Origin of the sequence: Oceanicella sp. SM1341, assembly GCF_003448965.1 — a bacterium.
Classification (GTDB): domain Bacteria; phylum Pseudomonadota; class Alphaproteobacteria; order Rhodobacterales; family Rhodobacteraceae; genus Paroceanicella.
This window is the reverse complement of the sequence record NZ_QRGC01000008.1, coordinates 1-57,671: the sequence shown is the minus strand read 5'-3', so window position 1 is coordinate 57,671 and position 57,671 is coordinate 1. Positions and strand designations below refer to the sequence as shown.

Annotated in this window: 45 protein-coding genes (1 of these 45 running past the window's edge); 22 read left to right on the top strand and 23 right to left on the bottom strand. The window is 72.3% G+C overall.

The window, feature by feature from the left end:
* Positions 1-781 carry the 5' portion of a tripartite tricarboxylate transporter substrate binding protein gene (locus D3P35_RS09650; RefSeq protein WP_118134512.1) on the bottom strand. 248 nt of this gene lie to the left of the window's left edge, so only the first 781 of its 1,029 coding nucleotides appear in the window; it begins with the start codon at positions 779-781; its stop codon lies off the left edge, out of view.
* 152 nt (positions 782-933) lie between these two features.
* On the opposite strand from D3P35_RS09650, the gene D3P35_RS09645 reads away from it, so the two are divergent.
* From D3P35_RS09645 to D3P35_RS09635, 3 genes are all read left to right on the top strand, one after another.
* The gene (locus D3P35_RS09645) at positions 934-1,722 is read left to right on the top strand and encodes a GntR family transcriptional regulator (protein WP_198670537.1); all 789 of its coding nucleotides are present in this window, start codon (positions 934-936) and stop codon (positions 1,720-1,722) included.
* A gap of 26 nt (positions 1,723-1,748) precedes the next feature.
* The gene (locus D3P35_RS09640; protein ID WP_118134510.1) at positions 1,749-2,654 is read left to right on the top strand and encodes an oxaloacetate decarboxylase; all 906 of its coding nucleotides are present in this window, start codon (positions 1,749-1,751) and stop codon (positions 2,652-2,654) included.
* Positions 2,655-3,864: 1,210 nt separating this feature from the next.
* Positions 3,865-4,908 (top strand): GDSL-type esterase/lipase family protein, encoded by a 1,044-nt coding sequence (locus D3P35_RS09635; protein WP_198670536.1) that lies wholly within the window; start codon positions 3,865-3,867, stop codon positions 4,906-4,908.
* Between the two features lie 166 nt (positions 4,909-5,074).
* On the opposite strand, the gene D3P35_RS09630 is transcribed toward D3P35_RS09635, so the two are convergent.
* The 3 genes from D3P35_RS09630 to D3P35_RS09620 form a co-directional block, all read right to left on the bottom strand.
* Complete coding sequence (locus tag D3P35_RS09630; RefSeq protein WP_118134508.1) at positions 5,075-7,303, bottom strand: xanthine dehydrogenase family protein molybdopterin-binding subunit; 2,229 nt, start codon at positions 7,301-7,303, stop codon at positions 5,075-5,077.
* 14 nt (positions 7,304-7,317) lie between these two features.
* On the bottom strand, positions 7,318-7,764 hold the full coding sequence (locus tag D3P35_RS09625; RefSeq protein ID WP_118134507.1) for a (2Fe-2S)-binding protein: 447 nt from the start codon (positions 7,762-7,764) through the stop codon (positions 7,318-7,320).
* A 109-nt stretch (positions 7,765-7,873) separates the two neighbouring features.
* On the bottom strand, positions 7,874-8,593 hold the full coding sequence (locus tag D3P35_RS09620; protein ID WP_118134506.1) for an MBL fold metallo-hydrolase: 720 nt from the start codon (positions 8,591-8,593) through the stop codon (positions 7,874-7,876).
* Between the two features lie 255 nt (positions 8,594-8,848).
* Here D3P35_RS09620 and D3P35_RS09615 point away from each other — a divergent pair, with 255 nt between their 5' ends.
* Entirely contained in the window at positions 8,849-9,184 is a 336-nt protein-coding gene (locus D3P35_RS09615; protein WP_118134505.1) for a multidrug efflux SMR transporter, read from the top strand.
* 7 nt (positions 9,185-9,191) lie between these two features.
* Here the strand turns inward: D3P35_RS09615 and D3P35_RS09610 are convergent, their stop codons facing one another.
* The 6 genes from D3P35_RS09610 to D3P35_RS09585 form a co-directional block, all read right to left on the bottom strand.
* Positions 9,192-11,330 (bottom strand): ABC transporter ATP-binding protein, encoded by a 2,139-nt coding sequence (locus D3P35_RS09610; protein WP_198670535.1) that lies wholly within the window; start codon positions 11,328-11,330, stop codon positions 9,192-9,194.
* A 10-nt stretch (positions 11,331-11,340) separates the two neighbouring features.
* Positions 11,341-12,174, bottom strand: coding sequence for an ABC transporter permease (locus D3P35_RS09605; protein WP_118134503.1), 834 nt, complete (start codon positions 12,172-12,174; stop codon positions 11,341-11,343).
* Positions 12,171-13,115 carry an ABC transporter permease gene (locus D3P35_RS09600; protein WP_118134502.1) on the bottom strand — a complete coding sequence of 315 codons (945 nt, stop codon included), beginning with the start codon at positions 13,113-13,115 and terminating at the stop codon, positions 12,171-12,173. The genes D3P35_RS09605 and D3P35_RS09600 overlap by 4 nt, the downstream gene beginning before the upstream one ends.
* A gap of 36 nt (positions 13,116-13,151) precedes the next feature.
* Positions 13,152-14,699 carry an ABC transporter substrate-binding protein gene (locus D3P35_RS09595; protein WP_118134501.1) on the bottom strand — a complete coding sequence of 516 codons (1,548 nt, stop codon included), beginning with the start codon at positions 14,697-14,699 and terminating at the stop codon, positions 13,152-13,154.
* Positions 14,700-14,969: 270 nt separating this feature from the next.
* Entirely contained in the window at positions 14,970-16,082 is a 1,113-nt protein-coding gene (locus D3P35_RS09590; protein ID WP_118134500.1) for a C45 family peptidase, read from the bottom strand.
* On the bottom strand, positions 16,079-16,939 hold the full coding sequence (locus D3P35_RS09585) for an alpha/beta hydrolase (RefSeq protein ID WP_118134499.1): 861 nt from the start codon (positions 16,937-16,939) through the stop codon (positions 16,079-16,081). The genes D3P35_RS09590 and D3P35_RS09585 overlap by 4 nt, the downstream gene beginning before the upstream one ends.
* Positions 16,940-17,102: 163 nt before the next feature.
* Here D3P35_RS09585 and D3P35_RS09580 point away from each other — a divergent pair, with 163 nt between their 5' ends.
* Positions 17,103-17,744: a GntR family transcriptional regulator gene (locus D3P35_RS09580; protein WP_198670534.1), complete on the top strand. Its 642-nt coding sequence runs from the start codon at positions 17,103-17,105 to the stop codon at positions 17,742-17,744.
* Between the two features lie 368 nt (positions 17,745-18,112).
* Here the strand turns inward: D3P35_RS09580 and D3P35_RS09575 are convergent, their stop codons facing one another.
* On the bottom strand, positions 18,113-18,649 hold the full coding sequence (locus D3P35_RS09575; RefSeq protein WP_118134497.1) for a MarR family winged helix-turn-helix transcriptional regulator: 537 nt from the start codon (positions 18,647-18,649) through the stop codon (positions 18,113-18,115).
* 145 nt (positions 18,650-18,794) lie between these two features.
* Between D3P35_RS09575 and D3P35_RS09570 the strand changes: the two genes are divergently transcribed.
* Positions 18,795-20,336: an MDR family MFS transporter gene (locus tag D3P35_RS09570; RefSeq protein WP_118134496.1), complete on the top strand. Its 1,542-nt coding sequence runs from the start codon at positions 18,795-18,797 to the stop codon at positions 20,334-20,336.
* A gap of 22 nt (positions 20,337-20,358) precedes the next feature.
* Here the strand turns inward: D3P35_RS09570 and D3P35_RS09565 are convergent, their stop codons facing one another.
* The 3 genes from D3P35_RS09565 to araD form a co-directional block, all read right to left on the bottom strand.
* Positions 20,359-21,069 carry a ribonuclease activity regulator RraA gene (locus tag D3P35_RS09565; protein ID WP_118134495.1) on the bottom strand — a complete coding sequence of 237 codons (711 nt, stop codon included), beginning with the start codon at positions 21,067-21,069 and terminating at the stop codon, positions 20,359-20,361.
* A gap of 188 nt (positions 21,070-21,257) precedes the next feature.
* Positions 21,258-22,157, bottom strand: coding sequence for a dihydrodipicolinate synthase family protein (locus D3P35_RS09560; RefSeq protein ID WP_118134494.1), 900 nt, complete (start codon positions 22,155-22,157; stop codon positions 21,258-21,260).
* A gap of 21 nt (positions 22,158-22,178) precedes the next feature.
* Positions 22,179-23,921 (bottom strand): L-arabinonate dehydratase, encoded by a 1,743-nt coding sequence (gene araD, locus D3P35_RS09555; protein ID WP_118134493.1) that lies wholly within the window; start codon positions 23,919-23,921, stop codon positions 22,179-22,181.
* Between the two features lie 240 nt (positions 23,922-24,161).
* Here araD and D3P35_RS09550 point away from each other — a divergent pair, with 240 nt between their 5' ends.
* From D3P35_RS09550 to D3P35_RS26930, 10 genes are all read left to right on the top strand, one after another.
* Positions 24,162-25,211, top strand: coding sequence for an ABC transporter substrate-binding protein (locus D3P35_RS09550; RefSeq protein WP_118134492.1), 1,050 nt, complete (start codon positions 24,162-24,164; stop codon positions 25,209-25,211).
* A gap of 74 nt (positions 25,212-25,285) precedes the next feature.
* Positions 25,286-25,705: a tripartite tricarboxylate transporter TctB family protein gene (locus D3P35_RS09545; protein ID WP_118134491.1), complete on the top strand. Its 420-nt coding sequence runs from the start codon at positions 25,286-25,288 to the stop codon at positions 25,703-25,705.
* A 39-nt stretch (positions 25,706-25,744) separates the two neighbouring features.
* Positions 25,745-27,247 carry a tripartite tricarboxylate transporter permease gene (locus tag D3P35_RS09540; RefSeq protein WP_118134490.1) on the top strand — a complete coding sequence of 501 codons (1,503 nt, stop codon included), beginning with the start codon at positions 25,745-25,747 and terminating at the stop codon, positions 27,245-27,247.
* Entirely contained in the window at positions 27,244-28,323 is a 1,080-nt protein-coding gene (locus D3P35_RS09535; protein WP_232830446.1) for a LacI family DNA-binding transcriptional regulator, read from the top strand. The genes D3P35_RS09540 and D3P35_RS09535 overlap by 4 nt, the downstream gene beginning before the upstream one ends.
* A gap of 230 nt (positions 28,324-28,553) precedes the next feature.
* Complete coding sequence (locus D3P35_RS09530) at positions 28,554-29,495, top strand: D-ribose ABC transporter substrate-binding protein (protein WP_118134489.1); 942 nt, start codon at positions 28,554-28,556, stop codon at positions 29,493-29,495.
* A 174-nt stretch (positions 29,496-29,669) separates the two neighbouring features.
* On the top strand, positions 29,670-30,311 hold the full coding sequence (locus D3P35_RS09525; protein WP_118134488.1) for a DUF2291 family protein: 642 nt from the start codon (positions 29,670-29,672) through the stop codon (positions 30,309-30,311).
* Positions 30,311-31,876 (top strand): sugar ABC transporter ATP-binding protein, encoded by a 1,566-nt coding sequence (locus tag D3P35_RS09520; RefSeq protein ID WP_118134487.1) that lies wholly within the window; start codon positions 30,311-30,313, stop codon positions 31,874-31,876. The genes D3P35_RS09525 and D3P35_RS09520 overlap by 1 nt, the downstream gene beginning before the upstream one ends.
* Entirely contained in the window at positions 31,873-32,937 is a 1,065-nt protein-coding gene (locus D3P35_RS09515) for an ABC transporter permease (protein WP_118134486.1), read from the top strand. The genes D3P35_RS09520 and D3P35_RS09515 overlap by 4 nt, the downstream gene beginning before the upstream one ends.
* An 11-nt stretch (positions 32,938-32,948) precedes the next feature.
* The gene (locus tag D3P35_RS09510) at positions 32,949-33,971 is read left to right on the top strand and encodes a Gfo/Idh/MocA family protein (RefSeq protein ID WP_118134485.1); all 1,023 of its coding nucleotides are present in this window, start codon (positions 32,949-32,951) and stop codon (positions 33,969-33,971) included.
* Entirely contained in the window at positions 33,968-35,740 is a 1,773-nt protein-coding gene (locus tag D3P35_RS26930; RefSeq protein WP_118134484.1) for a hypothetical protein, read from the top strand. The genes D3P35_RS09510 and D3P35_RS26930 overlap by 4 nt, the downstream gene beginning before the upstream one ends.
* A 238-nt stretch (positions 35,741-35,978) precedes the next feature.
* On the opposite strand, the gene D3P35_RS09500 is transcribed toward D3P35_RS26930, so the two are convergent.
* Positions 35,979-37,256, bottom strand: coding sequence for a ribulose-bisphosphate carboxylase large subunit family protein (locus D3P35_RS09500; RefSeq protein WP_118134483.1), 1,278 nt, complete (start codon positions 37,254-37,256; stop codon positions 35,979-35,981).
* Positions 37,253-38,653 (bottom strand): four-carbon acid sugar kinase family protein, encoded by a 1,401-nt coding sequence (locus D3P35_RS09495; RefSeq protein ID WP_232830445.1) that lies wholly within the window; start codon positions 38,651-38,653, stop codon positions 37,253-37,255. The genes D3P35_RS09500 and D3P35_RS09495 overlap by 4 nt, the downstream gene beginning before the upstream one ends.
* A gap of 71 nt (positions 38,654-38,724) precedes the next feature.
* On the opposite strand from D3P35_RS09495, the gene D3P35_RS09490 reads away from it, so the two are divergent.
* Positions 38,725-39,552 (top strand): phosphogluconate dehydrogenase C-terminal domain-containing protein, encoded by an 828-nt coding sequence (locus D3P35_RS09490; RefSeq protein WP_118134482.1) that lies wholly within the window; start codon positions 38,725-38,727, stop codon positions 39,550-39,552.
* Between the two features lie 98 nt (positions 39,553-39,650).
* Positions 39,651-40,382 (top strand): transcriptional regulator NanR, encoded by a 732-nt coding sequence (nanR, locus tag D3P35_RS09485; RefSeq protein ID WP_118134481.1) that lies wholly within the window; start codon positions 39,651-39,653, stop codon positions 40,380-40,382.
* 524 nt (positions 40,383-40,906) lie between these two features.
* Here nanR and pdxY read toward each other — a convergent pair.
* From pdxY to D3P35_RS09455, 6 genes are all read right to left on the bottom strand, one after another.
* The gene (pdxY, locus tag D3P35_RS09480; protein ID WP_118134480.1) at positions 40,907-41,746 is read right to left on the bottom strand and encodes a pyridoxal kinase; all 840 of its coding nucleotides are present in this window, start codon (positions 41,744-41,746) and stop codon (positions 40,907-40,909) included.
* Positions 41,747-41,832: 86 nt separating this feature from the next.
* Positions 41,833-42,270 carry an NUDIX hydrolase gene (locus D3P35_RS09475; protein WP_118134479.1) on the bottom strand — a complete coding sequence of 146 codons (438 nt, stop codon included), beginning with the start codon at positions 42,268-42,270 and terminating at the stop codon, positions 41,833-41,835.
* Positions 42,271-42,739: 469 nt separating this feature from the next.
* Positions 42,740-45,091 (bottom strand): glycoside hydrolase family 9 protein, encoded by a 2,352-nt coding sequence (locus tag D3P35_RS09470; RefSeq protein ID WP_118134478.1) that lies wholly within the window; start codon positions 45,089-45,091, stop codon positions 42,740-42,742.
* Between the two features lie 599 nt (positions 45,092-45,690).
* Positions 45,691-47,028, bottom strand: a complete 1,338-nt coding sequence (locus tag D3P35_RS09465) for a cytochrome c (RefSeq protein ID WP_118134477.1) — start codon at positions 47,026-47,028, stop codon at positions 45,691-45,693.
* 10 nt (positions 47,029-47,038) lie between these two features.
* Positions 47,039-48,634 (bottom strand): GMC family oxidoreductase, encoded by a 1,596-nt coding sequence (locus D3P35_RS09460; RefSeq protein WP_118134476.1) that lies wholly within the window; start codon positions 48,632-48,634, stop codon positions 47,039-47,041.
* Positions 48,635-48,667: 33 nt separating this feature from the next.
* Positions 48,668-49,159: a sugar dehydrogenase complex small subunit gene (locus D3P35_RS09455; RefSeq protein WP_118134475.1), complete on the bottom strand. Its 492-nt coding sequence runs from the start codon at positions 49,157-49,159 to the stop codon at positions 48,668-48,670.
* 1,002 nt (positions 49,160-50,161) lie between these two features.
* Here D3P35_RS09455 and D3P35_RS09450 point away from each other — a divergent pair.
* The 3 genes from D3P35_RS09450 to D3P35_RS09440 all read left to right on the top strand — a co-directional run bounded on the left by D3P35_RS09450 (position 50,162) and on the right by D3P35_RS09440 (position 54,547).
* The gene (locus D3P35_RS09450) at positions 50,162-52,894 is read left to right on the top strand and encodes a glycoside hydrolase family 9 protein (protein ID WP_198670533.1); all 2,733 of its coding nucleotides are present in this window, start codon (positions 50,162-50,164) and stop codon (positions 52,892-52,894) included.
* Between the two features lie 505 nt (positions 52,895-53,399).
* Positions 53,400-53,867, top strand: a complete 468-nt coding sequence (locus D3P35_RS09445) for a hypothetical protein (protein ID WP_198670532.1) — start codon at positions 53,400-53,402, stop codon at positions 53,865-53,867.
* Positions 53,864-54,547 (top strand): HTTM domain-containing protein, encoded by a 684-nt coding sequence (locus D3P35_RS09440; protein WP_118134473.1) that lies wholly within the window; start codon positions 53,864-53,866, stop codon positions 54,545-54,547. Before D3P35_RS09445 ends, D3P35_RS09440 begins: the two co-directional genes overlap by 4 nt.
* Positions 54,548-54,557: 10 nt before the next feature.
* Here the strand turns inward: D3P35_RS09440 and D3P35_RS09435 are convergent, their stop codons facing one another.
* Positions 54,558-55,769 (bottom strand): cytochrome P450, encoded by a 1,212-nt coding sequence (locus tag D3P35_RS09435; protein WP_157982087.1) that lies wholly within the window; start codon positions 55,767-55,769, stop codon positions 54,558-54,560.
* A gap of 148 nt (positions 55,770-55,917) precedes the next feature.
* Here D3P35_RS09435 and D3P35_RS09430 point away from each other — a divergent pair, with 148 nt between their 5' ends.
* Entirely contained in the window at positions 55,918-57,468 is a 1,551-nt protein-coding gene (locus D3P35_RS09430) for an alpha/beta hydrolase (RefSeq protein WP_232830444.1), read from the top strand.
* Positions 57,469-57,671: the final 203 nt, after the last annotated feature.

Sequence of the window (57,671 nt, the reverse complement as noted above, 5' to 3'; positions counted from 1 at the left end):
CGCCGAGTTCGGCCATCGCGTCGTTGAGCAGCGGCGCGCCGAGGCTGTCGGGGTCGGAATCGTTCACCACGGCGAGGACCCGCAGGTTGTCCATGATGCTGCGCGCGCCCTCGGCGGCGATGATCTCGAAATCCACCTGGTTGCCGGCCAGCGCCGCGCGCAGCGGCGAGCCGCCGTCGTAGGTGACGAAGCGCAGGTTGTCGAAGGGGATGTCGAGCGCCTGCATCATCACCAGCGTCTGCATGTGGCCGCCGTTGGCATAGACCACGCCGGTGGAGACGCGGCCGGGCTCCTTCATCGCGTCGATCAGCTCGGCGAGGCTCTGGTACGGGCTGTCCTTGTGCACGGCGACGATGCCGTAATCGTTCCACTGCGCGTTGAGGAGGCGGAAGTCCTCCCATTTCACCGGGGCGCCGCCGGTGAGGATGGCATTGGCGAGATAGGGCGTGGCCTGCATGAGCAGCAGCGTGTTGCCGTCCGGATCCTGCCGGGCCACCCAGGTGGCGCCGAGGCCGCCGGCGCCGCCGGGGCGGTTTTCCACCACCACGGGCTGGCCGAGGATCTTCGACATCGGGTCTGCGAGGGTGCGGGCCATCCGGTCGGCGCTGCCGCCGGCGTTGAACGGCACCACGATGGTGATCGGGCTGTCCGGCCAGTCCTCCGCCGCCGCGGCGCGGCCGGTGGGGGCGAGGGTCGCGGCACCGACGAGGCCGGTCAGCGACATGGCGGCCGCAAGCCGGGCCACGAAACGGCGCCGCCCGGCGCCTGTCCAATTGCGCATGGTTTCCTCCCAAGCATGTCGGCCAGGTTCGGCCGTTTATGGGCACGAGAGCACCATGGTCCTAATGTTATGTCAATATAACATTTGGCTTGGTGACCGGCCGCTCCCGCGCTATGGAAGGGCGAGGCGCAACACCGCACCGGGAGGAAGAGATGCCGCCGAGACACGGCCCCGACAGGCAGATCCTCGAGGAATCGGCCATCTGGCCGAAGCACCACCAGGTGTATCTCGTGCTGCGCCAGCAGATCCTCGACGGCACCTGGGGACCGGAGGCGCCGCTGCCCGGCGAGATGGCGCTGGCCGCCCAGTTCGGCGTGTCGCGAATCACCATCCGCAAGGCGATGGAGCGGCTCACGCAGGAGGGCAGCGTGGAGCGGCTGCGCGGCCGGGGCACCTTCGCGCGGCGCGATCCGGGGGTGTCGCCGGTGGGGGCGAGCCTGTCGGGGAATTTCGAGAACCTGATGGCGCTGGGGCTGAAGACGGACGTCGCGGTGATCGAGTTCGGCTACCTGCGCGCGCCCGCCGATGTCTGCGCCGCGATGCAGCGGCCCGAGGGCACGGTGATGCAGCGCGTGGTGCGGGTGCGCAGCCTGGAGGGCCAGCCCTTCAGCCATCTCACCACCTGGCTGCCCGAGGAGATCGGGCGCAGCTTCACCCGCGAGGACATGGAGCGCATCTCGCTCCTGCGGCTGATCGAGCGCTCCGGCCACCGGGTGCAGAGCGCGCGGCAGACCATCTCGGCCCGGCTCGCCACGCCCGACGTGGCCCGGCTCCTGCAGATCGAGCCGGGCGAGGCGCTGATCTCGGTCAACCGCACCGTGTCGGACGCCGAGGGCCGGCCGGTGGAGCGGATCTTCGGCCTCTACCGGCCGGACACATACGAGCATGAAACCAGCTTCGAGCGCAGCGCGGACGAGGCGACCCGGGTGTGGAACACCTGAGGGAAACGACAACGGAGGAGACGCGGATGAGCGCGGAGACGGAAGTGAAGAGCCTGAAGCAGCTGCTGGCCGCGGAGGGCGGCGGGGTGCTGGCGCCGGGTGTGTATGACGCCTTCGGCGCGCTGCTGGCCACGCAGGCGGGGTTCGAGGCGCTCTACCTCTCCGGCGCCTCGGTGGCCTACACCCGGCTGGGCCGGCCCGACGTGGGGCTGGTCTCGGCGGCGGAGGTGGCCGACACGGTCGCGCTGATCCGCGACCGGGTGGCGACGCCGCTGATCGTGGACGGCGACACCGGCTTCGGCAACGCGATGAACGTGAAGCGCACGGTGCGGGTGTTCGAGCGCGCCGGGGCCTCGGCCATCCAGCTCGAGGACCAGGGCTTCCCGAAGCGCTGCGGCCACCTGAAGGGCAAGACGCTGATCGCGGCCGAGGAGATGGTGGGCAAGATCCGCGCCGCCACCGACGCCCGCGCCTCCGAGGAGACGCTGATCATCGCGCGGACCGACGCGATCGCGGTCGACGGGTTCGAGGCGGCGCTGGAGCGCGGCGAGATGTATGTGGCGGCGGGCGCGGACGTGCTGTTCATCGAGGCGCCGGCGAGCCTCGAGCAGATGGACGTGATCGCGCGGCGCTTCTCGGGCCGCATCCCGCTGCTCGCCAACATGGTGGAGGGCGGGCAGACGCCGATCAACTCGGCCGACGACCTGCACGCCCGCGGCTTCGGGCTGGTGATCTTCCCCGGCGGGCTGGCCCGCGCGGTGCTGCGCCAGATGCAGGCCTATTTCGCCAGCCTGCATGCCACGCGCTCCAACAAGGCCTTCGCCGACCGGATGGCGCTGTTCGACGAGCTCAACGGGGTGATCGGCCTGCCGGAACTGCTGGAGGAATCCGCCACCTACGAGCCCGGCGCCCGCCCGCGCGCGGCGGAATGACCGGCGGCGCGTGACCCCGGCCGGACGGCCCTCCTCATCCCCTCCCGGGGCGGGAGGGGAGTTCGTCGGCCCGCGTCACGCCCTGCGGGCGCGACGCGCAGGCCCCCACGATCCGCCCCCGGCGTGCTCCGGTACCGCTGCACCCGGGGTCGCGGAGGCCGCGGGACGCGGGGCCGGCCGACGGCCCGCGAGGGGGCCCGCCCGTGCCGTGACCGCGCGCCGGCCGGCGCCCGCGCGGAGCGCATGCCCACCCCCGGCGGGAGGACGAACCCCCGGCCCGGTGGCGGATGCGGCTGCCCTCGCGGTGCCCGACAACGCAGGCGAGCGGTACAAATCCCGGATGCGGCGTGCAAGCCGGGCGGCGGACGCCGTGGGAGGATCGGCGGGTCGGTCCCGGCCGGGGCCGGCGTATCGCTTCAGGCCGGTACGGGTGTCCCACCACCCGTGCGTCTCCCGCGGTTCCCTCGCCGGATCTCCTGACCCATTCCCCTGACCGGCGGGGGAACCGCACTCTCCCCTCCGCGCGCGCCACGGCGTGGACGCAGTTCCGCAACGGGCGACCCGACCCTGCCGGATCCGGGCCCGGGCGGTGCGGAGGCTTCGCGCCACCCGAGCCGACGCCTCGGGCCGCGCCTCGCGCGCAAGGGGCCGGCAGCGACCCGGGCGGCGTGACCACCGGCTCCTGCCCGCCGCATCCTCCCGTATCCTCGCGCATCCTCGCGCGGGGGCCGCGCGGGACCCGGGGGGCGTGGCGGCGTCGGCGCGTGCCGAAATGCCCCGGCGTCATCCGTCGCCGCCCCGGCCACGCCGTGCTTGACGCAGAACAGCCGGCCGGGCCAAATCCCGTCAGACGAAAGCGACCGGCCGGCCAGCCCCGCGCCGGAAATCAGTGCACGGTGCCGGGCCCGGGACAGGTGCATCACGAGAGGTGCGTATGGCCAAGGGAAATCCGCCGAATGCCGATCAGCTGATCGCGGAAGACGCGGCGGACAGGGCAGGGGCGGGCAGAGCGGGAGCGGGCGACGCCACGGGCCTCACGGGCGCCCCCACCCGAGCGCCTGCCGCGCCGCGGGCGCCTGCGGCCGGCGCCGCGGGCCGCGCGCTTCCGGCAGGCAGCGGTCCGGCTCCCGCCGGCGCTGAAGCGCATGCCGGGGCAGTGCCGGAACCCGCCAGGCGCCGGATCTTCGCACCCGCGATTGCCGCCGGGCGCGTGCCGCTCGCCACCGACGGCCGCACGCTCTACCGCTGGCGCGGCCAGCTCGGGCTGATCGCCAGCGGCCAGGTGGCACAGGCCGGGTTCGGCATGACCGGAGACAGCTGGACCGAGGCGCCGGCAATCCCGTCGGCCTACTGGCGAATGTTCGCAAACAGCGTCTACGGGCAGAACTCCCTGGGCTTCATCAAGTCCACGGCGGACCTGCTCGTCGGCGGCTACACGAGGTCTTCCTCCGACGGATGGAACACCGTTCATGCCTCCAGGACCCCGTCCTTTCCCTACGGCGCCGGGCCGGATGGCAACAACGTCTGGACGGACCGCGACGGCGAGACGCTGACCTACGGCAAGCTGCCCTGCACCGAGTTCCGCTTCCTCTACTTCGAGCACGGCGGCACATGGCGCTACCGCATCGACGGCGGGGCCTGGACCGAGGTCGTGTGCCCGGATACCGGAAACTTCAACACGATCCTCGTGTCCGGCCTCTCCGACACGGCGCACACCATCGACATGGACACCGCGGGCAACACGGGCGTGGTCTCGATGTCGGGGTTCATCGCCACCCGGCGCAGCGCCCCGGGGATCGTGCTCAACAAGTTCGGCAACGGCGGCATCACCGGCAACGGCATGGAGAAGTACTACGCCCAGATCGGGCCGCAGATGCAGTACACGCCGCTCGACCTGGTGCAGATCATCCTGGGCACGAACGACTACAGGAACCCCTATTCCCCGGTGCCGGTGTTCCTCGACGCGGTGGCGAAACTCTGCGCCCAGCTGCGCTCCGTAAACCCCGATATCGGCATCGTGCTCACCACGCCGGCGAAGACCAACGGCATCGCGGTGACACCCCTCTCCGAATACCGCGACGCGGCCTACCAGTTCGCGCTCGAGAACGACATCGAGTATCTCAACCTCTACGACCAGATGGGCGAATGGGCGCAGGCCTACGAGCAGGGGCTGATGCGCAACGATCTGCACCTGGGCCGGGCGGGAGGGTTTGTCGCCGGGAGCATCCTCAACCGCAGCTTCCTGGGGATCTGAGCGGCGCCCGCCGGCCGCGGCCCGGAAGGGAAGCGGGTTCAGTCGGCGCCGGCAGGCCCCGCCCCGGGCCGCAAGGCCGCCCGCGGCACGGCTCACCGGGGGAGCGGCGGCGGGGCCCCGGACGGCCCCGCCCCGGCGCCCCGGAGGGGGGCGCCGCGCAGGCCCCTCAGGAGAAGGAGAGGTTCTTCATCGGCAGGCGGCGCGGGCGCTGGCCGGTGGCGGCGGCCAGGGCGTTGCCCACCGCGGGCAGCACTCCGGGCAGGCCCGGCTCGCCCACCCCGCCCATCGGCGCGCCGCTCTCCAGGATGGTCACGTGCACCCTTGGCATGTCGTCGCGCGTGAGGATGGTGTAGGTGTCGTAGTTCTGGTCGCGCCGGCGGCCGGCCTCGTAGACCACCTCCTCGTAGAGCGCCGCCGACAGGCCGAGGGCCACGGCGGATTCGACCTGCTTCTTCACGATGGCGGGGTTGACCACGCTGCCCGGGTCGAAGGCCACCCAGACGTCATGCACCTTCACCGCGCCGTCCTCCACCGACGCCTCGGCGATGGTCGCGGTCTCCGAGCCGAAGGGCGAGGCCATGGCGAGGCCACGCGCCCGGGTCCGGCCATCCACCTCGAAGGGCCCGCGCTTCCAGCCGCCGGAAAGCTCCTCCACCGCGTCGAGCAGGGCGAGGTGGCGGGCGGAACGGGCGAGCAGGGCGCGGCGCAGGGCCATCGGGTCCTGGCCGCCGGCATCGGCGATCTCGTCGAGGAAGCTCTCGTAGAAGAAATCGTTCATCGAGTGGCCCACCGAGCGCCAGAAGGCGATGTTCACCGGATGGGGCCGCTTGCCGAACACCATGGCCCGGTTGGGGATGGCATAGGGTTTCTCCACGATGCCCTCGACGGCGGAACTGTCGACCGGGGTCTGGAGCATGGCGCCGAAGTAGCGGCCGATGGGCCCCTCGCCGATGGTGCGCACCTCGAGCGCGGCGGGCAGGCCGTCGGCCCCGATGGCGGCGCGGAAGCGGCTCATGCTCAGCGGGCGCACGGCGTCGTTGAGGAACTCCTCCTCGCGCGACCAGATCACCTTCACCGGCATCCCCGTGGCCTTCGCCAGCGCGATGGCCTGGGGATAGGGGTTGCCCGGGCCGTAGATGAAATGCCGGCCGAAGAAGCCACCCAGCATCGGCGAGTGGATGCGCACCTGCGCGGGCTCCAGCCCGGCGGCCGCGGCGGCCGAGCCCTGGAACATCTCCGGCGCCTGGTTGGGCAGCCACAGCTCCAGCGTGCCGTCGGCGTTGAAGCGCGCCATGGCGGAGGGCGGCTCGAGCTGGCCATGGGCGAGGTAGGGGGCGACGTATTCCGCCTCGATCACCTTGTCGGCGCCGGTGAAGGCGGCGGCGGCATCGCCCTCGGTCTCGGCGGGATGGGTCTCGCCGTCATAGTCGCGCAGGGCCTGCAGCATGCCCTCGCTGGAGAAGTCCTTCGCCACGGTGTCGAGGCCGGCGGCCTCGGGCTCCGACCACTCGGCCTGCACGGTCTCCACCGCCTTGCGCGCGCGCCACCAGCTGTCGGCGCACACGGCCACGGCGGCCTCGAGCAGGTGCACCGAGTGCACGCCGGGCATGGCGCGCACCTGCGCCTCGTTGCGGATCGAGAGCGGCTTCGTGCCGAAATACTCCGCGTGGCGCACGGCGGCGTAGAGCATGCCGTCGAGCTTCTGGTCGATGGCATAGACCGCCCGGCCGGTGGACTTGTCGCGCATGTCGAGGCGCGCCACCGGCTTGCCGATCCAGCGGAAGGTCGCGGGATCGCGCAGGGGCACGTCGGCGGCGGGCTCGAGGGCGAAGGCGGCCTCGGCGAGCTCGCCATAGCCGAGCGACCGGCCGGAGGCGGCGTGGAGCACCTGCCCGTCCTCGGTGGTGAGCGTGTCCTGGGCCACGTCGAGCCGGGTGGCGGCGGCGCGCATCAGCATCTCGCGCGCGGTGGCGCCGAGCCGGCGCATCAGCGGGTAGCTCGAGCGGGTGGAGAAGCTGCCGCCGGTCATGCGCATGCCGCCCACCACGGCGTAATCCGGCCCCGGGGGCGCGCAGTCGACCGTGAAGCGCGCGGGGTTCACGTCGAGCTCCTCGCCGATGGTCTGGGCCATGCCGGTGGCGATGCCCTGGCCGCCCTCCACGAAGGGGCTGAGCACGTGCACCGAGCCGTCGGGCCGGATCTCGAGGAAGGCGGGCACCCGGGTGCCGGGCACCAGTTTCGCGGCGGTCTCGGCGCGGGAGGGGCGCACCGGCAGCATGGCGACGAGCGCGAGCCCGCCGGCGGCGCCGAGGAAGCCGCGGCGGCTGAGCGGGCCCGCCTTCGCGATGACCGCGGAGCCGGGGGCGGCGGCGGGGGCGGTGAGGAAATCCTTCATGGTATCGTCTCCCCTCAGCCCGCGGCCTGGCGGATCGCGTCGGCGATCATGTTGTAGGTGCCGCAGCGGCACAGGTTGGTCATCGCGTCGGCGATGTCCTCGTCGGTGGGCTTCGGCACGGCCTTGAGCAGCGCGGTGGCCGCCATCACCTGGCCGGACTGGCAGTAGCCGCATTGCGGCGCCTCGACCGACACCCAGGCCTCCACCACCCGGGCGCCGACCGCGTCCTCCTCGATGGCCTCGATGGTGGTGACCTGCGACGCGCCCACCGCGTCGACCGGGAACTGGCAGGAGCGCATCGCCTCGCCGTCCACCAGCACCGTGCAGGCGCCGCACTGGGCGATGCCGCAGCCGTATTTCGTGCCGGTCATGCCCAGCGTGTCCCGCAGCACGAAGAGCAGCGGGGTGTCGGGCTCGACATCGACGTGATGGGTTGTTCCATTGACGGTGAGGGGGATCATCGGACCTGCCTTTCGCGTGACACATGTCTGACGATCAGCCTACGCCCGGCAGGCCCGCGGCGGCACCTCTACTCCGGTAGAGGTCGACTGGCCGGAAGTCCGTGCGGGGTCAGCCGCGCCGGGCGAGGTAGCCGCGCGCGATCTCGCGCATCGCCGCCCCGGTGAGCGGGCCGTTGTGACCGCCCAGCACCAGGCCGGCCTCCAGCCCCGCGAGCCGCTCCATCGTGCCCAGGTAGGCGGGGATGTCGGCGCCGGGCAGGTCGTCGACCAGCTCGCCCGGGTAGATCGCGTCGCCGGTGAGGAACAGGCCGCCGCCGCGCTCCATCAGCCCGATGCTGCCCGGCGAATGGCCCGGCAGGTGCAGCACCTCGAAGCTGCGGTCGCCGAGCTCCACGAGGTCGCCCTCTTCCAGCACGCGGGTGAGCGGGGCGGGCCGGAGCCGGTACTCCGGCAGCGGGCCTGCCGCGCCTTCCACGGGGGTGTCGAGGGCGCGGAACGCGTCGGCCAGGGTGGCGCTGTCGGGCATGGCGGCGAAGGCCCCGGCCTCCGCCGCGTGGCCCAGCCGCTCGGCGAATTCGTGGAAACCGCCCACGTGGTCGGCATGGGCATGGGTCGCGAGGGCCAGAAGCGGCTTCGCGGGGTCGCGGGCCAGCGCGGGGGCGAGCGGCGCGAGCCCGGTGCCGAAATCGACCAGCAGGTCGGCGTCGCGCCCCTCGATGAGCCATGAGTTCGCCCGGAAGAACCGGTGCACCGGCGGCTCCCACAGGCGGGTGACACCGGGGGCGATCTGCTCGGAGCGGAACCAGGGGCCGGGGGCGGGAAGCTGCATGGAAAGGTCCTTCAGGTGGCGCGCTGCCGCCCAGCCTCGCCCGGCCCGGGCCGGTGCGCAAGCCATCGCGCGCGCCCGGCACCGGCGGGGCCTCCGGGGGGCGGAGGGCCGGGGGCCGCCCTGGGCGGGGCCCCCGGGGGGCGGCGGGCGAAGGCGCGGGCGGCGGAGTGGCGGGGCCGCTCGGGGGGAGATGACCGGGGGCGCGGGCCGTGCTAGGGCTGCAGATCCTGTCCGCCTCCTTCCGCCCGGAGCCCCATGGCCAAGCACATCCTGTTCCTTCTCGCGGCCATCGTGGCGGAGGTGATCGCCACCACCGCGCTTGCCCGCTCGGAGAGCTTCACCCGGCTGGGGCCGAGCCTCGTCACCGTGGCGGGCTATGCCATCGCCTTCTGGTGCCTGTCCTTTCCGCTGCGGGTGATGCCGACGGGCGTGGTCTATGCCGTGTGGTCGGGCATGGGCATCGTGCTGATCAGCGCCATCGCCTGGGCCTGGTACGGGCAGGCGCTCGATTTCGCCGCCCTGCTGGGGCTGGGGCTGATCCTGCTCGGGGTGATCATCGTGAACCTGTTCTCGAAGACCGTGGGGCACTGAGCCCGCCTCACCCCGCCCTGCGCCGATAGGCGACCGCGTGCGCCGTGGCGTCGGCGGCCAGCTCGTAGCGCCCCTCGCCCTCGCCGGGCCAGTAGCAGGCGGGGTCGGGCGCGGGGTAGCGGGCCTCGTCGAGCACGCGCAGCGCATAGCCGCCCGCGGGCGTGGGCTCGAGGAAGGGGGCGGCGGCGAGCAGCCGGCGGGTGTAGGGGTGGCGCGGCGCCTCGAAGAGCTGGCGCGCCGTACCCTCCTCCATCACCCGGCCGCGGTAGAGCACCATCACCCGGTCGCACAGGCTCTCCACCACCGCGAGGTCATGGCTGATGAACAGGCAGGCAAAGCCCATGCGGCCACGCAGCTCGCGCAGCAGATCGAGGATCTGCGCCTGCACCGTGACGTCGAGCGCCGAGACCGGCTCGTCCGCCACCACCAGCTCGGGGCGCGAGATGAGCGCGCGCGCGATGGCCACGCGCTGGCGCTGGCCGCCGGACATCTCGTGCGGGAAGCGCGCGGCATAGGCGGCGGAGAGGCCCACGGCCTCCAGCATCTCCTCCACCGGGTGGGCGCTGTCGGGCGGCGGGGCGTGGCGCAGGCCCTCGGCCACGATCGCGCCCACCCGCATGCGCGGGTTGAGGGAGGAATAGGGGTCCTGGAAGATGATCTGCATGCGGGCGCGCAGCCGGCGCAGCGCCTCGCCCGAGACGCCCGAAAGCTCCTGCCCGCGGTAGAGCACCCGGCCGCCGGAGACCTCCTTGAGGCGGATCAGCGCCCGGCCCAGCGTGCTCTTGCCCGAGCCGCTCTCGCCCACCAGGCCGAGCATCTCGCCCGGCCGGATCGAGAGCGAGACGCCATGCACCACCCGGTTCACCCGCCGGGCCATGAAGGGCAGCGGGGCGGCGGCCTCGTAGCTCACCTCCACCGCCTCGGCGCGCAGGAGCTCGGTCGCGGGGCCATCGGCAGCCCCCCTCGCCCCGTGGGGCGATGCCGCAAGGGCCCCGCCCGCCGGTGACCCAGGCGCCACAGTTCGCGGAACGTCCGGCTCCGCCAGCGACGCCTGCGGCCCTTCGGCAAGGCCGTCCGCACCGCCGCGCCGTCCGGCCACCGGCCAACCCGGCGCGCCCTCCGGTGTGTCGCGCCCGGCGAACGGCGCAGGCTGCGCTGCGCCGGAAGCCTGCGCGCCGCGCGGCGCTTGCCCTTCGGCGGAGGGCGTTTGCGCATGGGGCAGGGCGTGCGAGGCTTCGGGACTGGCCGAAAGCGTGTGGGGGCCTGTCGGGGAGACGTTCCCTTCCGGCAGCAGCGTATGCGCCCCTGTCGGGGAGTCATTTCCTGCCTGCGGCAGCGTGTGCGCCCCTTCGGGGGCGACGGGCAAACTCCCCAGCAGCCGCCGCGTATAGGCCTCGCGCGGGGCGGCGAGCACGCTGCGGGTAGGGCCGGATTCGACCACGTGGCCGCGCTCCATCACCGTCATCCGCTGCGCGTAGCGCGCCACCACGCCGAGGTCGTGCGTCACCAGCACCACCGCCACGCCGAGACTGCGGGTCATCTCCGTCATGATGTCGAGCACCTCGCGCTGCACCACGGCGTCGAGCGCGGTGGTGGGCTCGTCGGCCAGCAGCAGGCGCGGGCGCAGCAGCATCACCGAGGCGATCATGATGCGCTGGCGCATGCCGCCCGAGAACTCGTGCGGGTAGCACTCGAGGCAGCGCTCGGGGTCGGCGATCTTCACCGCGTGCAGCATCTCCAGTGCCCGCGCCCGGATCTCGCGGCGCGAAAGCTTCGTGTGCAGCCGCGCGGCCTCCGCCATCTGGGCGCCGATCTTCATCGACGGGTTGAGCGAGACCAGCGGCTCCTGGAAGATCATCCCGATCTGCGCGCCGCGGATCCGGCGCATCGCGGCCTCGCTCTCGGCGGCAAGGTCGCGGCCGTCGAAGGCGATGGTGCCCGCCGTCACCTCGCCGCCGGGGGGCAGCAGGCCGATGGCGGCGCGCGCGAGCATGGTCTTGCCCGAGCCGCTCTCGCCCACCACGGCATGGATCTCGCCCGGCGCCACCTCGAGGCTCACGCCATGCACCACCGGGGTGAGGCCGCGCGGGGTGCGGAAGCCGATCTCCACGCCGCTGAGCGACAGGACGGAGGGGGTATGCTGCATGTCCATCTCCTCAGGCCGCCCGGTCGTTGCGCGGGTCGAGCGCGTCGCGCAGCGCGTCGCCCAGCAGGTTCACCCCCACGAGGGTGACCGAGATGCACAGGCCCGGCAGGATGCCCAGCCAGGGCTCGCGCGTGAGGTCGCCGCGCGCCTCGGCCAGCATGTTGCCCCAGGTGGGGGCGGGGGGCGGCACGCCCAGCCCGAGGAAGGAGAGCGCGCTCTCCGCCAGCAGCACCCAGCCCAGCATGGTGGTGGCGAGCACGATCAGCGGCGCCACGCAGTTCGGCAGCACGTGGCGCGCGAGGGTGTAGAGCCAGCCGTTGCCGAGCGCCACCGAGGCCTCCACGTATTCCTTCTCGCGCACCGAGAGCACCGTGCCGCGCACCAGCCGGGTGACCGAGGGCAGGTAGGCCAGCGCGAGCGCGAGGATGACGCCGAATTCCGAGGGCCCGAGGATCACCATCAGCGACAGCGCCAGCAGCAGGCCCGGAAAGGCCATCAGCGCCTCGGTGAACATCATCACCAGCCGGTCGAGCCAGCCGCCGACGAAGCCCGAGAGCGCGCCGAGCACCACGCCCCCCGTCACCGCCAGCGCCACGGTGAGAAAGCAGATCAGGATCGAGACCGAGGCGCCGGAGAGCACGCGCGAGAGCAGGTCGCGCCCGTACATGTCGGTGCCCAGCAGGTGCTCGGCCGAGGCACCGGCGAAGCGGGCCATGAAATCGGTCTTCACCGGGTCGTAGGGGGTCCAGAGCAGGCCGGTGAGGGCGGCGAGCAGCACGAGCCCGCAGAGCGTGAGGCCGATGCGGCCGTTGAGCCGGCGCGAGAGGTCGGAGAGGAAGGTCATGACAGGCGCACCCGCGGGTCGAGCACCGTGTAGAGCAGGTCGACCACCAGGTTCACGATCACGTAGACCGAGGCCACCAGCAGCAGCGCGCCCTGCAGCACCGGGTAGTCCCGGGCATAGATGCTGTCGACGATGAGTTTCCCGATGCCCGGCAGGCTGAACACGGTCTCGGTGACCGTGGCGCCGCCGAGCAGCGAGGCGAGGATCAGCCCCAGCAGCGTGAGCGAGGGGCCGGCGGCGTTCCTGAACACGTGCCGGGTGAGCACGGCACCCTCCGAGAGGCCCTTGGCCCGGGCATGGGTGACATATTCCAGCCGCAGCACCTCGAGCGCGGAGGAGCGCATCATCCGGGTGAGCACGCCGATCTCGGTGAGCGCCAGCGCCACCACCGGCATGATGAGGTAGAGCAGGCCCCGGCCGAGGTCCTCGTCGAGCCCCACGTAGCCGATGGTGGGCAGCCAGCCCAGCGTGACCCCGAAGAGCAGCAGCAGCATCAGCCCCACCCAGAAACTGGGCATCGACAGGCTGATGATCGCCGTGAGGATGATGCCGAAATCGAGCCGCCGGTTCTGGAAACGCGCCGCGATCAGCCCGGCGGGGGCGGCCACCAGCATGGCGGCGAGCACGGCGAAGACCACCACGCTCGCCGTCACCGAGAAGCGGCCCATGATGGTGGGCAGCACCGCCTCGCCGGTGCGGATCGAGTGGCCGAACTCGCCGCGCAGGATGTCGCCCAGCCAGATGAGGAACTGCAGCGGGATCGGCTGGTCCAGCCCCAGCCGGGCGCGCATCGCGGCGAGGGACTGCTCGTCGGCGAGGTCGCCCAGCATCAGCTGCGCCGGGTCGCCCGGGATCAGCCGCACCAGCGCGAACACGATCACCGCGACGAGGAACAGGGTCGGCAGCCCCATCAGGATGCGCTTGAGGACGTAGAGCCACATGGGTGCCGCCTTTCGTCTCGGAGGGGGGTCAGCCGGTCACTCGGCCAGGCCGACGTTCCAGTAGATCTCCTTCGCCGCACCCCAGCCCCGGAAGCCGGAGACATGGTCCTTCATGGCGTAGAACATCACCCGGTGGTTGACGCTGATCGCCGGCACCTCCTCGAGGAAGGCCTCGTGCAGCTGGTCGATGATCGCCTGGCGCTTCGCCGGCTCGGAGACGGTCATCGCCTGCTCGACCAGCTCCATCGCCTCGGGGGTGCGGAACACCTTGCGCGGGTGGTCGCCGGTGATCATCTCGAAGCTCAGCGCCGGGTCGAGCCGGGTGGAATAGGCGAAGGACTGCATCTGGTAGTCGCCGGTCACGTACTTGTCGAGCTGGGTGCCCCATTCCATGGTCTCGAGCTGCGCGTTCAGCCCCACCTCGGCCATCATCGCCTGGGCGACGAGCGCGCGCTCGAAATAGCCCCCCGCGCGGCGGTTGGTGAGGATGGTGATCGGCGCGCCGTCGTAGCCCGCCTCCTCCAGCAGGGCCTTCGCCTGCTCGGGGTCATAGCCGATGCCCTTCGCCTCCGTCTCGCCGTAGAAGGCCGACATGGGCGGCACCGGCGAGGGGTTGGGGCTGCCCTTGCCTTCCGTCACCACCGCGACCATCTGCTCGGGGTCGATGGAGAGCGCGATCGCCTTGCGGATGCGCTTGTCCGACAGGAGCGGGTCACGCGTGTTGATCAGGATCGCGTCCCAGACGGCGGTCTGCACGGTCTGCACCACGTTGCCCGGCGCGGCCTCGATCTCGTCGATGTCGGAGGGGTCGATGGTGGAGATGTCGAGGTCACCGGCGAGGAAGGCGGTCTTCTTCACCGCGGCCTCCGGCAGGATGTTGAAGCGCACCCGGTCGACCAGCGCCTCCTTCGCGCCGGCATAGCCGTCGGGCTCATCGGTGCGCGAGACGTAGTCGGGGAACTTCAGCAGCTCGACGTACTGGCCGGGGCGGATGTCGCCGAAGGTGAAGGGGCCGGTGCCCACCGGCGCCACCCAGTTGCCCTCCGCATCCACCGAATCCGGGTGCAGAACGGCGGTGGAGCCGCAGTCGAAGCGCGCGAGATTGCCGAGGAAGGTCGCCGAGGGCGAGGCGAGGGTGAAGCGCACCGTGTAGGGGTCGACCACCTCCATCGCCGTCACCTCCGGGCCGTCCTCGCCGGAGAAATACGAGCGGCAGCGCCAGTTGGTCGCCGGGTCCATGTAGCGGTCCCAGGACCATTTCACCTCCTCGGCGGTCATCTCGGCGCCGTTGTGGAATGTCACGCCGTGGCGCAGCGGGAAGGTGTAGGTGAGCCCGTCCTCGCTCTCCTCGATGCTCTCGGCCAGCATCGGCTTCACCGAGAAATCGGTGGCATAGGCCACCAGCCCCTCGACCACGTGCATCTGCACAGTGTCGGTCTGCCCGTCGCGGTCCACGCCGGGCTGGGTGCCGCGGATGTCCTGCACGAAGGCGACGTTGAGCACCGTGTCGGCAACTGCCGGAACGGCGGTGGCAAGGAGGGCGGCCGCGACGGCAGAGCCCGTCGCCATGGCAATGGTTTTCATGGTGTGACCCCTGTTGGTTCGGGCGTGAAGCCGGGGTGTGCCCCGGTCCGGACATCTGCCGGGCACGGGGCCCGGCGAGCGCTTTCAGGTGGCCGGGCAGCCCCGGCCGGGCTTTCTTCTGGACGGCCGGTCTGGCGCCGGCCCTGGGCTGCTCCCGCCGGCAGGCAGCGGCAGGAACTCGATGTGACCGGCCGGGGCCGGCATCATCTTGGTTCTGACCGGCCGAAGCCGGTCGGGCAGGGCTGCAAGCCGCCCGGGCGGGGCCCGGGGTCAGAGCCTGTAGGTCACGTACTCCTCGTTCTCGTAGGGCAGCTGGCGCACGTGCATCTCGCCCGCCTCCGCGTCCATGATGATCGAGGCCACGGTGGCCGAGATCCGGTTGGTGCGGGTCATGTCCGGGGTGCGCAGCACGGCGCGGGGGTGGCCGAACCGGTCCTCGAAGGCGGACTTGAAACTGTCGAGCGTGATGGCGCTGCCGTCCTTCTCCAGCCGGGCGCGCACCCGCCGGTCACGGTAGAGGCTGTCCATGCCCTCCACCACGCCGCCGTCGCGCAGCTTGGCGCGGGCGGCGGGGCTGACGAAATGGTTGGCATGGGTCACGATCCCGTCCTCGGGCAGCACCCAGAACACCTCGCCGGGCGTGGTCTCGAGGTTGATCGCGTCGCCCTCGGGGCCGGCACAGCTCAGCATCATGTTGTTGGAGATCGAGCGCGGGGTGCGCGCCACCGCGTTCAGCGCCTCGGCATAGGTCTCCGCCTCGAGCGCGAGGCGGCGGACCACCGAGAGCGCGATGCCCGGCGCCGACCAGCTCTCGTCATCGGTGGAGAGGTTGTTGCCGGTGATGGCGATGCCGTTGGCGTTCATGCCCGCGCGGGCGAGGCCGCCGGCCTCCACATAGGTCATCAGGTCGGGCCCGTCGGCGCGGCGCACGACGAGCACCACCGCCACCTCGCCGCATTCCGGGCGCCAGTCCCAGTTCTGGCCGTGGATCAGCCGGCCGTTGGCCGAGCGCCCGGGCAGCACCGCCGCGGCGGTGCAGCCGTCGTCGAGCTCGGAGCGCTCCGCCGCCGGCACCGCCACCGTTCCGGCATTCAGAACCTCCGAGCGCGCGTTGATCAGCAGCACCTCGGCGGGGTCGAGCCCGGCACCGGCGGCGATGGCATGCACCTCCGCGTGCTGCACGGGGCTCAGCTCGGCCATCCGGCCCAGCAGCAGGCGCGTGGTGTCCATCACCGCGCCCCATTTCAGCCCGCGCTGCTCGAGCAGCGACTGGTAGAAGGCGGCACCGCGCCGGATGCGGGTGTCGGCCGCCGCGCCATACTGGCGGCCACGGGCCTCCGGCGGGCCGGAGATCTCGATCATCGGGGGGGCGGACACGCTCATGCCGCTTTCCTCGCGCGCTGGCGCTGCAGGTGGGCGAGGAAGAAATCCTTCACGTAAGGCAGCACCCCGGTCATCGAATGCGAGACGTTCGGCGCGATGGATTGCGTGGCCTGCACCCCGTGCGCCTTCAGCGAGTTCATCAGCGCGGTGTTGCGCTCGATCCGGGTGGCGCCGGCGTCGTTCGCGCCCTCCATCCAGTGCTGCGAACCGGGCTGGTGGGTGATCTCCCAGGTCTCGAGATCGGCCGCGCCCACCACCAGGTGGACGTCGACCCGGGCGAGGGCGTCGTAATCCACCTCCAGCCCGAACATCTCCTTCACGTTGCGGATGCCCACCCACCAGTCGCGGCTGTCGTCGAGCAGGGTCACCGAGCCGGGCGAGCCGATGCAGGCGGCCGACAGCCGGTCCGCGTGCAGGAACAGGAAGCGGTGGGTGAAATGCCCGCCGCCCGAGAAGCCGAACAGCATGAAGCGCGGGAAGCTCACCCCCAGCGCCGCCTCCACCTCGGCCACCATGGCGAGCAGCACCTCGTCGTAGCGGATGTCGCCCTCGAGGATGTACTTGTAGCCGTCGGAATTGTCGTCGCCGCGCACGCCGATGGGGAAGAGCGGGGCGAGCACCACGCAGTTGTTGTACTGGCCGAACTCCGCGAAGGACGTGCGGTAGAGCTCCTGCTGCCGCGCCGTGCCGTGCATGGACACCAGCAGTGCCGGCGGCGGGCCGGCGGGATCGATCTCCGGAACATAGAGCATGTAGCTGAACCGCGGGTCTGCCTTGCAGGCGACGGAGGCGGTCTTGCCGCGCTTGTAGAGCGAGCGGCGGCGGGCGGTGGCGTCGTCGGTGAGCTGGGGCAGCATGTGGGGTCTCCGTTCTCCTGCCCCGATGAAACGATGCGCATTTATGTGTGTCAATATATGATAAATTATTTGCGCAAATTTTTATTCCAGTTTGGCAAGCCCCGCGCGATGATCTATGAGCAGAGCCGAAACGTTCCGGCCCAAACGCGCGAGAGGTGCCGACATGCCGCAGGACAACCGCCCCCCCTTCACCGACAGGCTGGCCGAGGACATCGTGAACGGCGTCTACGCGCCGGGGGCCTGGCTGAAGCTGGTGGACCTGGAGGAGCAGTACGGCGTCTCGCGCCCCACGGTGCGACGGGCGCTGGAGGGGCTGAGCACGCGGCGCCTTGTGCAGCACCTGCCCAATCGCGGCTACCGGGTGATGCAGTCCGACAGCGGGCTGCGGGCGGAGATCCGCGAGATCCGCACCGTGCTGGAGGTCTACGCGCTCGACAGCATCATGGCGCGCATCACCGACGCCGACATCGACGAGCTGCACGCCCTGGCCGAGGCCTTCGACCGCGCCATCACCGAGGGGCCCCGCCGCGCCCAGACCGCGGCGAACAGCGCCTTCCACCTGCGCCTGCTCTCGATCTGCCCCAACCGCACTCTGGTGGAGGAGATGACCGCCCTGCGCCACCGCGGCCCCGCCGGGGTGCCCAACCCCTGGAGCTCGGTGAGCCAGGCCGAGCGCGCCTCGCGCGACCATTTCCTGATGATCGAGGCGCTGCGGGCGCGCGACACCGGGCGCATGAAGGCCCTCACCCGCCACCATATCAACGAGATCAGCCCGCTCGACCCCGGCCAGCCCGACCCGCGCTGAGCGGGCCGAGGCGCACCGATCACCCCGCAGCCCGCGCCGGCGGAGGGAGGCCGGGCGTGGAGGCGGCACCGCCCGTGTCGGAGGCGCGCCGACACGGTTCGGCAGCAATCCTGCCTGCAGCAAAGCACCGCCCCGCCCGGCGCCGGGGGCCCCTCTCGGGTCGGCGGAGCGCGCCCTTCGCGGCCCGCTTCGCAGGAATGCTGCGGCCAGGTCCCGGGCAGCTCCCGCCCGGCCCGGCCCCGGGGCTGTGGCGGCACGGCCGGGTGCCGCCGCCCGCGCATGCGGCCTGCCCGCCCCGGCGCGGGATCGGCACCGGCCCCGGTGGCCCCGCGAGGGCTTGGGGGCCGACCGCCTTGCCCGGCCGCGGCTCAGCCGCCGCCGGCGCGGTCCATCCGGTTTTCCCAGAGACCGATGAAGCGCTCGAACAGCTCGGCGAAGCGGGCCACGTCCTCGGCCGGCCAGTCCTCCAGCACCTCGTGCAGCAGGCGCAGCTTCACCGCGTGCAGCTCGGCATGCAGCCGCTCGCCCAGTCCGGTGCGCACCACGAGGCTGGAGCGCGCGTCGCTCGGCGAGGCGACACGGGTGAGCAGCCCGCGCTCCACCATGTCCGACACCAGCCGGCTGGCGCGCGAGGGGTCGATGCGCATCGCCTTCGCCACCGCGCCCACGGTGGTGCCCTCCAGCGCATCGGCGGCCCCCGGGCCATGCGGCGGCACCACGGAGAGCACGTCGATGTAGGAGAGCTCTGCCCCCGGCGCCACGTTCTCGATCGCCACCCGGCTGATCACCCGCCGGCCGATGAGCACCCGCAGGCGGCCGATGACCGAGGAGATCCGGACCAGGTCCTCCTCCGGCACGGCGGAAGGCGCGGCCTGCTCCGGCCCGGCGGGGATGTTCGATGTCATGGCGGCCCTTCGGCAGGGAGATTTGCAGATATGTGCTGTTGACATAAATATGCTGTCAGCACATATGTTGCAAGAGCCCCGCACGGCGCAGCGCCCGTGGCCCGGCCTCCCGTCTCGCCGCCCTCACTCATCCACCGGGTTTCTCATGCCACCGCTTTCCTCGCCCGAGACCCCCTCGGGGCTGACCCGCCGCCGCCGGCTCGTCGTCTTCTGCTTCCTGATGCTGTCGATGTTCATGGCGACGCTGGACAATTCCATCGTCTCCACCGCGCTGCCCACCATCGTGGGCCGGTTCGGCGCCATCGAGAAGTTCGGCTGGGTGAGCTCGGCCTACCTGCTGGCGATGAGCTCGGTGATGCCGGTCTACGGCAAGCTGGGCGACCTCTTCGGGCGCAAGTACGTGATGATGTTCGCGGTGGCGCTCTTCGCGGTGGGCTCGCTGGCCTGCGGGCTGGCCTGGTCGATGGACAGCCTGATCGCGGCGCGGGTGCTGCAGGGGCTGGGCGGCGGCGGCATCATGGTGTCGATCTTCTCGATCAACGCCGACCTGTTCGAGCCGCGCGAGCGGGCGAAGTACCAGAGCTTCTCCAGCCTGGTGCTGGTGGCCTCGGGCTCGGTGGGCCCCACGCTGGGCGGGGCGATGAGCGAGCTCTTCGGCTGGCGCTCGATCTTCCTCGTCAACCTGCCCATCGGCGTGCTGGCGCTCTCCGGGCTGTGGCTGCTGCTGGAAAACCACCGCCCGCAGCGCCAGCCGAAGATCGACTATGCCGGCGCCGCGGTGCTGGCGCTTGCCATCGGCTGCACGGTGCTCTGGGCCGACAGCGCGCAGGTGTTCGGCGGCATGTTCACCCCCGCGGCGCTCGGCGTGCTGGGGCTCGCGGCGCTCGCCGCCTTCGCCTGGGTGCTGGTCGAGCGCCGCGCGCCCGAGCCGATCGTGCCGCTGCGCCTGTTCCGCGACCCCACCTTCCCGCTGCTGCTCGTCGTGGCGCTCACCTCGGGCAGCGTGGCCATCGGCATGGTGAATTTCCACGCCCTGTTCCTGCAGATGACCACCGGGCTCTCGCCCGCGCATGCCGGGCTGTTCTTCATCGCCATCACCGGGGGGATAGCGGCGGGCTCGCTCAGCGCCGGGCGGCTGATTTCGCGCACGGGGCAGTACAAGCCCTTCCTGGTGGCGGGGCTGGCGCTGTCGGTGGCGATGATGCTGGTGATGTCGCGGCTGCACGCCGGCACGCCGCTGTGGATGGTGGCGGTCACGCTGCTGCTGCACGGCGCGGGCGTGGGGCTGGGCCAGCAGGCGCCGGTGCTGGGCGCGCAGCTCGCCGCCCCCCGGGCCGATATCGGCGCGGCCACCGGCGCGGTCACCCTGTGCCGCATGGCGGGCGCGGCGCTCGCGATCTCGCTCTACGGCGCGATCATCTCCTCCAGCCTGGCGGGCAGCGGGCTGAACTTCACCGGCGGCGAGGGAGCGGCCATCGCCCCCGACGCGCTGGCCGCCCTGCCGGAGGCGGCGCAACGGGGCGTCGCGCTCGCCTTCTCCGACGCTTTCACCTGGCTCTACGCCGCCGCTGCGGGCATCGCGGCCGTCGGCCTCGCCGCGGCGCTGATGCTCAGGCCGGTCCAGATGCCCGCGCACATGGCCGCACCCGCACCGGCGCCCGCCCCGCAGCCCCGCCCGGCGGAATGAGCCCGCGGGGCAGGGGCCGCCCTCAGCGGCCCTGCGTCTTGCGCCAGGCCTCGAAGGCCTCGCGGTTCTCGTCCTTCGTGCAGGGGTAGAGGCCGATGATCCCGGCACCGCCCTTCACCTGTTCCACCACGAAATCCTCGTAGACGGTCATCTCCTTCGCCTCGGCGGCCAGTTCGTCGGCGAGATGGGCGGGGAGCACGATCACGCAATCCGCGTCGCCCACGATGATGTCGCCGGGAAACACCGGCGCGTCGCCGCAGGCGATGGGCTCGTTGATGGCGATGGCCTCGTTGTTGGTGAGGTTGGTCGGCGAGGAGGGGCGGGTGTGATAGGCCGGCATCTCCAGCCCGGCGATGGTCGCCGCGTCGCGGAAGCCGCCGTCGGTCACCACGCCGGCACCGCCGCGCATCATCAGCCGGGTGATCAGGATGTCGCCGGCCGAGGCGGCATCCGCCTGCTTGCGGCTGTCCATCACCAGCACGTGCCCCTCGGGGCAGCTCTCGATCGCCACGCGTTGCGGGTGGTCGGCGTTGCGGAACACCGAGATGTCGTTGCGGTCCTCGCGCGCGGGGATGTAGCGCAGGGTGAAGGCGGGGCCCACCATGTTGCGCCCCTTCCAGCCCAGCGGCCGCACGCCCTGGATCACCTGGTGGCGCAGGCCGCGCTTGAACAGCGCCGTGGCCAGCGTGGCCACGGAGACGTTCATCAGCATCTCGCGGGTAGCTTCGTTCATCGGGTCGGTCTCCTCGGGGGCACCGCCGGGCAAAGCCGCGCGGGCCGGTTCAGAACTGGGCGGCGCCGCGGCAGGCGCCACGGGCAGGGCGATCAGGCCGCGCGACAGGCGGCGACACTCGGTGCCCGGTCGGGGGCGCGGGCATCACCCGCGCCGGGGCGGCCGGAGCAGGGCAGGAGCCCCGGCGTTCAGGCGAGGCCGCTTTCCTTCAGGAAGGCGCCGAGCCGGGCCTGCTGCGCCTCGGTCAGCGGCCAGGCGGAGGGCGGGCGCGTCGGGCCGCAATCCTGCCCCGTGGCCTGCAGGGCGGCCTTCACCCCGGTCACGTTGGTGCCGTTGAGCTCCTCCGCGCGGATGTCCTCGAAGGCGCGCATGCCGGCGATGAGCCGGTTCGCCTCCGGGTAATCTCCCGCCTCGAGTGCCGCATGGATCGCCACCGAGCGCTCCGGCCAGACGTTGATCAGCCCGGAAGTGAAGCCCCGCGCCCCCACCGCGTAGAGCGGCGGCGCCCAGACCTCGGCGAGCCCGCCCACCCAGGTGATGGAGGGGTCGCAGGCCGCCTTCGCCTCGGCGAGTTTCAGCGGGTTGGGCGTCGCCCATTTCACCCCGCGCACGCCGGGCAGGGCGCAGAGATCGGCGATGGCGCGGGTGCCGATGGCGTCGTTGCGCAGGTACAGCATCACCGGCAGGCCGCCGCCCGCCTCGTGCACCGCGGCCACGTAGTCGAGCGTGCCGCGCGGCGAGACGAACGGGTCCGGCGGCTGGTGGATCATCAGCGCCGTCGCCCCCGCCTCGGCCGAGACGCGGGCAAGGCGGCAGGCGTCGCGGATGCCGCGGCCCACGCCGGCCAGCACCGGGGCGCGGCCGTCCACCAGCGCCACCACCTCGCGGGCCATGGTGCAGGCCTCCTCGGTGGTCAGCGCGTAGAACTCGCCGGTGTTGCCGTTGACCACCGGCATGTGCATGCCCGCGCCGAGCGCGCGGTCGATGATCGGGGCGAGGCGCGCGGGGGCGATCTCGCCCTCCGCGTCATAGGGCGTCACGAGGATGCCGGAAATGCCGGTGAGGGCGGTGTCGAGGTCGAGCGCCATTCTGGCCTCCGTGCGCAGATGTCAGAAGATGTCGGGCTCGCCCGCGGCGGGTCCGAAGCCGCGCTCGAGATAGTCGAAGTCGCAGCCCTTGTCGGCCTGGGTGACATGCTGCGAGAACATCCAGCCCCAGCCCCGGGCGAAGCGCGGCTCGGGCGGCACCCGGGCCTCGCGGCGGCGGGCGATCTCGGCCTCGTCCACCAGCATGTCGAGCCGGCGCGCCGGCAGGTCCATGCGCACGATGTCGCCGGTCTGCAGCAGCGAGAGCGGGCCGCCGATGAAGGCCTCGGGCGCCACATGCAGCACGCAGGCGCCGTAGGAGGTGCCCGACATCCGCGCGTCCGAGATGCGCAGCATGTCGCGATATCCCTGCTTGATCAGTGCCTTGGGGATGGGGAGCATGCCCCATTCCGGCATGCCCGGCCCCCCCTGCGGCCCGGCGTTGCGCAGCACCAGCACGTGGTTCGGCGTGACCTCGAGATCCTCGTCGTCGATGGCCTTCTTCATCTCCGGGTAGCTGTCGAACACCAGCGCCGGGCCCTCGTGGACGTGGAACTTGGGGTCGCAGGCGGCGGGCTTGATCACCGCGCCGTCGGGGCAGAGGTTGCCGCGCAGCAGCGCGAGCGAGCCCTCGTGGTAGACCGGGTTTGACAGCGGGCGGATCACGTCGTCGTTGTAGACCACGGCGCCCTCGAGGTTTTCGCCGAGCGTCTTGCCGGTGACGGTGAGGCAGGAGGTGTCGAGCCGCTCCTCCATCTGCTTCATCAGCGCGCGCAGGCCCCCCGCGTAGAAGAAATCCTCCATCAGGTAGTCCTTCCCCGAGGGGCGGACATTGGCGATGAGCGGCGTCACCCGGCCCAGCTCGTCGAGATCGTCGAGGGTGAAGTCGACACCCGCGCGCCGCGCCATGGCGATGAGATGCACCACCGCGTTGGTCGAGCAGCCGGTGGCCATGGCGATGATGGCCGCGTTGCGCACCGCCGCGGCGGTCACGATCCGGTCGGGCGTGAGGTCTTCCCACACCATGTCGACGATGCGGCGCCCGCAGTCGGCCGACATGCGCTGGTGGCCGGCATCGGGCGCGGGGATCGAGGAGGCGCCGGGCAGGGTGAGGCCCATCGCGTCGGTGATCGCGGTCATGGTCGAGGCGGTGCCCATGGTCATGCAGGTGCCCACCGAGCGGGCGATGCCGCCCTGGATGCCGAGCCATTCCTCGTCGGAGATGTTGCCGGCGCGGCGCTCGTCCCAGTATTTCCAGGCGTCCGAGCCCGAGCCGAGGATCCGCCCCGCGTAATGCCCGCGCAGCATCGGGCCGGCGGGCAGGTAGATCATCGGCACGCCGGCGGTGAGCGCGCCCATCACGAGGCCGGGGGTGGTCTTGTCGCAGCCGCCCATCAGCACCACGCCGTCGAACGGGTGCGAGCGGATCATCTCCTCCGTCTCCATCGCCAGCATGTTGCGGTAGAGCATGGAGGTGGGCTTGGTGAAGCTCTCGTCGACCGAGAGTGCGGGCATCTCCACTGCGAAGCCCCCCGCCTGCGCCACGCCGCGCTTCACGTCGGCCGCGCGCTCGCGGAAATGGCCGTGGCAGGAGTTGATCTCCGACCAGGTGTTGAGGATGCCGATCAGCGGCTTGTCGCGGAAATCGGCCTCCGAGTAGCCCAGCTGCATCATGCGCGAGCGGTGCCCGAAGCTGCGCAGGTCATCCGGTCCGAACCAGCGCGACGAGCGCAGCTCCTGCGGGGTCTTGCGGGGTGTGGCGGCCATGATCGTTTGCCTTTCCTCCAACATTTCTTCCTCAATGTATGCGCAATCATTGCCGGTCCTGTCAATCGCGCCGCTCGAGAATCCGCCGCGTACCCGTCTCGGGTGGACCAATCGCTGAATCATTGACAGGGCTCGGGAAGCTGTGCTGATATTCATGTATGCGCTTACATAAGGCGCCCCGGGGGCAGTGACCCCGGTGCAGAACCGCAGTGGCCGCGGTGCGGCCCAAGGGAGGACCACATGAAACTCACGCGCAGAACGCTTCTCGCTGCGGCTTCGGCCGCGTCCCTGCTCGCGCTGCCGCTGGTGGCCGAGGCGCAGAACCTGCCGCGCAACATGCGCATGGTGATCGGCTCCAAGTCGACCGGCGGCGACACCTACCAGAACTCCGCCATCGTGGCCGACGCGCTGTCCGAGAAGCTGGGCATCAACATCAAGGTCGACGCGGTGGGCGCCACCGAGGCGTTCAAGGCGCTGGCGCGCGACAGCCGCGGCACCACGATCATGATCTTCCACGACCAGTCCTACCTCGCCAATCTCTACGGCGTGACCGGCTACGACGACCCGTTCGAGAACTACACCGTGGGCCCCACGGTGGCGATCAACCCCGGCAACGCCTATCTGGTGCCGGCCGATTCGCCCTACCAGAGCATGGAGGACATCCTCGCCGCGGCCGAGGCCGGCACCCGGGTGCGCGTCGCCATTCAGCCCGGCGGGGTCTCCGAGATCGGCTTCTCCGCGCTCAAGAACGCCGCCAAGCTGCGCGCGCCGGGCTCGGAGGAGAACATCGTCCCGGTGAACACCGGCTCGCAATCCGACAAGAACCAGGCGATGTGGGACGACCTCGCCGACGTGATCAACGGCTCGATCCAGGCCAACGAGCAGTTCACCCAGCTGCCCGCCGATGACGCGAAGGCGATGCGCTTCGTCTGGATCACCGCGCGGCCCGAGACGCTGGAGCAGGCGCCCGAGGCCGGCATGGGCGGCACCAGCCGCGCCGACATGCTCGCCCACGCCAGCCCGCAGACCAGCGTGACCCTCGACGGCGAGAAGGACTTCACCTTCGACAAGGAGTTCTTCCTGCTGTTCAACAAGGAGATGGACCCCGAGATCGCCGCGGCCATCGACACCGCGCTGGGGGAGATCTTCGCCGAGGGCCAGATCCAGGAACGCCAGAAGGCGGCCTTCTTCATCCCCAACTACCTCTCCGCCGAGGAGGCCCGCGCCCACCTGCAGGAAAAGCGCGACGCCTACGAGAAGGTGATCTCCGAGATCTCCGGCGGCTCCTGAGCCGCCCCGGCTGAACCCGCAGTTCCGGCCCGCCCCGCCCCCGGGGCGGGCCCGCTCACCCAAAGGGGGTCCGCATGGGCGATCTCACCCGCGTGACGATCGATTTCGAGACATCGCATCTCGTGTTCCCGATCCTCATCGCCATCATCCTGGGCCTGCTGGGGCTGGCCATCGCGATCCGCGACCGCGCGCGCATCGCCGCCGCGGTGCCATACTGGCGGCGCACCCTCGCCGCGATGGACAAGCCGCGCTTCCTCGGCACCATCGCGCTCACGCTGGTCTATTTCTCCGCCATGGTGCCGGTGGGCGACATCTGGCCCAACACGGGGCTGGGCTTCCTGCTGTGCTCCATCCCCTACATCCTGGCCACGGGGCTGCTGTTCATGCACGAGCGCCGACCGCGGCAGGTGCTGCCGCTGGTGGTGGTGGCCCTCGCGGGGCCGGTCTTCGTGTGGTGGCTGTTCACCTACCCGCTGTTCCTCACCCTGCCCTGAACACGCAGCCGTTGCTGAATTCCCCGTCGGGAGGCCGAAATGTTCGAGTTCATCACGCCGCTCTTCCTGTCGCTCATCCTGGGCGGCACGATGGTGGGCATCATCTTCGGCGCCATCCCGGGCATGACGGCCACCATGGCGGTGGCGGTCTCGCTGCCGCTCACCTATTCGCTGGGGCTGGAAAACGGGCTGGCGCTGCTGCTCGGCCTCTACGTGGGCGGCATCTCGGGCGGGCTGGTGCCCGCGGTGCTGCTGGGCATTCCCGGCACGCCGAGCTCGATCACCACCACCTTCGACGGCTACCCGATGGCACAGCGCGGCGAGGGCGAGACGGCGCTGCGCATCGGCATCATCGCCTCCTTCGCGGGCGGCATCATCAGCCTCGTGGTGCTCTGGCTCTTCGCCCCCACGCTGGCGGATTTCGCCATCAAGTTCTCCTACGTGGAGAAATTCCTCATCATCCTCTTCGCCCTCACGGTGATGGCGGCGCTGTCGAAGGACATGCTGATGGGCATCTTCTCCGGCGTGCTGGGCATCTTCATCAGCCTGATCGGCACCTATGACGTCTCCTCGGGCGGCAACGGCGAGCTGCGCCTGGTGCCGCCGGGCACCGAGTACTGGCTGGAGAGCGGCTTCTCGCTGCTGCCGGTGCTGATCGGGCTCTTCGGCCTCGCCGCCATCCTCGAGCAGGCCGAACTGGGCGTGCCCAAGGGCCATTCCGCGAAGGACATCAAGGTGGGCGCGCATGCGAGCTTCTCCTTCTCCGTCTTCCGCGGGCAGGTGGTGAACCTGCTGCGCTCGGGCGGCATCGGCACCTTCGTGGGCATCCTGCCCGGGGTGGGGGGCTCGGCCGCCTCGATCATCGCCTACACCAACGCCAAGACCTTCTCGCGCCGCCCCGAGCGCTTCGGCAAGGGCGAGCCGGCGGGCATCATCGCCTCCGAGGCCGGCAACAACGGCCTCACCGGCGGCGCGCTGGTGCCGCTGCTCTCGCTCGGCATCCCGGGCGATTCCACCACCGCGCTGCTGATCGGCGCCTTCACCCTGCAGGGCGTGCAGGTGGGCCCGCTCTTCATCGGCAACAACCCCGACACCTGGAACGCGATGATCATCGCCATGCTGGTGGCCAATGTGGCGATGCTGGTGATGATGTATGTCGCCATCCGCTGGTTCGCGCTGGTGGTGACCATCCCCAAGCACATCCTCTTCCCCGTCATCCTGATGATGTGCGTGATCGGCGCCTACACCATCAACTACGGCATCATGTTCGATGTCTGGACCCTGGCGATCTTCGGCATCTTCGGCTGGCTCGCGGGCAAGCTCAGGCTCGAGATCGCGCCCTTCATCATCGGCTTCATCCTCGGGCCCTCGGCCGAGATCTACTTCGTCAAGAGCCTCGAGAGCTTCGGCGACCTCACCATCTTCTTCACCAAGAGCTGGATCGCCATGCTGCTCTGGGTGCTGATCATCGGTTCGGTGGTGGTCTCGGTGCTGCTCGCGCGCAAGGCAAGGCGCGACGGGCAGGGCGGGGAGGAGGCTTGAACTCCCCCGCCCCGGACAGGATGATGCGCGCCATGGATGGCAAGGACGATCACGACAGGCCGGCCCCGGCGAAACGCCCCGCCTCGCGCGGGGTGACGATGGAGGCCGTGGGCCGGCTGGCGGGGGTCTCGCAGGTCACCGTCTCGCGGGCGCTGAGCGACCCCTCCAAGGTCTCGCCCGCCACGATGGAGCGCATCCGCGAGGCGATCGAGCTCACCGGCTACGTGCCCAACGCGCTCGCGGGCGCGCTCGCCTCCAGCCGCTCGCGCCTCGTCTCCGCCCTGGTGCCCTCCATCACCAACGTGGTCTATGCCTCGATGATCCAGGCCTTCGGCGCCGGCATCCGCGACAGCGGCTACCAGATCATGCTCTCCGAGACCGGCTTCGCCCCGCAGGACGAGGAGGCGCTGGTGGCCGCCCATCTCTCGCGCCGGCCCGACGCGATGCTGCTCACCGGCATCCACCACTCGGCCCGCACCCGGCGCATGCTGCTGGGCGCCGGCATCCCCGTGGTCGAGGTCTGGGACATCACCGACAGCCCGATCGACCTCTGCGTGGGCTTCTCCCATATCGAGACCGGCCGGGCCGTGGCCGATTACGCCGCCGATGCCGGCCACCGCCGCGCCGGCGTGGTCTCGGCCGGAGACGAGCGCGCCCGCCGCCGCATGGCCGCCTTCACCGAGCGCTTCCGCGCCCGCACCGGCGCCACCGCGGCCCAGGCGCTGTTCCCCGCGCAAGCGAGCCTCGAATGCGGCCGCGAGGGGCTCGCCCGGCTCATCGAGGCCGAGGGCTTCACCGGCGGCGTGGTGTTCTGCAGCTCCGACCTGCTCGCCCATGGCGTGCTGATCGAGGCGCAGTCCCGCGGTCTCGACGTGCCGGGCGAGGTGGCGGTGATCGGCTTCGGCGACCAGGATTTCAGCCCCTGGACCAGCCCCGGCATCACCACCGTGCGGGTCGACCGCCCGGCCTTCGGCCATGCCGCCGCGCGCGGCCTTCTGGCCCGGCTGCAGGGCGGCAGCGCCGAGACAACGGTGATAGACCTCGGCTTCGAGATCGTGCCCCGCGGCTCGTCCTGAGCCGCAAACCCCCGCGTTTCCAGCATGTTGCACCGCTCCGCCCCCCGCGCGGAGCGCGTCTGTTCGCACGCGGGGCGCGCCCGTTCGCGCGCGTGGCGTGGCACCTCAAAAGAGATCATCTGTGATACTCATCATACCTGTTGACGCATGGAGACGTCTGTTGCACCCTGATGGCGCCACGGGAGGTCAAGGCACGGCGAAACGTGCCTGCCCGGGCGGGAGGAGCAAAAATGAATTTCACACGCAGAGTGCTGCTGCACTCCGTCGCCTTCGCGATGGCCTGCAGCCTTCCGGGTCTGGCCTCGGCCGCCGATCTCATCGCCATCATCACCCCCAGCCACGACAACCCGTTCTTCAAGGCCGAGGCCGTGGGCGCCGAGGCGCGGGCCAAGGAGCTGGGCTACGACACGCTCGTGCTCGTGCATGACGACGACCCCAACAAGCAGTCCGAGATGTTCGACACCGCCATCGCCCGCGGCGCGAAGGCGATCATCCTCGACAATGCCGGGGCCGATGCCACCGTCGCCCCGGTGCAGCGCGCGAAGGACGCCGGCATCCCCAGCTTCCTCATCGACCGCGAGATCAAGGAGAGCGGCATCGCCGTGAGCCAGATCGTGTCGAACAACTACCAGGGCGCCCAGCTCGGGGCCGAGCAGTTCGTCGAGCTGATGGGCGAGGAGGGCAAGTACGCCGAGCTCCTCGGCCGCGAGGCCGACACCAATGCCGGCATCCGCTCCGCCGGCTACCACGACATCATCGACCAGTACCCCGACCTCGAGATGGTCACCCAGCAGTCGGCCAACTGGTCGCAGACCGAGGCCTACGGCAAGATGGAGACCATCCTGCAGGCCCATCCGGACATCAAGGGCGTGATCTCGGGCAACGACACCATGGCCATGGGCGCCTGGGCGGCGCTGGAGGCCGCGGGGCGGACCGACGTGATCGTGGTCGGCTTCGACGGCTCCAACGACGTGCGGGACTCGATCCTCGCCGGCGGCATCAAGGCCACGGTGCTGCAGCCCGCCTTCCGCCAGGCGCAGCTCGCCGTGGAGCAGGCCGACCAGTACCTGCGCACCGGCGAGACCGGGGTGGACGAGAAGCAGCTCATGGACTGCATCCTGATCACCCCCGAGAACGCCGGCCAGCTCGAGACCTTCGCGCTCGACGGCTGAGCCCCCGCCGCGCGGGCCGCCCGCGCGGCCCGCGCCGATGGCGCGCTCACCGCCGCCCGCCCGTGGGCCGACCTGCCCCGCCGCCCGCTTGCCCGGGCGGCCCCCGAGTTCCCGATACCCCCCCGCCGGACGGCCCCGCCCGTCTGCCGCGCGGGGCCGCTTCCGGAGGAGTTCATGTTGCGCTGGCTCTGCCTCGCCCTCATCCTGCCCGCCCTCGCCGGCTGCAAGATCGTCCCCGACCCGGACCCGACCGCGGCCGACGGCTCGGGCGGTGGCGGCGCGCAGCAGACCGACGAGCAGCGCATGGAGGCCCGTGTCGCCGCGGACTGGGAGGAGACGGTGCTGCCCGCGCTCGCGCAGGAGACCGCCGCTTTCGCCGAGGTGAAGCCCGCCCTCGCCGCCGGGCTCGACAGCGCGGGCGAGCGTTTCGGCGTGCGCCCCGCCGCGGGCTCGGCGCCGTGGAACTTCGTGGTGAGCGGGCAGGGCACCGTGGTCGCCTCCAAGCTCGACAGCCGCGCCGCCTCGATGGACCTCGACACCGACGGCGACGGCGCCGCCGACATCCGCGTGCAGCTCGGCCCCATCGTGCGCGGCACCGGCCTGCGCGACGCGCTCACCGTCTACGATTTCACCGCCTTCCGCGACCAGATCGAGTTCGCCAAGCTCGCCCGCGCCCTCAACGACCGCGCCGTGGCGGATATCGCGAAGCCCGAAGCCGACCCCGCAGGGGCCACCTACGCCTTCACCGGCGTCATCACGCCCAAGGCGGGCGAGAGCCCGATCCCCCTCGTGCCCGTCACCCTGGAGGCCCGCTGATGGAGCCCGGCCAGCACCCCGTGGGCCTGCAGATCCGCGGCGGCACCAAGGTCTATCCCGGCACCGTGGCGCTGAAGGCGGCGGATTTCGACCTGCGCATGGGTGCGGTGAACGTGCTGGTGGGCGAGAACGGCGCCGGCAAGTCCACCATGATGAAGGTGATCGCGGGGGTGGAGCGCCTTACCGAGGGCCGCATCCTGATGGAGGGCGAGGAGGTGAGCTTCCACGGCACGGAAGACGCCGCGCGCCACGGCATCGGCATCGTGTTCCAGGAGCTCAACCTGTTCCCGAACATGACCGTGGCCGAGAACATCTTCATCACCCGCGAGCGCACCCGCCTCGGCATCGACATCGACAAGGCAGCCCAGCGGGAGGCCACCCGCGCCCTCATGGCCCGGCTCGAGCACGACATCGACCCCGACACCCCGGTGGGCGAGCTGCGCGTGGGCCAGCAGCAGATCGTCGAGATCGCCAAGAGCCTCTCCCAGGACGCGAAGATCCTCATCCTCGACGAGCCCACCTCCGCGCTCTCGGCCTCGGAGGTGGAGATCCTGTTCCGCGTCATCGCCGACCTGAAGCGCAACGGCGTGGGCATCGTCTACATCTCGCACCGGCTGGAGGAGCTGATCCGCATCGGCGACTACATCACCGTGCTGCGTGACGGGGTGGTGACCGGCTCGCGCCCCATGGCGGGCGTCGACGTGGGCTGGATCGTGCGCAACATGATCGGCGAGGCCTCGAAGGATTTCGCCAAGACCGAGGAGCACGCCTTCGGCCCCGAGCTGTTCCGCGCCGAGGGCGTGAGCCTTGCGCGCCCGGGCGGGGGGCTCGCGGTCAACGACGTCTCGCTCTCCCTGCGCGCCGGCGAGATCCTCGGCATCTACGGGCTGATGGGGGCGGGGCGCTCCGAGTTCCTCGAATGCGTGATCGGCCGGCATTCCCACGCCACGGGGCGGTTCTTCGTCGAGGGGCGGCCGCTCACCGAGCGCTCGGTGGCCGGGCGCATCGAGCGCGGCATCGCCCTCATCCCCGAGGACCGCAAGCAGGACGGGCTGGTGGAGATCCTCTCCATCCGCGAGAACATGACCCTCTCGAGCCTGTGGGACTTCACCCGCGTCTTCCACATGAACCTGCGGGCCGAGAAGGGCGCGGTGGGTGATTTCGTCCGCCGCCTCGCCATCAAGATCGCCTCCGACGAACACCCGGTGGGCAGCCTCTCGGGCGGCAACCAGCAGAAGGTGGTGATCGGCAAGGCGCTGATGACCCGGCCGAAGGTGCTGCTGATGGACGAGCCCTCCCGCGGCATCGACATCGGCGCCAAGGCCGAGGTGTTCCGCACCATGCGCAAGCTCGCGGCCGAGGGGCTGGGCATCCTCTTCGTCACCTCCGACCTCGACGAGGTGATGTCGCTCTCCGACCGCATCATCGTGATGTCCGACGGCCGCATCACCGGCGAGTTCCCGCGCGAGGAGGCCACCGAGACGCGCCTCGTAGCCGCCTCCGCCGTGGGCCACGCGCCCGATGCGCCCCATCCCGAAACCCTTCAAGCCGAGGCACGCCCATGACCGCCGTCGCCACGAACCCGCCGGGCAGCGCCGGCACGCAGGGCGCGCTGCTCCTGCTCCTGAAGGCCCGCACCTTCATCGCGCTCATCCTCGTCTTCGCCTTCTTCGCCTTCGCGGCACCCAACTTCCTCTCCACGGCGAACATGGTGATCATGTCCAAGCACGTGGCGCTGAACGCCTTCCTCGCCATCGGCATGACCTTCGTGATCATCTCCGGGGGCATCGACCTCTCGGTGGGCTCCATCGTCGGGCTCTGCGGCATGGTGGCGGGCTGGCTGGTGCTCTACGGGGTGAACCCCGGGCTGGGCTGGTCGATCCAGTTCAACACGCTGGAGATCTGCCTCATCGTCATCCTCGTCGGTGTCGCGGTGGGGGCGGTGAACGGGCTGCTGGTGACAAAGCTCAACGTTGCCCCCTTCATCGCCACGCTGGGCACGCTCTACGTGGCGCGCGGCCTCGCCCTGCTGTCGTCGGACGGCGCCACCTTCCCCAACCTCGGCGGCAACCCCGAGTATGGCTCGGCGAGCTTCCGGCTCATCGGCGCGGGCTCGTTCCTCGGCATCCCGATCTCGATCTGGATGCTGGTGGCGGTGGGCTGCCTTGCCGCCTACATCGCCCGGCGCACGCCGCTGGGCCGGTTCATCTACGCCGTGGGGGGCAACGAGCGCGGCGCCGCCCTCTCGGGGGTAAAGGTGAACCGCATCAAGATGTTCGTCTACATGTTCTCCGGCTTCTGCGCCGCGCTCGTGGGGCTGATCATCTCCTCCCAGCTCGTCGCCGCCCACCCCGCCACGGGCGAGACCTTCGAGCTCAACGCCATCGCCGCGGCGGTGCTGGGCGGCACCTCGATGTCCGGCGGGCGCGGGCGCATCGGCGGCACCATCGTGGGCGCCTTCGTCATCGGCGTGCTCTCCGACGGGCTGGTGATGATGGGCGTCTCCGCCTTCTGGCAGACGGTCATCAAGGGGCTGGTGATCATCGCCGCCGTGGTGGTCGACCAGGCCCAGCAGCGCCTGCAGGCCCGGGTGGCGCTGCAGGCGCAGGCCGCCCTGGGCAAGTGAGGGAGGCCGCGATGCTCAAGGGCGCCGTCATCGGCTGCGGGTTCTTCGCGCAGAACCAGCTCCACGCCTGGGCAGACCTGCCCGGTGTCGGGATCACCGCGCTGTGCGACCGCGACCCCGAGCACCTCGCCTTCGCCGCGGCGCGCTTCGGCATCACCCGCACCTACACCGACGCGGCCACCATGCTCGCCGCCGAGCGGCTCGACTTCGTCGACATCGCCACCACCGTCGCCTCGCACCGCGTGCTGGTGGAGGCGGCGGCGGCGGCGGGCGTGCACGTGATCTGCCAGAAGCCCTTCGCCCCCTCCATGGCCGATGCCCGCGCCATGGTCGCGGCCTGCGAGGCGGCCGGCGTCACCCTCATGGTGCACGAGAACTTCCGCTGGCAGGGGGCGGTGCGCAGCGCCATCGACGCGCTGCACGGCGGCGCCATCGGCGCGCCCTTCTTCGGCCGGGTGAGCTTCCGCTCCGGCTTCGACGTGTTCTCCGGCCAGCCCTACCTCGCCACCCAGCCGCGCTTCATCATCGAGGACCTCGGCATCCACATCCTCGACATCGCCCGCGCGCTCTTCGGCGAGGTGACGCACCTCTCCGCCACCACCCGGCGGGTGAACGCGGACATCCGCGGCGAGGACGTGGCCACCATGCTGCTCGCCCATCGCGGCGGGGTCACCTCGGTGGTGGATTGCTCCTACGCCACCCGCCGCAGCCCGGAGACCTTCCCCGAAACCCTGCTGGAGATCGACGGCGAGGCCGGCACCCTGCGGCTCGACGCGGGCTACCGCCTCACCCTCTCCACCCCTCGCGGCGAGGAGAGCCGCTCCGTCGCCCCGCCGCTGTTGCCCTGGGCCGAGCGGCCCTGGCACAACATCCAGGAGAGCGTGCTGCGCATCCAGGCGCATTTCCTCGACTGTCTCGCGATCGGGCGCGCCCCCGAGACCAGCGGCGCCGACAACCTGCGCACCCTCGCGCTGGTGGAGGCCGCATACGCCTCCGCCGCCGGCGCCGGCACGCTCGACCCGGCCGAGCTGTGAGCGCGGCGCGCGCCCTCTGGGGCACCGATGTGCTGCCCGCCACGGCACGGCGCTTCACCCTTGGCGCCCTGAGCTTCACGCTGGAGGAGGGCGCCCTGCGCCACATCCGCCACGGCGGGACGGAGCTCATCCGCTCCGTCTCCTTCCCCGTGCGCGACCGCGACTGGGGCACGCTCGCGCCCGAGATCACCGACCTCGCGGCGGAGGAGGGCCCCGACCGCCTCGTGGTCACCTTCCACGCCCGCTTCCGCACCGGCACCGCCCGGCTCGACGTCACGCTGCGCATCGAGGCCGGGCTGGACCGCCTCACCGTCAGCGCCTCCGGCCGGGCCACGGGCGCTTTCGAGACCAACCGCGCCGGCTTCACCGTGCTCCACCCCATCCTCGGCGTGGCGGGCGCCCCGGTCACCGTCACCCATGGCGACGGGCGGGAGGAGGCGGCGCGCTTCCCGCTGCTCATCGCGCCCTGGCAGCCCTTCAAGGACATCCGCGCGCTCCGCCACGTGGCCGGCGGCCTGCGGGTCACCTGCCTTCTGGAGGGCGACACGTTCGAGATGGAGGACCAGCGGCAATGGGGCGATGCCTCGTTCAAGACCTACAACCGCCCGCTGGCCCTCCCCTGGCCCTACCGGCTGGAGGATGGCGCGCCCCTCGCGCAATCCGTGCATCTGAGCTGGGCGCCCGCGCCCGCCAGCCCCCCAGCCGAGCCGCTGCCCCCCGGCCCCGCGGAGCCGCGCTTCCCCGAAACCGCGCTTGTGATCACAGCCGCCGAGGCCACCCGCGCGGCGGCCGACCCCACCGCCCTGCGCGCCATCGCGCCCCAGCGCCTGCTCTGCCATCTCGACACCGCGGCGGGGCAGGGTGCGGCGGAGCTCGCCGCCTTCGCCGCCCTGCAGCGCGCCTGGGAGGGTGCCTTCGACCTCGAACTCATCGCCCGCTGCCCGCCGGGGGGCGACCTCGGGGCCGAGTTCGCAGGCTACGCCGCCGCCGTGGCCGAGGCCGGCTTCCGCCCCGCCTCGGTGATGGTCTGCCCGTCGGTGGACCGGCAGTCGACGCCGCCGGGCTCGGCCTGGCCGGCCTGCCCGCCCCTCGCCGACATTCACCGCGCCGCCCGGGCCGCCTTCCCGCCGGGCATGGCGATGGGCGGCGGCATGGCGAGCTTCTTTCCCGAGCTGAACCGCAAGCCGCCCCCGGTGGCGCTGCTGGACTTCGCCACCCACGGGCTCTGCCCCATCGTGCACGCGGCCGACGATGTCTCGGTGATGGAGGGGCTCGAAGCGGTGCCCTACATCACCGCCTCGGCGCGCGCGCTGCTCGGCGGCCTGCCCTGCCGGCTCGGCCCCTCCACCATCGCGATGCGCCAGAACCCCTACGGCAGCCGCACCATGCCCAACCCCGGCCGCGCGCGCCTGTGCATGGCCGATGACGACCCGCGGCAGGACGGCGCCTTCGCCGCCGCCTGGACCCTCGGCCTCGCCACCGCCCTCGCGCCCGCCGGCCTCACCGCCTGGACCCCCGCCGCCCTCTACGGCCCGCGCGGCCTGATCCGCGACGACGGCAGCCTGCGCCCGCTGGCCGACCCGATCACCCGGCTTGCCCGCCTCGCCGGCGCACCGGTTCACGGCGGCCGGATAGCCGATGGCCTCGCGCGGCTGGAGCTGGGCGACACGCTGTTCCTCGCCAACCTCACGCCCGAGGCGCAGGAGGCGGAGGGCGAAACCCTCGGCCCCTACGCCTGCCGCGTCACCGAAGGCGCGGAGGTCCGCTGAGCGGCCCCCGGCGCGGGAAGCGGCCGTCACACTTCAACGCAGCGACGGGCCCGAACCCCGGCCCCGTTCACAGTGGACAGACCCGCGCGCCCAAGGCAGGGGGCGGGCACCCCGCCGCGCTTGCGGCACGGGCCTCCGCGAGCCGGCCGGCCCGCCGACGGCCGGGTGAGCAGCCGGACGCTTCCCCCGGAAAGCCGAAGGCCTCCAGAGGCTTGCCAACTGGCAATCCGGGCGCGGCTCAGAACAGCCCGTCGAGGTCCATCTCCGGCCGCCGGAAGGCGCCGAGGGCGTCGCGCAGCTCGGGGGCCTCGGCGGCGCGGGTCCCGATCGGCACGCCGTCGCGCGCCGCTTCCGCCGCCTGGCGCAAGGCGACCACGCCGGCTGCCGGGCCGCCGGGGTGGCTCATGATGCCGCCCCCCGCGCAGAAGATGAAATCGTCGCTGCCCAGGAGCCGCCGCGAGGGGTCGACCTGCCACACGGTCTGGCCCGAGGAGAACACCGGCATCGCCGCATGCGCGGGCCCCGCGCCGTCGCAGGCCGGGGCCTGCAGCGAGCGGGCGGAGCGGGCCACCACCGCGTCGGGCTCGGTGAACTTGCTGCCCAGCCCGTTCACATGCAGGTGGTCGGCGCCCGCCAGCCGCCAGAGCTTCTGCCACACGCCGAAATCGATGCCGACATGCGGCGAGCGCGAGTAGAGCCCCCAGCCCGCCCGGTGGCCATGCACCAGCATCGGCGCGCGGTCGCGCAGCGCGCGCAGGCCGGTGAGCCCCACCGAGCTCACGCAGACCATGGCGCAGAGCGCGCCATGCGCCTCCAGCAGCTCGAGGTTGCGCCACATCTGCTCCACCTCGTCGGTGATGTTGAAGGCGTAGAGCACCCGCTTGCCCGTGCGCTGCGCATGGGCGTCGAGCACCCGGCTCACGGCGGCGACACGCTCGGGCAGGGGGCAGTTCGGGCCGTTGGCCTGCAGCTCGTCATCCTTGATGAAGTCGATGCCCGCGGCGGCGAGCGTGCCGGCAAGCCCGGCGGTCTCCTGCGCGCTGAGCCCGACGCTGGGCTTCACGATGGTGCCGATGAGGGGCCCTTCATGGCCGCCCATCAGCGCCCTTGTGCCGGGCGCGCCGAACTGCGGCCCGGGGTTTGCCGCGCCGAATTCCGCCGGCAGGGTGATGTCGGTGAGGCGCAGGGCCGAGAACTCGGCGAGCTCGAACAGGTTTCCCGCCACGGTGGAGAGCAGGTTGGGCAGCGAGGGCCCGATGCTGGCGAGCGGCCAGCTCACCGTGAGGCGCGCGCGCTCGTAGGCCGCGCCGCTGAGGCGGCAGGGCAGGGCGGGCTCCGCGCTGCTGCCGGTGGGCGAGAGGCTCTCGATGCGCGCGGCGGAGCGCGCGCGCAGCGCGTCGGTCTCGGCGGCGAGGCGCACGAAGGTGCCGGTGGACTGCTCGCCCGCCAGCACCGCGGCGGCGCGCTCCAGGCCCGCGGGCGTCTCGATGTCGTAGGTTGCGGTGATGCGGCTCATCGTGCTCCTCCTCCGTCACGCACCCAGCCGAAATAATCGGGGCTGCCCATCTGGCCGCCCTTCAGCGCCAGTTCCAGCCCGTCGGCCGGCCCGTCGGCATGGGCGCGGAACAGGGCGGCGCCGGGGATGGTGGGGGCCAGCGCCTCGAGCGCGAAGATGCCCAGCTCGGCGGTGGCGAAACCCGACGTGTCGCCGCCCGAGACCACCGCGCGCCGCGCGCCGCTGCGCTCCAGCACCTGCGCCAGCGCCCGGCCGAGGGCGGCGCCCGTGCGGCGGTTCGCCTCCGCCGCGGTGAGCCCGGAGGTGGCGAGGGCGGCGCGGAAGCGGGTGACGGCGGGGTCGTCCGGCCCCTCGGCGGTGTGGATCAGCGGGTCCTGCCCGGCGGCGATGGCTTCGAGGGCCGCGGTGGCCACGCGCTCCACTTCCGCCTCCAGCCCGCCGGTACAGGCGCGGGCGGCGTCGAAGGGGATGCAGGCGAAGCTGTTGCGGCGCGACCAGCCGATCTGCTCCGCCGTGGTGGGCGAGACCGAGCCGGAAACCGTGACCATCGGCCCGCCGCGCCCGATGCCCGGCACCGGGGCAGGCGGGGCGAGCCAGCCCTGCGCCTGCCAGTGGCCCACCAGGGCGTATTCCACGCCCTGCGAGCCGACGACGAAGGGCGCCTGCCCCCGCGCCTCCCAGATCAGCCGGCCGGCGGCGGCCTCGGAGCCCGCGTCCATGCTGTCGAGCGTCACCAGCGCGATGCGGCCGTCCTCGGGTGGTGCGGGCAGGCGGGCGCCGGCGGCGAGTGCTTCGAGCGTGAGGCAGGAGGGCGCCAGCCGGGGCGATTGCAGGGCGATGTGGCGGGCCACGTCGGCCTCGGTCATCGGGGTCACCGGGTGGCGGGCCATCACCGGGTGGCGGTCGAGGCGGAACACCTCCGCCCCCATGCCGGCGAAGAGATGGCCGAAGGCCTGGTAGCGGCGCATCTGCGGCGCGGCCACCAGCACCGGCACCACCCGGGCGCCGGAGAGATCGGCGCCGATTTCGGTCGCCTTGCCGATGGAGCCGATACGGGGCGCGGAATCGAGCGTGGAGCATACCTTGTAGTGCAGGAGCGGCGCGCCGAGAGCGTGCAGGGCGGCGAAGGCCCCGGGCAGGTGTGCCTCCATCCAGGCGGGGTCCTGCGCCCGGGCGGTGGAGGCCACGCCCACGGCGCGCAGGCCGGGGTAGCGCGCCAGCCGCGCCGCGTCAGGCGGCGCGAGGAACAGCAGGGCGGGCAGGCCGGCGAAGGCCAGCACCTCCATCACCGCCGCCGCACCGGTGAAATCATCGCCGTACCAGGCGAGCAGCAGGCCCTCGGGAAGGGTGTCGTCGGGGCTCTCCATGCGGGTCTCGCTCACCTGCTCGCTTGACATAATGACATGCTTAGTAACTTATCATACCAGTTGTCAATCAATGCCAAGCAGAAGCACAGGGGAGAGACGCCGTGACCAGACTGGCCTTATTCGGAGCGGGCGGAAAGATGGGGCTGCGCCTGTCGCGCAACCTCGCGGCCTCGGAATTCGACACCGTGCACGTGGAGGTCTCGGAGGCGGGGCGGGCCCGGCTGCGCGAGGCGCTGGGGCTGGAGTGCGTGACGGCCGAGGAGGCGCTCGCCGGCGCCGATGTGGTGGTGCTCGCGGTGCCCGACACGGCGATCCGCGCCGTGGCCGCCTCGATCATCGACAAGGTGCCCTCGGGGGCGATGGTGGTCTGCCTCGACGCGGCGGGCCCCTTCGCCGGCCACCTGCCGGAGCGGGCGGACGTGAGCTATTTCGTCACCCACCCCTGCCACCCGCCGATCTTCAACGACGAGACCGACATGGCGGCGAAGCGCGACCATTTCGGCGGCATCGCCGCGAAACAGGGCATCGTGAACGCGCTGATGCAGGGCCCGGAGGAGCATTACGCGCTCGGCGAGAAGGTGGGCCGCGCGATCTACGCGCCGGTGGTGCGCTCGCACCGGGTGAGCGTGGAGGGCATGGCGCTGCTGGAGCCGGGCCTGTCGGAGACGGTCTGCGCCTCGCTCCTCGTGGTGATGCGCGAGGCGATGGACGAAGTGGTGGCCCGCGGCGTGGCGCCGGAGGCGGCGCGGGACTTCCTGCTGGGCCACATGAACATCCTCGGCGCGGTGATCTTCGACGAGGTGGAGGGCGTGTTCTCGGACGCCTGCAACAAGGCGATCGAGTTCGGCAAGCCGGTGCTGATGCGCGACGACTGGAAGCGCGTGTTCGAGCCCGAGGAGATCGCCGCCAGCATCGAGCGCATCACCTGAACCGGCGGCCGGGCGGAGGGGGCCCGGCCCGTCATCTCATTCACTTGTGATGCCAGTGCGAGCAGCTATGCTGGCAGGCTCGCAGGCCAGGGAAGCAGATGTCACGCCACTCCACCACCGACCAGCCGGGCACCGACGCGCCCATCATCCGCCAGAAACTCTCGGACCAGGTGTTCGACCGGCTGTGGGCGATGATCCGCTCCGGCGAGCTTGCCCCCGGTGACGTGATGCCCTCCGAGCGCGCGCTGATGGAGCGCTTCGGGGTGGGGCGGCCGGCGGTGCGCGAGGCGCTGCAGTCGATGGCCAACAAGGGGCTGATCTCGATCTCGCACGGCGAGCGCAGCCGGGTGAACAAGCTCACCGCCGTGATCGCCTTCGACCAGGTCGACGACATCGCCAAGCTGCTGCTCTCCACCGAGCCCGCGAACCTCGAGCACCTCAAGCAGCTGCGCAAGCTGCTGGAGGCGGGCTCGGTGCAACTGCTCGCCGGGCGCTGCACCCCGGCCGACATCGCCGCCCTGCGCGCCGCCGTGGCCGACCAGCGCAGCTCGCTGGGCGACGACAAGGCCTTCGTGGAAAAGGACATCGCCTTCCACGTCGCCATCGCCCGGCTCACCGGAAACCCGCTGATCCAGGCGGTGACGCAGGCGATGCTCTCCTGGCTCTTCGAGTATTACACCCCGCTGCTGCACTGGTCGGGCCGCGAGAAGACCACGCTGAGCGAGCACGAGCGCATCGTCGACCATCTCGAGGCCGACGACACCGAGGGCGCCGTGCGCATGATGGGCGACCACCTGGCGCGCTCGGATCCGCTTTACGGGGCGGGGTAGGGGCATCTCGGGCTGCCGGCGGCTCCGGGGGGAATTGCCCCGGTCCGGGCATGGTCCGGGCCCCCTCTGCAGACGGCATCGGCCGGCCCCTTTCAAGGATGACGCGCAACAGGCTCCTCACGCTCGGGGCGAGGCGCTCGTTCGAGCGTGGCGGGGTCGATCTCACCCATGGTCGACCTTGCGTTGCCGGCAGCGAGGCCCGCGCGAAACCATTTCCGGGCCGAGGCGCGGGCGCTGCCCCTTCCCCGGCCCGGATGCCGGCAGTACCGCTTCGACCACCCCGTCGATGCGGGTGAGACCACCGCGACCAGGAGGGACATCCCGCGCTGCCGGAGTGCCCGGCACTTCACCCCGGGCCTGTCGGCAACATCCGCGAGACCCGGGGTTCGCGCCGCGTCGGGGATCGCGCTCCAGGCATCGTTCCCTTCGGCGTCCGGCTCGACCGCCGACGGACAGGCATGGCCGCTGCCGGGGATTGCATCCCCGGATACCGCGTCCGGCAGCGGCGGGTGGGCGGCCGCCACTCACTCGCCCAGCAGCGCCGCGCGAAACCCGGGGTCGCTCAGCACCACCTCGGCGGCGCCGAGGCTGCGGGCGCGCTCCAGCGCGAGTGCCGTGAGGGCCTGGGCCCGGTCCACCGCCGCCCCGAGGCTCGCCCCCCGGCCAAGGCCCGCCACCATCAGCCCGGCATAGAGGTCGCCCGTGCCCGGCAGCGCCACCGGCAGGCGCGGCGTAGGGTGGCGCTCCAGCCCGCCGGGGCCGGCGATCACGCTTTCCAGCAGGCCCGGCCCGGTCTCGGCCAGCACGCAGCCGGTGGCCACCAGCCGCCCGCCGGGGGCGAGGCGCAGCCGGGCCGCCGCCGCGGCGAGCGCCGCGAGGTCGTCCACCGGCGCGCCGGTGAGATGGGCGAGCTCGAACTGGTTCGGCGTCGCGATGTCGGCGAGCGGCAGGAGCCGCTCGCGCATCACCCCGGCGATGGCCTCCGGCACGTAGAGCCCCGGGCCGCTGTCGCCCATCACCGGGTCGCAGATGTAGGTGAGGCCGGGGTTCTCGGCCTTGGCGCGGGCCACGAATTCGGCCGTCAGCCGCGCCACCTCCTCCGAGCCGATATAGCCGCTCAGGATGTAGCGCGCCCGCCCCGGCAGCCCGCGCTCGCGCGCGCCCAGCAGCAGGTCGGCGAAGAAATCCGCCGGCAGGGCACGGCCGCGCAGGGTGGGGTAGTCGGGCGTGTTGGAGAAGATCACCGTGGGGATGGCCGCCACCTCCAGCCCCGCCGCCTGCATCGGGAACAGCGCCGCCGAGTTGCCGACATGGCCATGCACGACCTGGCTCTGGATCGAGATCACGAGGGGCGGTCTGGTCATCCGGGCGCTCCGGCGGCTGGGGGTCTGGGCCGGGCCTCTCCCGGCGTCTCCCGTTTGGCAGGGAATGGCGGCGGGGAAAAGGGGGCTCAGGCGCCGGCGGCGAGCCGCGCCACCCGGGCCACGTCGGCGCTGAGCGCCAGCCCCGGCGCGTCCAGCTCCGCCAGCGGCACCCAGCGCGCCTCCAGCGCATCGTCGGCGGCCAGCGGCTCGCCCGCGCGCCAGCGGCACAGCACCGCCACAAGCACGTAGTGCCAACGCAGCACGCCCGCCGCGTCATGCTCGATCACGTCGAGCGCGGTGAGCACGTGGCGGGCCTCGGCGGCAAGGCCGGTCTCCTCGCCGAGCTCGCGCAGGGCGGCGGCGTGCAGCGTCTCGCCCGCGTCCACCTTGCCGCCGGGAAAGCCCCAGAGCCCGGCATCGGGCGGGTTGGCCCGCCGCACCAGCAGCACCTCAGTGCCGCGCAGCACCACGGCGAGCACCGCCGGAACCGGGCGTTCGGGCGGCGGGGGAGAGGCGGGCGGCATGGCAGGGCTCCTGTGGCAGGGGTGGCCGGCGCACAGTCGCACGCCGCGCGGCGAAGGGAAACGCCCTCTGCGCCCCGCGCCCGTCCCGCGACAGCGGGATCGTTCCCCGAGCGGGGGCTCGATGCCCCCCGAGGGGAAGGTGCCCGCGGTACGGCCGGGTGCCTGCGGCAAGGCCCGGCTTCGCACCGCCTCCGAAGGGTGCGAAGGGCCGCGCCCGACCCTGGGTGGGCGCGAGCCGCGCCTGTGGTCAGCGGTTTATCGTGAAAGCCCCGAACCGGGATTGTGCGGCTGGCGGCATCGCCATCGCGCCCTCCCGGGGGGAGGGTCGGGCGCGGCCCGGGCTGGTCGCCCGGGCGGGGAGGGTCGCTCCGCCGGAGCCACCGCAGGTGCCCCTCGCGGCCCGTGCGCCGCGCGGATGGACGGCGATGGCGGGCCGGTCTGCCGGGGGGCCCGGCGGCCCGGCCGTGGCTCAGATCAGGTCCAGCTCCACCAGCAGGCCGGCCAGCGCTCCGGAGAAGCCGGCGTTGTAATCCGTCGCCACCTCGTTGGCCACGTAGTCGGTGCGGGCATCGGTGTAGGTGCCGTTCACGTCGGGCCCGCCCACCAGCGCGCCGTAGAGCGTGTGCGCGTTCGGCGCCGGGTCGGAGATGTTGGTGGTGCCCGAGGCGGCGCGATGGTGCGGGTTCAGCGGGTAGTCGTCGCCGAAGCCCACGACATAGCTCTGCCCGTCCGGGTTGTCGCCCAGCATGTAGTCGAGCTGGTCGGAGGCGAAGTCGAGCACCGCGTCCACCCGCGCCTGCGCCCCGCCCCGCGCCTCGGTGAGCCCGGCGTATTCGAGCGCGAGGAAGGCGGTGTTGGCGGCGTAGCGGTTCGCCCCCCATGCGTCGAGCCAGGCCAGGCCCTCGTTCGTCTCCGTGCCCGGGGTGCGGGCGAGGCTGTTCATCCAGTGATCGAGGTGCTGGCCGAGATCGGCGTAGTAGCTGCTGCCGCCGGGTTCGCCGGCCAGCAGCGTCGCCGTGCCCATCGACTTGTTGTCCCAGGACAGGCCCCAGCTGGTGCCCGAGGGGCTGTACCAGCCCTGCGCCTTGGCGAGGTACTCCGCGTCGCCGGTGGCGCGGTGCAGCCAGGCCGCGCTCCAGGCCAGCTCGTCCTGGTAGCCGCTCCAGGAATTGTAGTAGCTCGCCGCGTCCGGCACCGCGTTGGTGTAGGTGCCCTGATAGGCCTCGGAGAAGGCGAAGAGCTTCTCCGCCGCGGCCAGCAGCTCGTTGGCATAGCCGGCGCGCCCCGCCTCGCGGAACACGATCGAGGATGCGGCCAGTGCCGCGGCGGTCTCGGCGGTCACCTCGGTGCCGGGGGTCTGCGCCGTCACCGCATAGGCGGGCCGGGCCATGCTCATGTCCTCCGGCGCGCCCCAGTACGCGTGGTCGGTCCCGCCATTGCCCACCTGGGCGTAAAACACGTCGTCGGAGAGGCGGGCGGTGCCCTTGTCGTCGTAGGCGCGCAGGAAATAGTCGGTCACCCATTCGAGATGGGTGAGGATGTCGTCGTAGCTGCCCGAGGCCTTGTAGCCCTCGGCATAGTCGGAGGCGCCCCAGGCAAGCAGCGTGGCGGAGGAGGCCATGGGCAGGCCGAACTTCACGTGGTCGCCCGCGTCGTACCAGCCCCCCGAGAGGTCGCGGCCCACGTCGGCGCCGTCGGTGAGCGCGCTGTCGCCGCGCCAGTCGAGCGGGAAGTCGTCGGGCAGGTCGCCCGAGTACTGCGCGTAGTAGAACTGCATGGAGAGCGAGAGCGCCTCGGCGTAGTCCGCCCCGCCGAAGGGCGTGCCGTCATGCTCCACGGCATCGCCGTCCTCGATGGTGAGCGTGCCCCAGGGCTTGGCGAGGCCGAGATCCCCGGCCGAGAGGATCTTCACCTTCAGCGTCTCCGCCGGCTCGGCCACCGCGTCATCCACCAGGTTGATGCGGATGAAGCCCTCGGTCTGCCCGGCCTTGATTGTGAGGCTGCGCGTGGTGTGGCCCATGGAATGGTCATCGTCATCGGCGGTGCCGCGGCTGGTGACCTTCCAGCGCACCACCACGTCCTCCTCCGCCGGGCCGGAGAGCACGACGCGCATGCGCGCCGTGCCATCCTCCTCCAGCGCGGTGGTGTTGACGAGCTTCACCGAGGGCAGGTCGTCGTCGATGATGCGCAGGGGGGCCTTTTCGCGGCCGATATCGGCGCCCTCGGCCTCCACCAGCTTCACCCAGAGCCGCTCGTCGCCCTCCTTCAGGTTGTCGTCCACGAGGGGGATGGTGATCCAGGCCTCGGTCTCGCCGGCGCGGAAGGTGACCAGGCGGGTGCCGGGGCGGCCGTGGTCGGCGTCGTCCGCCGTGCCGCGGCCGAAGGCCCATTTCACCGTCACGTCATGGTCGGCCGCCTCGGAGAGGGTGAGGCGCATGCGTGCCTCGCCCGCGTCCTCGAAGGCCTTGGCGCGGGCGATGCTCACCTCCGGCAGCGCCTCGGGCGGCGGCGTGTCGTCCCAGGGGGTGCCATTCACGCTCACCACGTCGAAACCGGCCTGCGGCCCCTCGGACTGGAAGCCGAACTCCACCGTCTCGCCGCGGCCGAGCACGGCGTTCCAGCTCTCGGAGGAGATGGTGTAGCGGGTGCCGCTGTGCGCGGTGACCCGGGCGTTCCAGATATCGGAAATCGTGGCGCTGGTCTCGATCACGAAGGACCAGCTCTCCAGGGGTTCCAGCGCGGTGAAGGCGCCATAGGCCACGAAGCCGGAGGACCAGCTGTCGATACGCCCGAAGCTCAGCGATGCGGTGCTTGCGGCCATGGTTCAGCCCTCCTGGCCGGTGGGGGCGGAAGCGCCGGCGCGGGTGGCCGGGCGGGCCGCGTGGCGGCCGGAATACGAAGTCATCGAGGCAATCCCCTGTCGCGCGGGCGCGTCACATGTTCTGATCAATGGTGGCTCTGGTACGGTTTATGCCGGAAATGCGGCGATTTACGGGTGCTGGTCCGCCCTCAATGCGGCGGGTCATGGTCTGAAATGATCGATATTGTGCACTGCCGAAATTGCGCAAGCGGGACGGAACTGTCAATGCACGACCGGGCACGACGGGGCCGGAACCCCCCCCCCGACGGCGAAAATCCACCCCGCTGCACGCCTCGCGCGCAGCGGGGGACTGCCGGTTCAGTCGGAAGGAGAATTCGGCCTCGCCCCGAAGGGGCGGAAGCTTCGCACGCCCCGAAGGGGCGGAACTACCGACACCCCGAAGCGGCGGAACCAGCGCCCCCCCGAAGGGGCGGAACCGCCGATTCCCCGGAGGGGCGGACGCATCGCACGCCCCGGAGGGCCGGACCCGTCGGCACGCCCGGGGGGGGCTGCCCCGCCGGCCCCCCCGGAAGGGCAGCCGGCGGTCCGGGGCCCGGGCGTCAGGCCCGACGCCTGCCGCGGCGCAGCAGCCAGAAGGCCAGCCCGAGCAGGACGAGCAGGATCACCGCCCCGGCCACCGCCACCCCGGTGCGCGCCAGGCCGATCAGCGGCGAGGGCGCGCCGCCGGCCCGCAGCTCGGCCACCCGCGCGGCATCGAGCTGCACGCCCGCATCGCCGAAACCGGCGAACAGCCAGTTGGTGAGCGTCGCGATCTCGGCATCGTCCATCACCCCGGCGAAGGCGGGCATGCTCTGCCCGTGCTCCGGCCAGACCCCGTCGAGCATCGCCATCGCCGCGTTGTCGGCAGTGGGGTGCAGCAGGGCGGCGTTGTGCAGCAGGGGCGGCAGGCCGTTGCCGCCGGCGCCGGTGGGCTGGTGGCAGGTGGCGCAATGGTCGGCGTAGAGCTGCGCGCCCTCGGGCGCGGTGCCGGCCATCAGCGCGAGGTCGGCCGAGGCGGGGGCGGCCTGCGCGACCCGTCCCGGCGCCGCGCCCTCGGAGACCGGGGGCACGTCGCGCAGCCAGGTCACCAGCGCGTCCATGTCGCCGGGCGTGAGCTTGCCCAGGCTCTTGTCGATCGCCTCGAGCATCGGGCCCGCGGCCTGCGCGCCCTCCCCGGAATGGCCGGTGGCGAGGTAGCGTTTGAGCGCCTCCGCGCTCCAGCCGCCGATGCCGGCCACGGGGTCGGAGGTGATGTTGGGCGCGTACCAGGTGCCCAGCGAGGCGCCGGCCAGCGCCCGTGTGCCATCCTCGGCCATCAGCGCGTTGCGCGGCGTGTGGCAGGTGGAGCAATGCGCCAGCGCCCGGGCGATGTAGGCGCCGCGGTTCCAGGCCGCGTCATGGCCCGGGTCCGGGGTGAAGCGGTCATCGTCGAGGAACAGCAGGTTCCAGCCCGTCATCGAGGCGCGCACCGAGAAGGGGAAGGGCAGCTCGGTGGGGGGCGGGCTGTCCTCCACCGGGTCCACGGCCTCCTGCAGGTAGGCGTAGAGGGCGGCCACGTCCTCGTCGGTCATCGCGGCGTAGGAGGGGTAGGGCATGGCGGGATAGAGGTTCGCCCCGTCGGCCCGCACCCCCTCGCGCAGGGCGCGGGAGAACTGCTCGAGGCTGTAGCCGCCGATGCCATGCGCCTGCGAGGGCGTGATGTTGGTCGAGACGATCTCGCCCAGCGGCGTGCCGATCGGCAGGCCGCCGGCGAAGGGCTGGCCCCCCGGCGCGGTGTGGCAGGCGCCGCAATCCGCGGCGGTGGCGAGGTAGCGGCCGCGCGCCACCTGCGCGCTCTCCTGCGCGAGGGCGGGGGCGGCGGCGAGCAGCAGGGCGGCGAGGCTGAGGAGCGGTTTCATCGGCGCCCCCTCACACGCGACCGAGGATCGCGTCGGCGCTGCGCAGCGCCAGGGCGACCCCGGTGAGGGTGGAGTTGCAGGTGGCCACGGTGGGCATCACGCCGGTGCTCGCCATGTAGAGGTTCTCGTGGTCATGCGCGCGGCCCACGGCATCGGTCACGCTGTCGGCGGGGTCGGCGCCCATGGAGAGCGTGCCGGTGATGTGCTGGTTGTTGGAGTATTTCCCCTCGGGGCTGTGGCGGATGTCGGTGCCGCCCATCAGCTCGGCGATGCGCTCGAACGCCGTGCGCGAGGCGGCCATGCCGCGGTGCACGTAATCGTCGAAGGAGTAGGAGAACAGCGGCTTGGGCAGGCCGAGCGCGTCCTTCTCATCGGCCAGCATCACCCGGTTGTCCGGGTCGGGGAGCTGCTCGAGCACGTTCTTCACCGAGATCTCGCGCGCGGTGCGGGCGCGCAGCTCGCGCTCCAGCGCAGCACCGAAATAACCCGCCTTGATCAGATCCTCGGTGATGGAGGTCACGCGCGAGCTGTTGGAGAAATCGATGCGGAAGGGCGCATGCTCGGAGCGGAAATCGCCGTCGCGCAGCTTCTGGATCGAGGCGGGGCTCTGCGGCCCGCGGCCCGGCCAGACATCCTCGTCGACGTTGAAGGTGATCGAGCTCGACGGGTGGTCCATCAGGTTGCGCCCCAGGGTGCCGGAGGAGTTGGCGAGCCCGTCGGGGAAGCGGTCGGAGGCCGACAGGAACAGCAGCCGGGGGATCTCGATCGCGTTCGCGGCCAGGATGAAGGTCTCGGCCGTGACCCGGTGCGAGACCTTGTCCCAGTCGTAGTAGTTCACCGCGGTGATGCGGCCGCTCTCGTCATGCTCGAGCTTGTAGGCCACCGCCTGGGGGATGAGCGTGACCCCCGCGGCCTCGGCCGCGTCGGCGGCGAGCCCGCCGTGGTACTGCGCGTCGATCGGGCAGATCGGCATGCAGTTGTTGTTGCCGCAGCAGGCCGGGCGGCCGTCATAGGCGCGGCTGTTGCGCGCGGTGGTGTTGGTGATCACCTCGAACTCGGGCGCGAGGCGGGTCATCAGCCGCTGCTCGAGATAGGAAGGCGCCACCGGCTCCATCGGGAAGGGCTTCGCGCGGGGCGAGCCGTTGTTCACCGGGCCCGAGACACCCATCAGCACCTCGGCCTCGTGGTAGTAGGGCTCGAGATCGTCGTATGAGATCGGCCAGTCGCGCCCCACGCCGTAGAGGCTGCGGATGCGGAAATCGTTGGGCAGGTAGCGCCAGGCCTGCGCCGCCCAGTGCCAGGTGGTGCCGCCCACCACGCGCAGGTATTCCGGCTTGTAGGGGTAGGGGCCCTGCTGGAGCAGGTAGCCGTTGTCCTCGGGATGGTAGTCCGGGTGCGGGGCGAGGGAGGAATAGGGGTAGGGGGCGATGAGGTCGCCCTTGCGCGGCGAGGTGCGGAAGGCGCGCACGATGTCGTCGCGCCGGATGCGGGGGCCGGCCTCGAGCATCAGCACCGAGGCGCCCTCGCGGGCGAGCTTGCGGGCGGCGAGCGATCCGCAGATGCCGGATCCGACGACGACGACATCCGCCGACAGGGTATCAGCCATGGCTTGGCTCCGATCTTGCGTGGGGGGAGGGGCTCAGAGCGGCTTCGCGCTCCACGAGCCGTAGGCGCCGTAGGCGTAGCTGCGCGGGCGCAGAACGTCGGCCACCACCGCGTGGGACAGCGCGTCCGCGTAGGCCACGCAGACCGCGTCGTCGCCGCTGCCGGCCACGCCGAGGTACCAGCCGGTGAGGATGTCGCGGGCCAGCGCCGCGGCCTCGTCCTCGGCGTCGGCGAGGCGGGCGCGCAGGGCGGCGTCATCCGCGGTGTCGAGAACCGCGCGCAGCCCGGCGAGACGGTCCGCGAAGCCCGCGTCGATGCCCCGGAAGGCATTGTCGAGGGCGGCGAGGTAGGCGGGGTTGAGGTCGTCCCGCCCGGTGAGGCGGCGCGAGACGGCGGCGAGGTCGGTGTCGCCAGACGCGGCGGCGGGGAAGGCGCCGAAGGGCAGCAGGGCGCTGCCGGCCAGCGCGGCGAGCCCTTGCATCAGGCGGCGCCTGTGCGGGCTGAATTCCACTGGGATATCGTTCATCGATACGTACCTGGTGAGCCTCCGCGAGCCGCGAAGCCGGGTCGGCCGGCTTGCGGAGGAGGTCTTGGGGAGCATGGAGCAGAAGCGCGACCGCCCCTGCATGTCGCTGCATATCGGCGTTATCCGGGCATTGGCCAGCCGCTGGCTTGCATGGATGCCGCACCGCGACATGGCCCGGAGACCCGCGCCGCACCGCCGCGTCGCGCCCCGCGCGCTGCCCCGCCGGAGAGGGATTCGGCAATGCATGTTGGGTTTGCGCGCGCCGGAACACTGGTTGCGCCAGCGCAAGCAATGCGCCGTCGTGGAGCCTTGCTCGCGGCTATAAATGCGCTGTTTTGTCGCACGCTCTGGGAGGGTCCACGGGCCCTGAGCCGGCGGATCCGGAGGACGCAGGCGCAAGAAGCACGCGCTGCCGAGTCGTCATACCTCCATGTGTATCCCACAGTCTCAATTACGGAAAATTCCGAACAGACCCGCCCGGAGCGGCACGGCGGCCCCGGGGCGCGGCGCCGCAATGCCCTGCGATGGCGCGACAATTCACCGCCGCCGGGGCGATCGGCCTGCCGGGCAGCCCGCAGCGCGAGCCATGCCGCCGGAAACCCGGCGGCGCTCCCCCGCGGGACACCGATTCCGCCCCCCGCCGCGCCGGGCTGCCGCGGAGGGGCCCGGGGCGGCGGCCGTCCCGCACTGGTTGTGCACTGCAACAGAGATCGCGGCTCAGGTGCGTGACATACCGGCGCATGCAGGGCGCGCAGCACCGGTTGCGGGCGGGCGGGCCGACCGTCGGCCTTTCACTCAAGTTCTCGGGAAACTTTAATAAAATTTGTCTCAATTGCCTGGCAACGCTTCCGGCGCGGTCCTGCCCGTCCCACCACCGCGGGCCCGCGCCCCGGCTGACAGGCGCCCCCCGCCTGCCGTAGGGTCTTGCCCGGGCCGCGCGGCTTTTCCGGCGCGGCTCCGGCCGGGAATTTCGACCGGCAGGACAGCAAAGAGGCAGTCGCATTGGCCGAGATTTCCTTTTCCGGCGGGCCCTCCGCCCCCGGCGCCGTGCATTTCGACAGGGTGGAGACCTGGGCCTCCGGCCTCGTGGCGCACGGCCGGCTCGAGGCGCTGCGCGGCCTCGACCACTGGACCATCGTGCTGGCGATGGAGGCGGAGATCACCAGCATCTGGGGCGCGCGCATCGTGTCGCGCAGCGGCGGCCTCTACACCCTGGCGGACGAGGGCTGGAACGGCACGCTGCGCCGGTCGGAGACGGCCGCTTTCGGCTTCCAGGCCGAGGGCCCGCGGCAGGAGTTCGGCGTGATCGGGGTGAACGGCGTCGCGGTGGGTGTTGCGCCGGACCTGCCGGTCGTGAGCCTGGTCGACGGCAGCGTGACCGAGGGCGAGGGCCCCGGCGCGCTCGGCCTGCGCCTGTCCCACGCCGCCCCCGACGACGTGACCGTGCTCTGGGAGTTCGCCGGCGGCACGGCGGGCGCGCAGGACCGGGCGGCCGCGGGGCCGCGCAGCGTCGTCATCCCCGCCGGGCAGACCACCGCCGCGCTGCCGCTGCGGGTGATCGACGATGCGGAGCGCGAGGGCACCGAGCGGGCCTGGGTGCGGCTCACCTCCGCCAGCGGAGCCGAGATCGGGCGCGGGCTCGGTGCGCTCACCATAGTCGACGACGACGTGCCGGGCCTGCGCCTCGCCCCCGCCCGCGCCGCGGAGGAGGACGGGCTCGCCCGCATGCGCGTGCTGCTCAGCGAGCCCGCCGCGGGCCCCGTGACGGTGGACTGGGCCGTGGTGCCCGGCGGCACCGCCACCCCGGCGACCGACCTCGCAGGCCCGTTGCGCGGCACGCTGAGCTTCGCCCCCGGCCAGCGCCAGGCGGTCATCGGGCTCACGCTGCGCGACGATGCCCGTCCCGAGCCGGACGAGACCGTGCACCTGCGCCTCTCCTCCGCCAGGGGGGCGGCCATCGTCGGGCCGGAGGCCGTGCTCACCCTCACCGACGCCGACCGGCCGCCCCCCGCGCCGCCCCTGCCCGAGGTGGCGCTCGCGGTCACCACGCGCTGGCAGGGCGGCTTCGGCGGCGAGATCACCGTCACCAACGACACCGGCGCGCGGCTCGAGGCCTGGCGCGTCACCTTCGAGGACCCCGATTTCGTCATCGACACGGCCTGGGGCGCGGTGGCGCGCACCGAGGCCGACGGCGCGCAGACCCTCGTCGGCCGGGACTGGGCGCAGGCGCTCGACGCGGGGGAGAGCGTGACGCTGGGTTTCGTGGCCCGCGGCACGGCCCCGGCCCGGCCGTATTTCGACATCCACGTTCCCGGCGCCTCCGGCCCGGGCCCGAACCCGCATCCGGACCCCGGCCCCGACACCGGCCGCCCGCCCCGCGACGCCTCGCCGTTCGAGGCGGAGGATTACGCGCAGGCGCTCTCGCTCTCGATGAAGTTCTACTACGCCCAGTACTCCGGCGACCTGCCCGGGGGTTTCCCCCTCGCCTGGCGCGGCGACAGCGCGCTGTCGGACGGCGCCGACGCGGGCCGCGACCTCACGGGCGGCTGGTACGACGCGGGCGACCATGTGAAGTTCGGCCTGCCCATGGCCTCCTCCGCCACGCTGCTGGCCTGGGGGGCGGCGGATTTCACCGAAGGCTACCGTGCCGCCGGCGCCTGGCACGACGTGCTTGCCCATCTCGAGTGGGTCACCGACTATTTCCTGCGCGCCTACGACGACAAGGGCACCGCCCGCCTCTCCGACGACGTGTTCTGGGCCCAGGTGGGCGATGGCGGGGCCGACCACGCGTACTGGGGCGCACCCGAGGACATGACCATGGCCCGGCCCGCCTACGCGGTGACGGCGCAGACCCCCGGCACCGAGGTGACGGCCGAGACCGCCGCGGCGCTCGCCGCGAGTTCGATCGTGTTCCGCGAGGCGGGGCGCGCCGCCCATGCCGACGAGCTGCTGGCCGCGGCGCGGAAGCTGTTCGCCTTCTCCGAGGCCTACCAGGGCACCTACACCGATGCCGTGCCCGCGGCCGCCTATTACAATTCCTGGAGCGGCTACCGCGACGAGCTGGCCTGGAGCGCGGCCTGGCTGCACGAGGCCACCGGCGAGGCGCAGTACCTCGCCAGGGCCCGTGACTGGTACAGCCCCTCGGGCACCGACTGGGCGCTGTCCTGGGACGACAAGTCGATGGGCACCGCGGCGCTGCTCGCCGGGCAGACCGGCGCCGCGCGCTACCACGAGGATCTCGGCCGGCACATCGACCACTGGATGGACGGAGTGTCCCGCACGCCGGGAACCGGCACCAACGAGGGCCTCGCCTGGCTGGAGCAATGGGGCCCCAACCGCTACGCGGCCAACACCGCCTTCCTCGCCCTGCAATATGCCGGGATCACCGAGGCGCGGGGCGGCGAGGCCGGCCGGGTGGCCGCGGTGGTGGATTTCGCCGCCGACCAGCTCGACTACATGCTCGGCGACAATCCCGGCGGGCAGAGCTACCTGGTGGGCTTCGGCGAGGACTACCCGCGCAACCCCCATCACCGCGGCGCCTCCGGCACCACCGACATCGACGACCCCGCGCCCAATGCCCACCGGCTCACCGGGGCGCTGGTCGGCGGGCCGGACGCGAATGGCCGCTACACCGACACGCGCACCGATTACATCGCCAACGAGGTGGCGACCGACTACAACGCCGGCTTCTCCGGCGCGCTGGCCGGCCTGCTCGTGGATCTCGACCTGATCTGAGCCATGGCCGCGACGCCCGTGGACCGGGGCCGCCATGCGGCCGTACCGCCGTCCATCCGCGCGGCGCACGGACCGGGGGGCAGCTGCGGTGGCGCCGAGGGCCCGACCCTCCCCCTTTCGCCCGGGCGCCCGGCCCGGGCCGGGCCCGACCCTCCCCCCGGGAGAGCGCGATGGCGATGCCGCGCGCCGCCCGGCCCGCGCCCGGGGCTTTCACGCCAAACCGCCGACAACGGGCGGTGGGGCGCCCCCGGGGCCGGAAACCGCCGACCACGGGCGGCGTCGCGCGCCCCCGGGGCCGGGCGCGGCCCGTCCTGCCCGGCCGGGGGTACCCGGACACCGGGAGGGGGGGCGGCCTTCCTCGCCATCGGCGGGGGAGCCCACCGGCGCGCGGACATCCGGGGCGCCCGCGCCCCTGCCCGGCGGAGGCTTCGCGGCGGGAGCCGCACACGTTTCGGTAACCTCGATCGGTATCCTGTACCGGGGGGCAGGGCATGGAGTCGACGCGATGCTGCACGTGCTCGGGCTGCTGGCGCCCGCCCTGATGCCTTCCTGGCGCTTCTTCCGCGAGGTGGCCCCTTCGCCGCGCATCGAGTATGCACTGGTCTCCGGCCCGGCGGAGATGCCGGCGCGCTGGACCGAGGCGCGGCCGCGCCCGGCCCGGCTCCGGCCCCTCGCCATGCTGGGCCGGCTGTTCTGGAACCCCGGCTGGAACGAGACGCTCTTCCTCGTGAGCTGCGCCGAGCGCATGGCCGAGCGCCCCACGGCGCACAGCACCGAGGAGATCCGCAAGCGGCTGGCGCGCGGGCTGGCGGAGGGGGAGGGCGTCACGGAGGGGCTGCTGCGCTTCCGGCTGGTCTTCGTCGAACACCGGGGCGGGCGGCTGCGGCGCCACGTGATCCATGTGTCCGGGCCCCTGCCGCTTGAACCCCGGCCTCTCGACCCCCGGCCCTTTGCCCCCCGGCCGCGGCGATGAGCTTCGAGACCGCCCTGCGCCTCACCGAGGTGATGATGGCGCTGTGCTTCCTGCAGCAGAGCGCCGAGCACCTGGCGGGCTATCGCGACGAGCGGCGGCTCTTCGCCCTGCGCGGGCTGCTCTGCCTGCCGCTGCTGGCGGGGGTGGCCACCGGCTGGGCGCTGGCCGGGCTCACCGTGGTGGCGCTCTGCGCCCTGCACCGGTTCCAGGGCCCCTACAACGGCGGCAGCGACCGGATGAGCCTGCTCATCCTGTGCTGCCTCGACCTCGCGCATCTCGGCGCCGGCACCGCGCTGGCCGAGACCGCGCTCGCCTATCTCGCGGTGCAGCTCACCCTCTCCTACGTGGTCTCGGGCCAGGTGAAGCTGGCGAACCCGGACTGGCGGCGCGGCCGGGCGCTGGTGGAGGTGTTCCGCTTCTCGGCCTACCCGGTGTCGGAGAGCCTGCGCGGCTGGGCGGGCCGTCCGCGCCTGCTCTTCGCCATGTCCTGGGGGGTGATGCTGTTCGAGGTCGGCTTCCCGCTGTCCCTGCTCCACCCCGTGGCGCTCGCGATCGGGCTGGCGCTGGCCGCGTCCTTCCACCTCGCGAACGCCTGCCTGTTCGGGCTCAACCGCTTCTTCTGGATCTGGCTCGCGGCCTGGCCGGCGCTGTTCTGGTTCCAGGCGCGGCTGTTCGGCTGAGCGCGCGGGGTCAGCGGATGCGCACGGTCATCGGCGTGATCTCGCGGATGCCGCCGAAGCCGCGCATCCGCGGCGCGGTCTCCGTCACCATCCCCGGCGCGCCTTCGAGCAGTGCCGCCAGGCTCTCCTCCATCTCGATGCGCGCCAGCATTTCGCCGATGCAGCGGTGCGGGCCGGTGCCGAAGACCGGGTGCAGCCGCGCATGGTCGGGGCGGCGGATGTCGAAGCGCTCGGGCTCGGCGAAGAGCGCGGGGTCGCGCAGGGCCGAGAGCGTGCTCACCCGCAGCACCACCCCGGCCGGCAGACGGTGGCCGCCCACCTCCAGCTCCGCGGTGGTGACCCGCGCCACGGAGCCCACCGGCGGGTCGTAGCGCAGGCCCTCGGAAACCGCGCCGGGGATCAGCTCCGGCGCGGCCCGCAGCGCCGCCCAGTCGTCCGGGCGCGCCAGCAACAGCGCCACGAGCATCGCGAACCCCGCCCGCGTGGTGTCCACCCCGCCCACCACGAGCCCCATCACCTGGTGCACCAGGCTCGCGAAGGAGATCTCGCCGCGCGCCTGCCACTCGGTCGCCGCGGCGCTCAGCATGTCCTCGCGCGGGGCGGCGAGGCGGGCGCTCAGCTTGTGCTCGATGTAGTGGAACATGTCCGCCACGGCTTCCTCGATCCGGGCGTGGCGCCCCAGCGGGTAGAGCGGCGAGACGGCCCGCGCCATCTCCCGCGCGCGGGCGGCGAAATAGGGCACCTCGCTCTCCGGCAGGCCGAGGATGTCGGCGATCATCTCCGCCGGCAGCCGCCCGGACACCTGCGCGATGAAGTCGAAGCTCTCGCCCCGGGGCAGCCCGGCGACGATGGCCTCCGCCCGGGCGCGGATGCGCGGCCGCGCGGCGCGCATCGCCGAATGGGCGAAGCCGCGCGCGAAGAGGCCGCGGCGCGCCCGGTGCGCGGCGCCCTCGCGGAACAGCAGGAAGTCCGCGAGGAAGCGCGCCACCGCCCCCTCCGGCACCCGGGTGAGGCGCAGGTACGCCTCGCCGTCGATCTGGGCCGTGCGGGGGTCGGTGAGCAGGGGCAGCACGTGCTCGGCCCGCAGGGCCATGTACTGCGCCTCGCCCAGCCGGATCAGCGCATGCCCGGCGCGCAGCGCGCCGAGCGTGGCATGCGCGTCCTCCACCAGCGATCCGGGGTCCACGAGGAGGGGGGCGGGCGCGAGTGTCTCATGGGTCAAGGTCGGTCTCTCCGGTCGGCGGTGCTGTGAGGCAGGGCGGGCCCTGGTGCAGGCGCAGGGCTGGAGGGCCGGCGTTGTGCCGGGCGTTGTGCTCACCATGGTAATGACGCAGACTGGGCGTTGTATTTTCGCACCCCGGAGCCGCCCCTTGCCGTCAGACCTCGAGATCTCGCTGCTGGGCGAGCTTCGCGTGCGGCAGCACGGGGCGGAGATGCCGCTGCCGGCCTCGCGCAAGGCGCGCGCGCTGCTGGCCTTTCTGGTGGCCACCGGGCGGCCGCACCGGCGCGAGCGGCTCTGCGAGGTGTTCTGGGACCTGCCGGACGACCCCAAGGCGGCGCTCAGATGGGCGCTCACCAAGCTGCGCAAGGTGGTCGACACGCCGGGGCAGCCGCGCATCCTGGCCGACCGCGAGCGGGTGTGCTTCGACCCCGCCGGGGCGCAGACCGATCTCACCGCCCTCCACGCGAGGCTGCGCGACGCCTCCGCCCCGCCGGGGCCGGAGGAACTCGAGCACATGGCCCGCGCCCTCGGGCAGGTGCTGCTCGACGGGCTGGACGGCGCCGGGGGCGAGGCCTTCGAGGCCTGGCTGGTCTCGGAGCGCGAGGATGCGCGCATGGCCCATGCCGAGGTGCTGCGCCGCCTGGCCACCCACCCCGCCACCCCGCCCATGCAGGCCCGCAAGTGGACCCGGCTGTGGCAGCAGGCCGATCCCGACGCGCCCCTGCCCGAAGATCCGGCCTGCCCGGGCGGGGACGGGCGCACCGGCCTGGCACCCGCGCCCGCCCGGCCGCCCCTCGCGCCGGCGGCGGACGATCCCGGGCCGGCCCCGGCCCGCCGCCGGGCGGTGGCGCTGCGCGCGCAGCGCATCGGCTTCTGCCGGGTGCGCGACGGCACGCAGATCGCCTATGCCACGCTGGGCGAGGGCCCGCCGCTGCTGAAGGCGGCCAACTGGCTCACCCATCTCGAGTTCGACTGGAACAGCCCGATCTGGGGGCGCAGCTTCGCCGAGATCGCCCGCAGCCGCACCTTCATCCGCTACGACGAGCGCGGCTGCGGCCTGTCGGACTGGGAGGTGGAGGACCTGGGCTTCGACGCCTTCGTGGAGGATCTCGAGGCAGTGGCCGACCGGCTGGGGCTGGAGCGCTTCCCGCTGCTGGGCATCTCGCAGGGCTGCGCGGTGTCGATCGAATACGCGGTGCGCCACCCCGAGCGCGTGTCCGGCCTGATCCTCATCGGCGGCTATGCCGCGGGCTGGCGCCATCTCGCCACGCCCGAGGAACAGGCGAGGCGCGAGGCGGTGCTCACCCTCACCGAGCTCGGCTGGGGCACCGACAACCCCGCCTACCGGCACATCTTCTCGCGCACCTTCATGCCCGGCGCGCGCGAGGCCGACCTCGAGTGGTTCGACGCCTTCCAGCGCCAGACCACCTCGCCGCGCAACGCCGCCCGCTTCCAGGACGCCTTCGGCCATATCGACGTGCGTGACCGCCTCGCATCGGTGCGCGCGCCCACGCTGGTGCTGCACTCGCGCGACGACCAGCGCATCCCGGTGCAGATGGGCCGCGACATCGCCGCGACCATCCCGGGCGCACGCTTCGTCGAGCTCGACAGCCCCAACCATGTCCTGGTGGAGCACGAACCGGCCTGGAGCGTCTGCGTGGCGGCGATCGACCGCTTCCTCGACGAGGCCGGCATCTGAACGGCACGGGCGCGGGAGGCCCGGGGGGCGCGTGCGCAATCCCGGCACGCTTGCATGCCGCCCGGTCGCCCGCCCCGGCGCACGGCCGCATCCCGGCCCTGCGCGCCGCCGGCGGCCGCTTCGCCCGGCCGCGCGCAGGGCGAAACAGGGCGAGGCGGGGCCGGGCCCGGAGACCGGCCGCGTTCCGGCGCGGGGACCGGCCG

Bases quoted from the DNA above. Each gene is read 5' to 3' on its own strand.
- D3P35_RS09645 (WP_198670537.1), top strand. From the start codon at position 934: ATGCCGCCGAGACACGGCCCCGACAGGCAGATCCTCGAGGAATCGGCC.
- D3P35_RS09640 (WP_118134510.1), top strand. From the start codon at position 1,749: ATGAGCGCGGAGACGGAAGTGAAGAGCCTGAAGCAGCTGCTGGCCGCG.
- D3P35_RS09630 (WP_118134508.1), bottom strand. From the start codon at position 7,303: ATGAAGGATTTCCTCACCGCCCCCGCCGCCGCCCCCGGCTCCGCGGTC.
- D3P35_RS09625 (WP_118134507.1), bottom strand. From the start codon at position 7,764: ATGATCCCCCTCACCGTCAATGGAACAACCCATCACGTCGATGTCGAG.
- D3P35_RS09620 (WP_118134506.1), bottom strand. From the start codon at position 8,593: ATGCAGCTTCCCGCCCCCGGCCCCTGGTTCCGCTCCGAGCAGATCGCC.
- D3P35_RS09615 (WP_118134505.1), top strand. From the start codon at position 8,849: ATGGCCAAGCACATCCTGTTCCTTCTCGCGGCCATCGTGGCGGAGGTG.
- D3P35_RS09610 (WP_198670535.1), bottom strand. From the start codon at position 11,330: ATGCAGCATACCCCCTCCGTCCTGTCGCTCAGCGGCGTGGAGATCGGC.
- D3P35_RS09605 (WP_118134503.1), bottom strand. From the start codon at position 12,174: ATGACCTTCCTCTCCGACCTCTCGCGCCGGCTCAACGGCCGCATCGGC.
- D3P35_RS09600 (WP_118134502.1), bottom strand. From the start codon at position 13,115: ATGTGGCTCTACGTCCTCAAGCGCATCCTGATGGGGCTGCCGACCCTG.
- D3P35_RS09595 (WP_118134501.1), bottom strand. From the start codon at position 14,699: ATGAAAACCATTGCCATGGCGACGGGCTCTGCCGTCGCGGCCGCCCTC.
- D3P35_RS09590 (WP_118134500.1), bottom strand. From the start codon at position 16,082: ATGAGCGTGTCCGCCCCCCCGATGATCGAGATCTCCGGCCCGCCGGAG.
- D3P35_RS09585 (WP_118134499.1), bottom strand. From the start codon at position 16,939: ATGCTGCCCCAGCTCACCGACGACGCCACCGCCCGCCGCCGCTCGCTC.
- D3P35_RS09580 (WP_198670534.1), top strand. From the start codon at position 17,103: ATGCCGCAGGACAACCGCCCCCCCTTCACCGACAGGCTGGCCGAGGAC.
- D3P35_RS09575 (WP_118134497.1), bottom strand. From the start codon at position 18,649: ATGACATCGAACATCCCCGCCGGGCCGGAGCAGGCCGCGCCTTCCGCC.
- D3P35_RS09570 (WP_118134496.1), top strand. From the start codon at position 18,795: ATGCCACCGCTTTCCTCGCCCGAGACCCCCTCGGGGCTGACCCGCCGC.
- D3P35_RS09565 (WP_118134495.1), bottom strand. From the start codon at position 21,069: ATGAACGAAGCTACCCGCGAGATGCTGATGAACGTCTCCGTGGCCACG.
- D3P35_RS09560 (WP_118134494.1), bottom strand. From the start codon at position 22,157: ATGGCGCTCGACCTCGACACCGCCCTCACCGGCATTTCCGGCATCCTC.
- araD (WP_118134493.1), bottom strand. From the start codon at position 23,921: ATGGCCGCCACACCCCGCAAGACCCCGCAGGAGCTGCGCTCGTCGCGC.
- D3P35_RS09550 (WP_118134492.1), top strand. From the start codon at position 24,162: ATGAAACTCACGCGCAGAACGCTTCTCGCTGCGGCTTCGGCCGCGTCC.
- D3P35_RS09545 (WP_118134491.1), top strand. From the start codon at position 25,286: ATGGGCGATCTCACCCGCGTGACGATCGATTTCGAGACATCGCATCTC.
- D3P35_RS09540 (WP_118134490.1), top strand. From the start codon at position 25,745: ATGTTCGAGTTCATCACGCCGCTCTTCCTGTCGCTCATCCTGGGCGGC.
- D3P35_RS09530 (WP_118134489.1), top strand. From the start codon at position 28,554: ATGAATTTCACACGCAGAGTGCTGCTGCACTCCGTCGCCTTCGCGATG.
- D3P35_RS09525 (WP_118134488.1), top strand. From the start codon at position 29,670: ATGTTGCGCTGGCTCTGCCTCGCCCTCATCCTGCCCGCCCTCGCCGGC.
- D3P35_RS09520 (WP_118134487.1), top strand. From the start codon at position 30,311: ATGGAGCCCGGCCAGCACCCCGTGGGCCTGCAGATCCGCGGCGGCACC.
- D3P35_RS09515 (WP_118134486.1), top strand. From the start codon at position 31,873: ATGACCGCCGTCGCCACGAACCCGCCGGGCAGCGCCGGCACGCAGGGC.
- D3P35_RS09510 (WP_118134485.1), top strand. From the start codon at position 32,949: ATGCTCAAGGGCGCCGTCATCGGCTGCGGGTTCTTCGCGCAGAACCAG.
- D3P35_RS09500 (WP_118134483.1), bottom strand. From the start codon at position 37,256: ATGAGCCGCATCACCGCAACCTACGACATCGAGACGCCCGCGGGCCTG.
- D3P35_RS09495 (WP_232830445.1), bottom strand. From the start codon at position 38,653: ATGTCAAGCGAGCAGGTGAGCGAGACCCGCATGGAGAGCCCCGACGAC.
- nanR (WP_118134481.1), top strand. From the start codon at position 39,651: ATGTCACGCCACTCCACCACCGACCAGCCGGGCACCGACGCGCCCATC.
- pdxY (WP_118134480.1), bottom strand. From the start codon at position 41,746: ATGACCAGACCGCCCCTCGTGATCTCGATCCAGAGCCAGGTCGTGCAT.
- D3P35_RS09475 (WP_118134479.1), bottom strand. From the start codon at position 42,270: ATGCCGCCCGCCTCTCCCCCGCCGCCCGAACGCCCGGTTCCGGCGGTG.
- D3P35_RS09470 (WP_118134478.1), bottom strand. From the start codon at position 45,091: ATGGCCGCAAGCACCGCATCGCTGAGCTTCGGGCGTATCGACAGCTGG.
- D3P35_RS09465 (WP_118134477.1), bottom strand. From the start codon at position 47,028: ATGAAACCGCTCCTCAGCCTCGCCGCCCTGCTGCTCGCCGCCGCCCCC.
- D3P35_RS09460 (WP_118134476.1), bottom strand. From the start codon at position 48,634: ATGGCTGATACCCTGTCGGCGGATGTCGTCGTCGTCGGATCCGGCATC.
- D3P35_RS09455 (WP_118134475.1), bottom strand. From the start codon at position 49,159: ATGAACGATATCCCAGTGGAATTCAGCCCGCACAGGCGCCGCCTGATG.
- D3P35_RS09445 (WP_198670532.1), top strand. From the start codon at position 53,400: ATGCTGCACGTGCTCGGGCTGCTGGCGCCCGCCCTGATGCCTTCCTGG.
- D3P35_RS09440 (WP_118134473.1), top strand. From the start codon at position 53,864: ATGAGCTTCGAGACCGCCCTGCGCCTCACCGAGGTGATGATGGCGCTG.